Raw genomic sequence first — 45,588 nt, 5'->3', positions numbered from 1 at the left:
GATTCCCCAGTAGCTCAGTTGGTTAGAGCGGTGGACTGTTAATCCATGTGTCGTTGGTTCAACTCCAACCTGGGGAGCCACTTCTTAGTTATCCCTCATAGTTCCATCTCGCTCCCACTACACGCATATCCCCCACTCGCCTATCTCCAGTTTGGCTTTTGGATGCTTACCCTTGCGCTAGTGACAGTAGATCCCAATACCGTTACATTGAATCCAGTTTTGAAACAGTAGCGCGCCATACATTCGGTTTTATCGATCCTTATGTCCGATCATCTCAAGTACATCGCCCATTACCCACAACAGATCCACACTCAGGTTGAGCAAATGCTTGCTCAAGGTACGCTGGGCCACTATCTAACGTCGCGTTACCCGACGCCCCACGATGTTCGCTCAGATAGTGCGTTGCGCGATCTGGTTGAGCAATACAAACGGCGCTATATGAAACGCGCTGCGCCCCTATCGAAGGTGGCTTACGACCCCAACATTCACGTGGTTAAGCATGCCCTCGGCACCCACACGCGGGTTTCTCGGGTGCAGGGCAACAAGCTCAAGAGTAAGAATGAGATCTGCATAAGTCGCCTGTTCAAAGATGCACCCTTAGGGATGCTAGAGATGATTCTGGTGCATGAACTCGCCCACCTTAAAGAAGCCAACCACGACAAGGCCTTTTATCAGCTTTGCCAGCATATGCAGCCCGACTATCACCAGCGAGAACTTGATACCCGCCTGTATCTTATCGAGTTGGAGGCAAATGGCCCGCTTTACGGAGCGGCGGGCACTTAACCGCTCTACCCGCTTTTCAGCGAAACCTACCGAACTACAAACACAAAAAAGGCGCCATACTAGGCGCCTTTTGAAGTATTCATGCGGCTAACTACATAGCCACCACGTCGATTAAACCAGGCTGTGGTGCTTGCTCAGGTTTATCGAACGGCGCATGCAGAACATTTTGGTTGCTGCTGCCACGCCATTTGAGTTTTGCATCGGCCAGCTCTTGTTCAAACTTACCGTCGATCATCACATCAACATACTCAAGTACCGCGCGTTGCTCATCAGATAGCTCCGCCAGGGTATAACCGGTCCAAAGCCAGATATCCTTGCCCGCACACTCTTGCTTAACACGCTTTGCCAGACGCAGCACCGCAGCGACGTTTGCTGGGTGCAGCGGATCCCCGCCACTCAGGGTTAAGCCGCGCTTGCGAATTCGCTGATCATTGAGATCATCGATGATCTGTTGCTCGAGCTTGCCATCGAACTCAAATCCTGAATCGCAGCGCCAGGTGCTTTTGTTATAACAACCGCGGCACTGGTGCTCGCACCCTGATACAAACAGGGTGCAGCGGGTACCCGGGCCGTTAACGACATCAACGCTGTGGTACTTGTGGTAGTTCATTAGAGGTGTTTCACTCGACGTTTAACTTCTTCTTGCTTGCCGTAGTTGAACGGACGCGCATCTGGGCTACCCAGGTAACCACACACGCGGCGGGTTACTGACACCTTGCTAGGGTCGCTGTTACCGCAACTTGGGCAGACAAAGCCTTTGCTGGTGCACTCGAACTCGCCGGTGTACTCACAGCTGTAACACTCATCGATCGGGGTGTTGGTGCCGTAGTAAGGCACGCGGCTGTAGCTGTAATCCCATACGTCTTCCAGCGCTTCGACGTTGTGCTGCATGTTCGGGTATTCGCCGTAGCAGATAAAGCCGCCGCTTGAGAGCGATGGGTATGGCATCTCGAAGTCGATCTTATCGTAAGGGGTAACCTTCTTCTCAACGTCGAGGTGGAAGCTGTTGGTGTAGTAACCTTTGTCGGTCACACCGTTGATCACACCAAACTTCTTGGTATCGATGGAGCAGAAGCGGTTACACAAGTTTTCACTTGGCGTAGCGTACAGGCTGAAGCCATAGCCACTTTCCTCTTTCCACGCTTCAGTGGTTTGCTTAAGCTTCTCAACGATGGTCACCGCTTTTTCGCGCAGAGCTTCTGAGTCGTAAACGTGGGTCTCATCGCCGTATAGCGCGTTCACCGTTTCATGCAGACCGATGTAGCCCAGCGAGATAGAGGCGCGGCCGTTTTTGAAGATCTCGTTAATCTCGTCGTCGGCTTTCAAGCGCACACCACACGCGCCTTCCATGTAAAGGATTGGAGCAACGCGGGCTTTTACGCCTTTCAAACGCTCGATGCGAGAATCCAGCGCGCGCTTAGCGATAACCAAACGCTTCTCTAGGATTTCGAAGAAGCGGGTTTCGTCGTGCTGCGCTTCAATCGCAATCCGTGGCAGGTTAAGGCTAACCACACCCAGGTTGTTACGACCTTCGTGGATCAGTTGACCTTCTTCTTCGTAGGTGCCCAGGAAGCTACGGCAGCCCATTGGCGTCTTGAACGAACCAGTCACCTCAACTACTTTGTCGTAGTTCAGGATATCTGGGTACATACGCTTGCTTGAGCACTCTAGCGCCAACTGCTTGATATCGTAGTTTGGATCGGCCGCTTTATGGTTTACGCCGTCTTTGATGGCGAATACCAGTTTCGGGAATACTGCGGTCTTGGCGTTTTTGCCCAAACCGGAAATACGGTTCTCTAGAATAGAGCGTTGGATAAGCTTGGCTTCCCACGACTCGCCCAGACCGAAACCAAAAGTGACAAACGGGGTTTGGCCGTTGGCGGTGTGCAAGGTGTTGACTTCGTACTCCAGCGACTGGAATGCGTCATGGCACTCTTTCTCAGTGCGCTGCTTGGCGTAGGCATGCGGATCGGCAATCTCCCACTCCTGCGCTACCGATAGATGCTTGTTAAAGCTTTTTACCACGTATGGCGCAAGGATCTCGTCGATGCGGTTAATGGTGGTGCCGCCGTAGATATGCGAAGCCACCTGCGCGATGATCTGCGCGGTTACCGCAGTGGCAGTCGAGATAGACTTCGGCGTGTCGATTTCGGCGTTACCCATCTTGAAGCCGCCGGTGAGCATGCCTTCAAGGTCGATCAACATACAGTTGAACATCGGGAAGAACGGTGCGTAATCCAGGTCGTGGAAGTGGATCTCACCGCGCTCGTGGGCGGTTACCACGTCTCGTGGCAGCAAGTGGCTCTTGGCGTAGTGTTTCGCCACGATACCCGCCAGCAGGTCACGTTGAGTCGGGATCACTTTGCTGTCTTTGTTAGCGTTCTCGTTCAACAAAGCAGCATTGCTTTGTTCAACCAAACCGCGGATCTCTTTGCTCAATGAGCTACGGTGTTCACGTGCTACGTCGCGATCGTGGCGGTACTCAATGTACGCGCGCGCCAATGATTTGTGGTCACTGTCCATCAGGTGGTTTTCTACCGCACCTTGGATCTCGTTGATATCCACCTCTTCACGGTGCATAAACTGTTCAGTGACGATCTGAGCGACACGCAACGACAGTAAGTCGTCGCTGGCACCTACCGCTTTGGCCGCTTTAATCACAGCTTCTACAATGCGTTTTGCATCATAAGGGACTCGGCTTCCATCTCGCTTTATCACGACGGGTTTCACGTTTTTTATTCTCCGGTGGTGTTGGGTACAGCACGTAAACACGCGCCAGTACTGGCTCTAGGGCCAATATTGACGGCGATGACCATATATTGTGTTTGTATATTCTAATAACCACTAGATGTGGTGGCTATGGCTGATATAAGCGATCTCTAAATGAATTGATCACGATCAAGTTTGCTGCAGATTGGCGGGAGAAAGAGTGTGATCGACCAATAACTAATCAACTTAATTTATGTCGAGAATGCCCCTGCAAAAGCAAGGTTGTTAAGCCGCTCACAAACAAGGATAATATGCTGAATTTTAACCTCGATTTTTCCGCATGACAGAGTATTTGCTGTTGTTGATAGCCACGGTGTTGGTCAACAACTTTGTGTTAGTAAAGTTTCTTGGCTTGTGCCCATTTATGGGTGTATCAGGCAAGGTAGAGTCTGCCATTGGCATGGCGCTGGCCACCACCTTTGTGTTGACCCTAGCCTCGCTTAGCTCGTACCTGATTGAGACTTACCTGCTACTTCCACTTAATCTGGGCTACTTGCGCACCATGAGTTTTATTTTGGTGATCGCGGTAGTGGTTCAGTTTACCGAGATGTTCGTGCAGAAAACCAGTCCTACCCTTCACCGCGTACTCGGCATATACCTGCCGTTGATTACCACTAACTGTGCAGTTCTTGGGGTTGCACTGCTTAACGTTAATGAAGGGCACAACTTTTTTCAGTCGGTTATCTACGGATTTGGCGCAGCGCTTGGTTTTTCGCTGGTGCTGGTGCTGTTCTCAGCGATGCGCGAGCGTTTGGTCGCCGCCGACGTTCCACTTCCGTTTCGAGGCGCAGCCATCGCGATGATTACCGCCGGCTTGATGTCTTTGGCCTTTGTTGGTTTTAGCGGTTTGATTAAGTAGTAAAGATGATAGAAGCAATTATTGCGCTAACCGTGCTAGCTGCCATCTTCGGGGGGATCCTCGGGTTTGCCGCTATTCGTTATCGTGTAGAAGGCGATCCCATCGCCGATCAAGTAGAGCAACTGCTGCCACAGACCCAATGCGGTCAATGTGGCCATCCCGGCTGTCGCCCCTACGCCGAAGCCATCGCTAAAGGTGAGGCCATTAACAAGTGCCCACCAGGCGGCCAGGAAACCGTAGAGAAGCTCGCCGATTTACTCGGTGTCGAGGTACCCGAGCTAGATGCATCGGCTCAAGAGAAAGAAAAGCCTAAGTCGGTAGCGTTTATCCACGAAGAGGCCTGTATCGGCTGTACCAAGTGTATTCAAGCCTGTCCGGTGGATGCCATTGTAGGTGCCAACAAGCAGATGCACACCATCATTACCAAGGAGTGCACCGGTTGCGAACTGTGCGTCGCGCCCTGCCCGACCGATTGCATTGAGATGCGCCCGATTGCGCAGACCTCGCGCACCTGGGACTGGCAGCTCAACAAGATTGACATCGCAGTTATCGATGTAGCCAGCGGATCGGCGAAGCTTGAGGAGGCCGATAATGCGTAGCTGGCTAGATAAAATCAAACAAGGCCAACTGTGGCGTTATCAAGGTGGCGTTCACCCCGCCACCAAGAAAGATAATATCGATTGCGGCAAGCCGGAAACTCTAACGCTGGCGAAGCAATTGGTGGTGCCCCTGCAGCAACACATTGGCAGCCCGGCCAAGGTCTGCGTTGAGGTGGGCAGTACCGTGAAGACCGGTCAAGCGCTGACTGAATCACGCTTCTATCAAAGCCCGCCTGTGCATGCCCCCTGTTGTGGCACCGTGGTGGCTATCGAAGCGCGACCGTCGGCTCACCCCTCCGGTATCAGCGAGTTGGCGGTGGTCATCGAGCCGAGCAGTATTCAAAATGAACATGCCTTTATGGCGCCGCTCCTTGAGGCTGAACTCACGCCTGAGCTTATCTGTGAACGGGTCCACCAAGCGGGTATCTCCGGGATGGGCGGTGCGGGCTTCCCGGCAGCACTTAAAATTTCGCCAAACAAGCCGTTAAACGTGCTGATCATCAATGGCGCCGAATGCGAGCCCTACATCTCATCAGACGACTGTTTGATGCGTAACTACGCTGAGCCTCTACTACGTGGCGTTTCGCTGCTGGAAAAAGCGCTCTCTCCCAAGCTAGTCATTGTCGCAGTCGAAGATGACAAACCAGGGGCCATCAAAGCGCTACAAGCGGCAGCGGGCGATAACATCGTTGTACGGGCGATTCCGACTAAGTACCCTTCCGGTGGTGAAAAACAACTGGTTCAGGTACTCACTGGGCGCGAGTTAAAGGCCGGTCAGTTGCCTATCGATCAGGGCATTTTGGTACACAATGTGGGAACCGCTTATGCGGTGCAACGCGCCGTCGATCATGGCGAACCATTGATTTCGCGGATCGTTACCTTAGCGGGTGATCATGTGGGTGAGCCCCGCAACTATTGGGTGGCCATCGGTACGCCGGTCTCGCACTTGTTGGAACAACAAAAGCTGGGCACTCACCACCAAGCGATTATGGGCGGCTCGATGATGGGCTTTATGTTGCCCAATCTGGCCAGCCCGATCGTTAAAACAGCCAACTGTATTCTGGTCAACAACACCCCTGCGCAAGCCCAAGAGCAGGCTTGTATTCGTTGTGGCGAATGCGCCCAAGCTTGCCCCATGGGTCTGCTGCCTCAGCAGCTGTATTGGTACGCCAAGGGCGACGACCTTGAGAAATCTCGCAGTTATAAACTGATGGACTGCATTGAGTGTGGTGCTTGCGCCTACGTCTGCCCTAGCGCGATCCCACTGGTACAGTACTATCGCCAGACTAAGGCGAAGGTACGCGCTGAAGATCTGCTGGCGCAAGAAGCAGAACGCGCCAAACAACGCTTCGATGCACGCAAGCTTCGCCTTGAGAAGGAACAGGCCGAACGTAAGGCTCGTCAAAAACAAGCCGCTGAGCGTCGCCTGCAACAGGCCCAAGGTGCAGGTAACGATCCGGTTAAAGCTGCTTTGCAACGCATGCAGAACAAGCAGGTCGAGATCAAAGCCATTGAAAACGAGCAAGGCGAGCTGGTGCCAGATAACAGTGCCGCTATCGCCGCCAGAAAAGCGCGCAAGGCTCAGGCTCGTGCAGCGAAGGATGCCAAGACTACCAATCCTGCGGTGGCTGCGGCCTTAGCGCGCGCGAAAGCCAAGCGTGAAGTCGACGGCGAGCAAAGCGCCCCAGCTAAATCAGCCAACCCGGCAGTGGCAGCTGCGATTGCCAGAGCCAAAGCCAAGCGCAACAGTGAGCAACCTGCGGAAGCAGAAGGCAGTAAACCGGCTACCTCCGCTAATCCGGCGGTCGCTGCAGCGATTGCTCGTGCCAAGGCGAAGAAAGCACAGCGAACCGATGCATCACAGCCTGATAGCACAGCAGCGAAGCCAAGCAGTACGTCTAGTAACCCTGCCGTGGCGGCGGCAATCGCCCGTGCCAAAGCGAAGAAGCAAGCCGCAGAACAGCCATCTGCAAATGCGAAAGACGCTGCAGTAGCGGCTGCTGTCGCCCGTGCTAAAGCGAAAAAAGCATCCCAGAGTGAACAGCCTGAGCTTGAACGGCCAGAAAACGACGCATCCAAAACTGCATCTTCAGCCAATCCCGCAGTAGCTGCGGCGATTGCGCGCGCTAAGGCCAAGAAAGCGCAAGCCGAGCAGCAAACCCAGGGCGAAAACGCTGACGCTAAACCAGCTAAGTCATCAGCCAACCCTGCAGTTGCAGCCGCCATCGCCAGAGCAAAAGCGAAGAAGTTGGCCCAAGAGCAACAGCAACAAACACAGAACGAACACAGTGAAGATGCGCGCTCTGTTTCCTCGAGTGATTCTCCCGTAGAACCAGCCGATGCAACATCGCCTCCTAAACGCAGCGCCGCAGTAGCTAAAGCGATTGCCGCAGCTAAAGCAAAACAAGCAGCAAAAGCCGCGTCTTCCATGGAAAGCGACAATGACGAATAACTTACTCAGCTCTCCCTTTATTCGCAAACCTCTGCGCACCCAAACCTTGATGTTTTGGGTGATGGTGTGCCTGTTACCCGGCTTTATTGCACAGAGTTACTACTTTGGCATCGGTACGCTAGTTCAGGTGTTGCTGGCAAGCAGTGCCGCGTTGGCTACTGAAACGGCGACTCAACTACTACGTGGCCGAAGCCCAGCGGCGGCCTTGGCCGATAACAGCGCACTGGTTACTGCCGTGCTGCTAGGTTTGGCACTGCCGGCCTATGCACCCTGGTGGGCGGCCGTTATCGGAGGGGTATTTGCTATCGCGGTGGTAAAGCAACTGTATGGCGGTTTGGGCAACAACCTGTTTAACCCCGCCATGGCTGCCTATGTACTGTTGCTGGTGTCGTTCCCGGTGACCATGACCTCGTGGATCCCGCCTCAATCACTGCTTGCTGAGAGCCTGTCGCTGAGCGATGGCTTGCGTCTGATCTTCACCGGTTTTACGCGCGATGGCTTTAGCCTAGTGCAAATCGCCAGTGTCGACGGCCATACGTTAGCAACGCCACTTGACGCAGTGAAAACAGGGCTAAGCCAAGGATTGATGACCGAGGAGATCTTGCAAGGCGCACAGTTTGGCGCAATCGCCGGACATGGCTGGCAGGTTATCAACCTGGCCTATCTTCTTGGGGGCTGTGCACTACTCTATCTCAAGGTTATCCGCTGGCATCTGCCCGTTGCATTCTTGGTCAGCCTTATCGTGCTCGCTATCTGGGGGCAACTGTTTGGGCTAACTAACGCGGCGCCTGTGTCACTTCACCTACTCTCCGGTGCGACCATGTTGGGCGCATTCTTCATCATCACCGATCCGGTAAGTGCTGCGACCTCGCCGCGCGGCCGAATGATCTTCGCCGCGCTCATTGCGCTGTTCGTCTATGTTATACGCACCTGGGGCGGCTATCCCGATGCCGTCGCGTTCTCAGTACTGCTCGCCAATATGTGCGTGCCGATGATCGACCACTTCACCAAAACTCGGGTATATGGCTACAACGTGGAGCATGACGATGACTGAGCAGCGTAAATCCATTCAACAAAATGCGCTCAAGTTAGCCTGCTTTGCTGCCGCGTGTACCGCCTTGGTATCGGCGGTCAACTGGTTCACTTCTCCCTTGATTGCTGAGCAATTGCAGCTGCAAACTGAGCGACAAATGCAGGAAGTGCTTCCTGAGAAGATTGTGTTTGGTGGCTTTGATGCTCACTGCTTTAGCAACATTAGCCAGCAGTTTTTAGGCACAGCAGAGGCATTACCGAGCTGGCAGATTGAAAAAGAGAGCCAAGCGGTTGCCACGGTTTATCAGACGGTCGCACCGGATGGCTACAACGGTGACATACTGCTACTGGTTGGCATCGACGACAACGATACCGTGACCGGCGTTCGGGTGTTACAACACAGCGAAACGCCTGGACTCGGTGACAAACTCGAACTGCGTAAAAGCGACTGGATCAACAGCTTTGCCGGTCAGCGGCTGAACAGCGATGAAGACAGCCGCTGGGCGGTTAAGAAAGACGGTGGCCAGTTCGATAGTTTTACTGGCGCCACCATTACGCCGCGAGCAGTGGTCAAAGCTGTGCGCAACACCCAGCTCTTTCATCAAACCCACGCCTCTGTGGACGATGCTAACCTGCAACCCTGCGAGCAATAGCCATGACTGATTACAAAAAGATTGCCTGGCAAGGGCTTTGGAAGAACAACCCCGGGTTGGTCCAGCTTCTCGGCTTATGTCCGCTGCTGGCAGTCACGTCGAACGTGACCAATGCGCTCGGCTTGGCCTTAGCCACCCTTGCAGTATTGATCGCGTCCAACGTGAGCGTTTCACTGATCCGCAACTGGGTACCTAAAGAGATCCGTATCCCGGTGTTCATTATGCTGATTGCCACCTTCGTGACCTGTGTGCAGCTACTAATGAACGCCCTCGCTTACGAGCTCTATCAAAGCCTGGGCCTGTTTATCGCGCTGATCGTAACCAACTGCATTATCATTGGCCGCGCCGAGGCCTTTGCCGCCGGCAATGATGTTAAATCTGCAGCCTTTGATGGACTCATGATGGGTCTTGGCTTTGCGCTGGTACTGTTAAGCGTTGGTGCTATCCGCGAGCTACTAGGCGCCGGTACGCTGTTCGATGGGATGGAGTTACTGCTCGGTGATTGGGCGGCCTCGCTGAAGATCGTTGTGTTCGAGTTTAACGAAGCGTTTCTGGTTGCGCTGTTGCCGCCTGGCGCCTTCTTGGTGATGGGCTTCCTGATTGCCCTTAAGAACGCCATCGATCACTACGCTAGCCAGCGCAAACAACAACCACAACCTGAGACCACTCCCGCTTTGCAGGAAGCAGAATGAATAAAGAAAAACGCCTCGAGATCTTGACCCGACTGCGAGATAACAACCCACACCCGACAACCGAGCTCAATTTCACCACGCCGTTTGAGCTGCTCGCTGCAGTGCTGCTATCGGCGCAGGCCACCGATGTATCGGTCAACAAGGCCACTGATAAGCTCTACCCGGTCGCGAATACTCCGCAAGCCATCTTAGATTTGGGTGTGGAAAAGCTAAAGGGCTATATCAAAACCATTGGTTTGTTTAACTCCAAAGCCGAGAACCTGATTAAGACCTGCCAAATGCTGGTGGATCTGCACGACGGCGAGGTCCCTGAGTCGAGAGAGGCATTGGAAGCGCTGCCCGGGGTTGGGCGTAAGACCGCTAACGTAGTGCTAAACACCGCCTTTGGTTGGCCAACCATCGCCGTAGATACCCACATTTATCGGGTATCGAATCGCACCAAGTTTGCGATGGGCAAAAATGTCGACCTGGTTGAGCAAAAGCTTCTTAAGGTGGTGCCGAAGGAGTTCAAGGTTGATGTGCACCATTGGCTCATCCTACATGGTCGCTACACCTGTGTGGCACGCAAACCACGCTGTGGCTCGTGCATCATCGAAGACTTATGCGAGTTCAAAGAAAAAACGGAGCTGTAAGCTCCGTTTTTTCCATCTGATATTTACTGACTGGACCTAGAGCAACTCTTTACCCAGTGAGATCACCACCCTACGGTTGGTTTGCCGCTGCAACGCGGTGCTATTTGGCGCAACATGGCGACGCTCGCCGTGACCGGTCACCTCAATGGCATCCTCATCCAAGCCCGCTTGAACAAAGTAGTCTTTCACTACGCTAGCACGCGACTCTGACAGGGTTTGGTTTTTGTAGCGGCTACCGTAAGCGTCGGTGTAGGCATCCAATAACACCAATTGAATATCGGGATCGTGTTTCACATACTCAAGGATCGCATTCAGGCGGTGCTGCGAGCGGCGAGTTAGCTCGTTGCTGTTGCTACGATACGTCAGCACCGTAAAGGCGATGTCGCTAAATGAGTAAGGCAGTAGGCGACTAACACACTGCAGAAACTCGTTATGCACCGGCGAAAAGTTGATGGTGGATAGCGATACCGAGGTGTTGATCCCGTTGCCGTACCAATCTCTAAAATAGAAGGTCGGCTCATTGCCTCGCTCTAGCTCGTTGATCATCTGCCAAGCGTGTTGCTCGTTAACGTAGCCATCAAACTGTTTGTAAAACGCGAGATCGGCGATGCGACTAACACTGCGTCCTGGCTTCCAGCTCGGTGGCACACTACGCAACGACACATTGTGGGTATTGGGGTTCTGGCGATAACCGTTCAGATGGAAATCGAGATTGATATCTTTAGACGCTTTGGTCACAAAGCTCGCCACACCAAACGACGGAACAATGTGGTCGATTCGACATTCGATCGGGCTGGCATGCGACATGACCCAAATTGAGTCATCCAGGCTCGCTGAGTACTGTTGAATAGCGGCGTTTGCCATGCTGCTGGCAAGCAAACTTGATGCAAGTAGGCTTCGAAACATCTGATGATCCTCTTATTACCTTTTAGCTATCGGCGTGGTCGGCAAAATGTTTAGCCGAAAATAGCCATTTAATCGGGCTTTTGCCATAATGCGCCCCTCTTTCCACTGCCTTCAATACTATGAGTGAAACCAACCAAGTAAGCGAACTGATGTCTTCCCGTTTTCGCGGGTACTACCCTGTTGTTATCGACGTTGAAACCGCCGGCTTTAACGCCAAAACCGACGCGATGTTGGAGATAGCAGCGTGCCTGCTAACCTTCGACGACGCAGGCCAACTGGTGCCCAGCGAAACCGTCCATTTCCATATCGAGCCCTTCGAAGGGGCGAACTTGGAGAAAGCGGCACTTGAGTTTACTGGTATTGATCCCTACAACCCGCTACGCGGTGCGGTGGGTGAAGAGTTTGCCTTGAAAGAGATGTTTAGGCCGATCCGCAAGGCGCTCAAGGCCCATGGTTGCAACCGGGCGGTGATGGTGGCGCATAACGCAGCCTTTGATATGAGCTTTTTCAATGCGGCAGTTGAGCGCAGTGGAATTAAACGCAACCCCTTCCATCCGTTTGTGAGCTTTGATACCACCAGTATCAGTGCAGTTGCGTTAGGCCAAACAGTGCTGGCAAAAGCCTGTGAGGCTGCACAAATCAGCTTCGACAACAACGAAGCACACTCGGCCCTGTACGACAGCCAAAAAACCGCCGAGCTGTTCTGCCACATCGTCAACCAATGGCAGGCACTGGGCGGCTGGCCCATGGGATTACAGGAGTAAACATGGTCACGCAATATCTGGCTGAGTCAGGGATAAACCCGGTACTGATTTCAGTCATTCTGATGCTGGTACTCAGCTTGGTTCGTGTCAATGTCGTGGTCGCGCTGGTGTTGAGTGCCATTGTCGGCGGCCAGTTCGCGGGAATGGGCCTCGCCGATACGATTTCAGCGTTCGAATCGGGTCTTGGTGGCGGGGCAAGTATCGCCCTAAGTTACGCTCTACTGGGCGCATTTGCGGTGGCGATATCGCAAAGCGGCCTGACCGACTATCTGGCGCAAACCATCGTTAAGAAAGTAACTGGGGCCAACCACCAAAGCCACCAAAGCCAACAAAGCCAACAAAGCCAACAAAGCCAACAAAGCATGGTCAAAGGTGCCATCTTGCTGGCAATCATCGCCATGGCGGTTGCCTCTCAAAACCTGGTGCCGGTGCATATCGCCTTCATTCCTATTTTGATTCCACCTCTACTGGGGGTTTTTAACCGCCTGAATATCGACCGTCGCCTGATTGCCTGTTGTTTAACTTTTGGCTTGGTAACCACCTATATGTGGCTGCCGGTTGGCTTTGGTGGGATCTTCATCAACCAATTGCTGCATGGGAACCTTGTAAGCAATGGCCTGGAAATCGCGGCCAGTGAGCTACCTAAAGCGATGACTCTACCCGCTCTGGGCATGTTCGCGGGCCTTATAGCTGCTACCTACTTTTATCGCAGACCGCGCAATTACACCGCTCAGGCCGAGGCTGGCCAGACGGAAATCGAGCGAGCCTCCATTGAGGCAAAACCTAACTCAGTACGCCTGTTACTAAGCTTTGCTGTCATCGTGCTTGCGTTGATTGTTCAGTTGAAAACCGACTCGATCATTGCGGGCGCCTTATTCGGCTTTCTCGCACTTACCACCGCTTGTGGCATCAAACCCAAGCAGAGCCAAGACCTGTTTATTGAAGGCGCTAAGATGATGTCGCTGATCGGCTTTATCATGATCGCGGCTGCAGGATTTGCAGAGGTGATGAAGGCCAGCGGCGGTGTACCCGATCTTGTCGAAGGTGCCAGCTCTATCCTTGGAAACAACAAGTACTTGGCTGCTGCAGCAATGATGGCGATCGGCTTACTCGTGACGATGGGAATTGGCTCATCGTTCTCTACGATTCAGGTTATCGCCACGATTTATGTCCCTCTGTGTGCGACGCTTGGCTTTTCGCCACTGGCAACAGCCGCATTAATTGGCTCTGCCGCAGCGATTGGCGACGCGGGGTCGCCTGCATCTGACTCCACCCTAGGGCCTACAGCTGGTCTGAATGCCGACGGACAACACGATCATATCTACGATACTGTGATCCCGACATTTGTGTTTTTTAACCTCCCACTGCTATTTGCTGGCTGGTTAGCGGCAATTCTTTTATAGTCTATTAACGCGCTGATAATAAAAACAAAACGGAGCTGTTGCTCCGTTTTTCATTCTCTAAGAGTAAGCTAAGTGTATACAACGCAACTGCAGGCAGAGCAGCTAAATCCTGCTCTTCCAACACCGGAAAGATCTTCTACCAACCATTGGCGTAAGCTGTTGCCACAAGCCGCTGAGAGCCTGGACTATTTTGCAACGCAAGCCAGCGGTTACATGCTGATTCAAGGCCCTTCTGCGCTTCCCTATAAGGACATTATCGAACAGCTTTACTCCTTTGAACGCGTAACGTCGCAAGCGCTGTTTGTGATTGATTATGCGCCCCATTGCGCTCTAACACTTAGCTGCGCTGCTCACAACGCCAGCCAGCTAAAGTCTGGCCTGAGCAACGTATATAACGCCATCGTTGACCAAGATGCCGCTGCGTCGCTGAGTCGAGAGTACCCTAGCGATACTACAATCGAGGGGCCGCAGGAGTTAACGCTGGCCCATCAAGGCTTGTCACTGCTGCTTGATGACAGCCAACAGCCATTACTCAACAAGCTCATACAACAGTGGCAACAGCATGTTGGCTGGCTCGAAGCGAAGCCTGTTTCCGCCTACTACCAAGTGCACTACACCACTGAACGCGTAGCAGAGCTATCCCATTCAAACCCACGATTCAGCTATGGGCGCATCGGTCATGGTGAACATGGAACCGTTCGTCCGGGCGCCCTACTACTCGCCCACAGGGGCCTTTTGTTGGTCGACGCCGATGTGATACTGGCCACGCCGCACAGCTGGCGAAACATCAAACACTGTATCCAAAGTGGCCTATTTGATTGGTGCTTGGCAGAGCGCGAGCAGCAATCAGCCTATGAGGTTGATTCCGCAATCGTCGAGCTCAAGGTCATCATCCATGGCGATCCACTCGCGATAGCCAACCTTAGAGAAGGTGACCCAGTGCTCTATGAGCACGCTTTAGTCAAGGTCGAGCTGCCCAACGATGTCGCACTTAACTCGGAAAACGCTGGTGCACTTGTCGCACTCTGCGAGCAGCGTTGTGGTGTTAGTGCTTTGGAGCAGGAAGATATCGCGTCACTGCTTCGCTATGCTAGCCGACTCAGTGAAAACAACCTGCAACTCAGCCTAGAACTTTGTGAGCTCTGCAAACCACTAGAGTGGATGTCTCAACACGAAGGTGTGGGCTATCAGCAAGCATTAGTGAAACTAGAATCCTTCGCTCAGCTTCAAATGGCCTACAGCAACCAAGGGTTCAATGAGCGACAGATTAAGTTGTGGGTAGATGGCGAACAACTTGGCCAAGTCAATGGTCTTTCCGTTATCGACTTTGACACCATCGGCGAGAGCTTTGGCGAGCCACTGCGGATTACCGCAACGATTCAACAAGGCGATGGCGATATCTCTGATGTCGAGCGCAAGTCCGAACTCGGCGGTAACATTCACGCCAAGTCGATGATGATTATCCAAGGATTTTTGAATAATCAGTTTGCTAGCGAGCACCACTTTCCGCTGTCTGGCAACGTGGTGTTTGAACAGTCTTACCATGAGATCGACGGCGATAGCGCGTCGCTGGCCGGGCTTATCAGTGTGCTAAGTGCACTGAGCCGCGTAGCCGTACGCCAGTCACTTTCCATCACCGGCGCACTAGACCAACATGGCCACGTGCTCGCCGTGGGGGGCATCAACGAGAAAATTGAAGGCTTCTATCGTGTATGTAAGCTGCTGGGCATAAACGGCCAGCAAGGCGTGATAATCCCCAAGGCAAACCTGGGTCAGTTAAATCTTCAGCAAGACGTGGTCGATGCTGTGCGAGAGCAGCGCTTCGCTATTCATGTGGTTGATCATGTAAGCGAGGCGATACCGCTGCTATTAAATAAACCCGCGGGCAGTAACGATGATCCTGACAGTATTTATGGAATCATCCATAAACGGGTTGTAGAAGATGATGAAGCGCCAAGTATTTGGCAGAAGCTTTTGGACACTTTTACAGCCCTCTTTAATCAACGAGGTTAGACCAGCAATAGCAATGACCAACAATTGACCGATATTCAACTGATTGGACTTGTTTGGCGCACACGTGTTCGCTAAAGTTGCGAAAACCCAAATATAAGTAAACACAGATGACGAAGACTTCTCAAAAGGATTTAGGTAAGCACAGTTTTTCCCGCGAAGAACTGCTCGATTGTAGCCAAGGACGGTTGTTCGGCGAGGGAAACAGCAAACTCCCCGCCCCCAACATGCTGATGATGGACCGCATTGTCCATATCTCCCATGAAGGCGGCGAGCACGGCCAAGGCGAGATCATTGCCGAGCTCGATATCGACCCTTCACTTTGGTTCTTTGAATGCCACTTCCCTGGCGACCCAGTAATGCCAGGCTGCTTGGGCCTGGACGCCATGTGGCAATTAGTTGGCTTCTTCCTCGGCTGGAGTGGTGGCCCGGGTAAAGGCCGCGCGCTAGGCGTAGGCGAAGTTAAATTCACCGGCCAAGTGCTGCCAACCGCGAAGAAAGTAACCTACAAGATCCAGATGAAACGCGTGATTCTACGCAAGCTGGTGATGGGTATTGCAGATGGTGTTGTTGAAGTGGATGGACGCGAGATCTACTCGGCTAAAGACTTGAAAGTAGGCTTGTTTACCGACACCTCAAGCTTCTAAGCTCACTGCCATGATCGACTAGCGCGTCATGATCTAAAAGGCCCTGCATTGCAGTAATGCCAGTCAGTTAAGCTGACTGGCTTTTCTTTTTAAATGGATACTTAGTGGGTTTTCGCCTTACTTCTCGGGGGTAAACCCTAACTGGTCGATAGGCCGGGAGCGTAAGCATTCGCAGTGTTTCCAGTAGTGCAGCATAGTGCTTGGGTAAGTTGCCGGGGCTGCTCATTGGTAACCTGGCAAGGAAGGTGGTCACGTGCCACAAGCAGTGGCTAAAGCTTAGCCTCGTTGGCGTTAATGGCTCTTCTGCTGCACAGGCCTCTATCATCACTATTCTAATGAGATTGTAAGCTAACAGGACGCCCCACAGCTCCTGGTGAACCATCTCTAGCTTTTTGCTTCGCAATGTATGTGCAGATTGCAGCAGCGTCTGCTTTATCTCCCGATATCCCAGCTCGATTTCCCAACGCTGGGCATATAAATCAACAAGTTCATCATAGGGGTACCGAAGTGGCTCAAGTAATGAGCTCAGTATTCGGTAGGTTTTGCCATTCAGGGTATAGCGGGTGAGCCGGTCACTGATATGCGTACTCAGCCCCGTAAACTTCTTTCTTGCCTGAGGCGATGTAGGTATCGAGACAAGCCAGTCATTCTCGCCTAAGCGTTTTTGCTCGTTAAACCGGGCTCCTTTTCGGGCTGGGATGACCCAATGGCGCTCTTCCCCTGCTTTATGCCAGCTATCTAACAATCCAAGCGAATAGTAACCTCGGTCAAACAACGTAACGGAGTGGTCTACTGCTCGTCCTATCAGACGCTCTGCCAATGTCATCTCACCGACTGCTCTTGCATCAAATTCGCTACCGAGTATTAAGTGACTCGTAACTTCCATCAGACAGCACATCCTCACTTGCGGATAACTGTTCTCCCCTTGCTGGTTTCGCTCCGAGCCAAATGCATTCCGGTTGTCGACACTGTCGTGAGCCCGAAACATCACGCCATCAACCGCAAGCTGGTTTAACCCACACACCATGTCTCAAAAGCCTGATGCTCGAACGTACGGTCAGTCAGACCTTCAAATGTCGCGCGAATAGCCTCACTGCCTAAGCGTTGTCTGGCTTGTACCAACGCACTTGGCGCAACGAGGCGGTGCTTTCCAGGTAGGGAAATGTCCATATGGCTGGCAATATCCCAAACGGATGCTTGTCGAAACAGTGCCATTCCCACCACCGACCAGACAACAGCTTCCAGAGGTAAGCGTCGTCTTCGGACCGTTGCAACACCCGCATGCTGAAAGGCTTGGGCAAGTAGCTCTGGAGAGAGCAACTCATTCAACTTATCTAAGGAGGTGAATGTATCTACTTCTTCGAAAGTACTATCGAGCAGGTCTTGAATGGGCATAAAAAATCCGATACCAGAGAACTGATATCGGATTCTGCTTGAGCTAGAAAGATCGTCAATGGATCTGTCTTAACTGATCGGCATTACTGCATTGCAGGGCTTTTTTGTGTTGTATGAGTGTCTTATGTTTCGAGACCTGTTACGCGTTCTTCAACCGCTTCTCTCCAGCCTCCGTACCAGTATCCCCTGGCATCAGCACCTGCATATGGGCAGGTCTCCTTCGATTTTCCTGATAGTCCAGCTTGATACCCCTTTGCATGGGCCCGTTCCATACGGTCGCGCTTTTGTCTCTTCATAGACGTTTTCCTCTTCATAACTGAAAAAGCAGAGCAATATTTCTACTGCTCTGCTTCTACTATTCCTCAAGGAATTTTAAAGGTCAAAGGCAAAATGTAACAGTATCGCCTAAGCCTTTGATCTAAGTGTTACGCCTTTGTGGCATTTTTGGTGAATTTGAACTGTCTCACAAAAGCTATTGGAAGCAATAAAAGCAAACTCCACCATGCCATCGCTCCACCACTTCGCTCGGATGGTTGCTCTTCTAGTTGAGGGCATTGCGCTAAGTTTGCTAAATCGCCATTAGGGTTTACTGTGAGGCGGAGCAGTACTGGTCGCGGATTAGTACGATTGATGAAGTCATTTGCGTTAGCATAGTGGTAACCACTGGCGATAACAGTACCGTCGTCCTCAATCGACTGCGGGTACTCGATGCGATAGAGGGGAAGCATTGCTTCTCCAGCATCACTCTCGTAACAGGTTAGATCGATCAGGTTCCAAGAACTAACCGCAGCACCACTTTTGTAGGCGTTGTAATCCAAGATAAAACCGGTTTGGCGACGGGTAGTACCGCGGTAAGATGGCTGCTCTTCACCGTCGGCGTCCCGCCAACCGACTACATACGAGTTAGCATTCACATCAGAAAAGTGGCTGTTGCTACCTCGTTGCGGAAGGTTGCGAAATGGCCAAGCTACCGTATTACTGCCATCGTCTTCGTAGACAAAACCCTCAACAGGACGGTTACGCCCTTTCTCAGCACTAAACCTCAAATTACCGACGATTAGCCTGGACACGTCGTTAACAGCCGTCGCCCATGTATGCATAACGGTATCGCGATACTTATCAGTATTCGGGGCGTGGTTATCGCTTCTCAAGTTAGGGATCTGTATGGTGGTGTATGGTACTTCAGCAGTATCACTATTCGGAACAAACTTAGTTGCACGCCCTCGTGAACCAGTGCGGCTGTCATACTCTGCTCGGGATGACATACCCACCATCGTCCCCCGGCTGCCAATGTCATTCACTACATTGTAACGAGATGCGCCATATCGAGCCAAGTCGTAACCATCGACTAGCTGCTCTCCGAACACTAAGTCTCCATCAGCCGCATCGGTGATATCCCAAATCCATACCTGAGTGTCGAAGCCCGAGCAACGTGAATAGTAATCTCGGTTACCCCTTTGACAGTCATTGAAGTAAGAAGAGCTATTATCGAGGTAACGATAACTGGCAAAGCCAACGACGACAGTACGCCCCTCATACCCAGGCAGCTCATCATTGAACACAAACTTGGCGCCTACAGAAGCACCACCGTTGAGTCGGGTAACATCGCACTCGTCGGTGCTAGTTAAGCTTTGGTTACAGGGCGCAAGCGTGATTACAGCTCCTGTAGAAGCGTTCTTAGCAAAGCCTCGACCGATATGGTCTCGAACATAGTTACTACTATCGTTGAGATAGTAAGGTGCCGAGTCCCAGCCGGTGAGCCAAACATGACCATCTATACGCTGGATATCGTTTATCTGAGTATCTGTAGTCGCTTGACCTGATGTCGGATCGTCAAATACGTACAGCTTTTCGTCTACGACAGGCCAAACGGGAACTGGTTCAACGTTAGAGCCAGAATTTCGAATAGCCGGAGAACCGCTTAGATCCGCCCAGTAGGCAAGAATCTTTGACTCATATAGGCGGCTTCGTTGATGGATATGCGCTTCCCGGTAAAACTCATAAAAGCCATAGTTAGAATAGTTATAGTTGTCACATACATCAGAAGAGTACTGACAACCATAGTCAAACGTCGTTCTGTCGAAGAAATCGAAGAAAGTAAAATAGGTGAAGAAGGTCAATGCCCTGCCCGCAACCAGCGTTCCATCATCGCTGACCGCGGTTACATTGAAGTCGTATCGAGCATCTTCCAATCCGAGCAAGTACGGTTCTGGAGCTTGCTCTTCGGCGAGCTCTTCGACAATCGGGATCTCTTCAACGAGGTAATAAGGTTCGATATTTGCGGCGTGCGCAGTTACCACTTGTTGGCTGAGTATCAAGCCCAGCGCGGATGCGACAAATGTTTTCTTCATGAAAGTTTTTGTTGTTCCAATTCTTCCCAACGAGCAAACAAGCCTTCCAGTTGCTCTTCGGCGAGGGTTAATTCATTAAGTTTCGCTTGAACCTCAGCTTGATCGCCGTTGAAAAACTCGGGATCGTTAACCTGAGATTGCAGTGATTCGACACGTTGTTCAGCAGCTTCCAACTTTTCAGGCAGTTGGTCAAGTTCAAGCTGCAACTTGTAAGAAAGCTTACCTGAAGTTTTCTTGGGTTTTGCGGTGGTGGTGGCTTTAACAGTTTTCTGTTCTGTAACCGTCGGCTTAAGCGCTTGCTGGTAGCTCTCCAGCTCGCTGTAACCACCGACAAACTTGAACACGTTACCGTTCCCATCAAACGACCAGCATTGGCTAACCGTGTTGTCGATAAACTCTCGGTCGTGGCTAACCAGTAACACCGTTCCTTGGTACTGATCGACCAACTCTTCAAGCAGTTCGAGAGTTTCGACATCCAAGTCGTTGGTTGGTTCATCCAATACCAACAAATTCGCCGGCTTCAGGAACAGCTTGGCCAGCATCAGGCGGTTCTTTTCGCCGCCAGATAGGGCTTTTACTGGTGTGAACGCGCGCTTGGGAGGGAACAAGAAGTCTTGCAAGTAGCCCATCACATGGCGTTTGCCTCCATTTATCTCGACTTCTTGCTTTCCGCCAGCAACGTTGTCCAATACTGATTTTTCGGGATCGAGCTCTTCGCGATACTGGTCAAAGTACGCCACCTGCAAGTTGGTGCCTGTCTTGAGCTTACCGCCACTGGCTGGCAATTCGTCGAGCAGCAACTTAATTAGGGTGGATTTGCCGCAGCCATTGGCGCCCACTAACGCAATTTTGTCGCCACGCATAACCAGCAGGTCTACGGGATTGATCGTTGGAGTCTTTGCTCCGGAATAAGCAAAACTCAGCTGTTCGGCTTCGAACACGACTTTACCACTGCGCAAGCCTTCATCAACCTGAATAGCCGCGGTACCTTGACGCCCTACCCGCTCAGAGCGCTCTTTACGTAATGCTTTAAGTGCCCGCACCCGCCCTTCATTGCGAGTACGTCGTGCCTTAATTCCTTGACGGATCCACGCTTCTTCTTGAGCGAGCTTCTTATCGAACTGGGCATTCTGCTCTTCTTCCACACGCAACCATTCGGCCTTGCCCTCGAGGTAGGCCTGATAGTTACCCGGCCAAGAGGTAAGAACGCCACGGTCGATATCGACAATGCGCGTTGCAATTTTGTGGATAAACGCCCGGTCGTGGCTAATAAACACCAAACTAATGCGTTGAGTAAGCAGGAATTCTTCAAGCCATTGAATGGTTGAGATATCCAGGTGGTTGGTCGGCTCATCGAGCAACAGAATATCCGGGTTACTGGCCAGCGCCTTAGCTAAGGCAACTTTACGCAGCCAACCGCCGGAGAGCCCTTTTAACTTGGCATCCCCTTCGAGCTTTAAGGTAGTCAGCACGCGTTGGATTTGCGAGTCAAATGCCCAGCCGTCATTCGCTTCTAGCTGGTGCTGTAAACGATCAAGCCGTTTTAACGCCGCATCAGATGAGTTGCTCCCAATAGACGACGACAGCTCATGGTACTCAGCCAATAAGCCGGCGAGTTCTGGTTGCCCCTCTGCAACGTATTCGAAGATGGTTTGATCGGTAGCTGTAGGCGGGTCCTGTTGAAGGCGGCTTATCACTACGTCATTAACGATTTGTCGTTGGCCATCGTCGAGCTTGACCTCGCCCTCGATGACCTTAAGCAAGGTACTTTTGCCTGCGCCGTTGCGCCCGACTAAACAGACTCGCTCTCCGGCGTTAATCTGCAGGTTTGCTTGATTTAAAAGTGGCGTATCGCCATAAGCCAGAAAGGCATCCTGAAGGTTAATTAGCACTACATTGTTCCAAAAATGCGTTGAGACTGGTGATATCAAATGGCCAAAGCAGTTCACGTTCGCTCTGGTTATGCTTTAGCACGGGGATAACAACCCGGTATCGAGCCAAGTCATCGTCATTATCTATGATGTCGGCCGAACAGTAATCCACAGCACCGATTTGCTCCATCAGTGCTTGGGCCTGTTCACAAAGATGGCACCCGTCGGTGCCGTACAGCGTGTAGTCGGAAGAACGATCCATGGTCCTAGTTCTTAGTAATCAACCAGCAGTTGTGAATATGCTTGTTGCGCTCGAAATCGGGCGACAATGATTGCTTGGAGATGTTTTCAACTTTGCACCCCAGAGCCTCGATGGCGGCCTGTTCCATCTTAAACTGACGTTTGTTGTTGGAGAAGATCAGCTGACCATCGTTGTTTAGCCTTGCTACCGCTTGAGCAATCAGATCGACGTGATCGCGTTGCACATCGAAGGCGTCTTCCATCTTCTTAGAGTTAGAAAACGTTGGGGGATCGAGGAAAATCAGATCGAAGCTCTGGGTTGCTTTACCCAGCCAAGCCAAGCAGTCGGCGCGCACGAAGTCGTGCTTAACCACACTCAGTTTGTTGAGGCGGAAGTTATCCTTTGCCCAGTTGAGATAGGTGTTGGACATATCCACCGTCGTCACCTTCTCAGCGCCGCCTATTGCTGCGTGAACACTGGCGCTGCCCGTGTAGGCAAACAAGTTTAGTACCGCTTTGCCCTTAGCGTTTTGCTGGATGTAATGACGCATATTACGATGGTCCAAGAACAAACCAGTATCGAGGTAGTCGGTAAGGTTTACATAGAACTGGGCGCCATATTCACTCACCACCATACGTTCACGCTCATTGGCGTTTCGCTGGTACTGCTGCTTACCTTTTTGCTGCTGCCGCTGTTTGATAATCAGCTTGTCATTATCGACTAAGCCGCTTTGCACGATGCCAGTCAGCAAATCCATCATCCTACGACGCGCTTTATTCGCATCGATGGATTTTGGTGCGCGGTACTCCTGAACAACCCAATGATCTTGGTAAACATCCACTGCAACGTTGTACTCTGGCAGATCCGCATCGTAAAGGCGATAACAACCTAGTTCTTCGCGTTTAAGCCATTTGCCCAGCTTCTTCTGGTTCTTCTTAAGTCGGTTTACAAAATCTTCAGCGTACAAACGTTGTTGAGATTGCTCACCCTCACCGACTTGGTAGAGCTTTAGCGTACACTCCAGTGCACCATTGAAAAACTTGTATTGCTTGTCGGCGCGCATACGCAGGTAATCAAGCAGTTCCGGTGACCCAGAGAACAATGCCACGCGCCAGCCTGCATAATGCTGTTTGATCCCGGCGCCGAGCGACAAGAACAGTCCTACAAGCTTGGTTAGTTCTCCCAAACGCTCACCGTAAGGCGGGTTACTTAGAATCAGTCCCTTTGCTTTTGGCGCTGGCGCGATATCGGCGGCGTCGTGGGTGTGAACGGAGATAAACTCAGAGAGTCCCGCGCGCTCAATATTCGCTTTGGCAATCGCAACCATTCGCTTGTCGCTGTCATAGCCAATCAGTTTCTGGCTGGCATTAGCCTTACCTGATTGTGCGCGTTGCTGTGCCTCGTCCTTAACATCAGACCAAGCTTGCTCATCGTAGTTTTTCAGCTTTGTGAGTGCAAAAGGACGGTTCAAACCCGGCGCTATGTCGTAGGCAGCCAACGCCGCTTCAATGAGCAAGGTGCCCGAGCCACACATCGGATCGACCATATACTCTTCGGTCCACTTGCTACGAGCAACCACGGCTGCAGCGAGATTCTCTCTGAGCGGCGCTTCGCCCTGCTCAGTGCGATAACCTCGGCGGTGAAGTGGTTGACCAACGATATCTAGCGAAATTGCTAAAAAGTTGTTGGCCAGGCGCGCTACGATGCGCACATCAGGGTCTTGACGTTCTACATTGGGACGTTCGTCGTGAAACCTCGTAAAGTGGTCGACGATGGCATCCTTAATGGTCAAGGCGCCAAACTGGCTGTTGCTAATAAAATCGTTGGTGCCATTGAAGGTGACCGCGAAGCTTTCCGCGGTGGTGAAGTAACGTTGCCAGTTGATCTCGTGGGCGGCCCGGTACAAGGCTCGCGCATCGCGGATCTCTGTTTCAACAAGGCGAAGCATAATGCGCGAGGCAAAACGCGTCCAAAGCGCAATCTTGTACACCGTGGGCCAGTCACACTCGAAGCTCACGCCAGCAACACGCTGACGGCAGTTCTCTGCTCCAAGTGATTGAAGTTCTTCTAGACAAAGGTTTTCTAAACCTTTTGCGGTACTCGCAAAAAAATCGGCCATGGTGTTACTCATTATTTTCGGTGCGGCGATTATACCTGTTTCGTCATAAATCAGTAGCATAAAGCACAGCTGAATCATCGAACTCAGGCACCCTATTAAACATAGCTGTAGATACGACTAGTGGAAGTTACAACACCGCAGCCAAAGGCGATGCGGCACACATTGTGTTCTTATATAACTCACTGACATCAAAAAGGGATTTGCTACATTCAATAGAAAAATCGATGCTAGATCCGTTGCTTATATAAACAAAACACCCTACTTAGGTCATTTGTTGGTCAAACTCTCATTGATTTCAATTTACTCCTTGTAATCACCCTGCCATGTCTATAGTATTCGCCTCCGTTGACGCGGGGTGGAGCAGCTTGGTAGCTCGTCGGGCTCATAACCCGAAGGTCGTCGGTTCAAATCCGGCCCCCGCAACCAATTCTCGATAAAGAATCAAAACTTATCACCCTCTTCGGACGCGGGTTGGAGCAGTCTGGTAGCTCGTCGGGCTCATAACCCGAAGGTCGTTGGTTCAAATCCAGCACCCGCAACCAATTCTCGATAAAGAATCAAAACTTATCACCCTTTTCGGACGCGGGTTGGAGCAGTCTGGTAGCTCGTCGGGCTCATAACCCGAAGGTCGTTGGTTCAAATCCAGCACCCGCAACCAATTCTCGATAAAGAATCAAAACTTATCACCCTCTTCGGACGCGGGTTGGAGCAGTCTGGTAGCTCGTCGGGCTCATAACCCGAAGGTCGTTGGTTCAAATCCAGCACCCGCAACCAATTCTTTTGTACAAAATCAGCCATCTGGCTCAACTCTCTATAAGAGCGCGAAGCTCGTCAGCTCAAACACAGCACACGCAACTAATTTATTTCGTACAAAAATTAGCCTTTTGAGCTCAACTCTCTACAAAAATTCCAAGGTCGTTGGTTCAAGTCCGACCCTGCAATCAATTATTGTGCAGATCCTCAGCTCCCTAACACTGCTGCGAACTTATCTCTTTCTTTTATAAGCAAGTCCGAATCTACAAACTGCCTCGCGCTCATAACAGCACACAAATCACATCCTTCTCCAAACCATGCTGTTAAACTACAGCACCTTTTCGTAGTAGCACCTGAGCGGCGTTACATGGAGTAGCAACAAGCAATGCAAAATGTGTTATTTATCGCTGTGTGTTTAGCGGTTTTGGTCTGGATGATCATTGATTCGGGTAAAACCGACGTGGCTCTAAATTTCTGGGAGCATGTCTCCCTCCCCGCTAAAGAAGATCTCGCGGTCTACTTCAGTCAGGGTGTGTATTACATAGCACTACTCATCGGCATGGTATACCTGGCACGAAAGTTTAAACGACGTAAGTAATTCTCCGTTTCAATTCGCCGTTTCACATACAAAAAAGCCACCCTACTGGGTGGCTTTTTGAGTGGCTATACAAAACACTTAAGACGCTGAACTGAGTGCATTGAAGTCGAGCGCAATCTTGGCAGCCTCGGTCAAGAATGCATCGTCGAACTCTACATCTTCAGGAAGGTCATCAACGTCCTCAACCTTTGGCAACGACATCCGTGCCAAGCGCTCGTTGAGTCGCTCAAGTTGCTTCAGCTCCTTCTGATCACGCAACGTAATACGTTCCTGCTGGTTTAGACTGACTGACTTCTGTTCACGTTCTTCACGAAACTCTTGAATGTCAGTGAGGATGTATTGGAACTCGGGATCGACTTCGATTCGCGCGCTATGTTTGTCGTTGAGCGCCTGAACCAAGCTTGCTAAGTTCCCTACCCGGTCATAACTGGCTGGCTGGATCTGATCCCAAGGCAGTGCGTTGTCTTCGACACTCTCACCGGTTTCTTCAGGCAACAGCGGTGACGGGTAGATAACGTCTGGGATAACCCCGCGGTGTTGCGTGCTGCCACCGTTAATCCGGTAGAACTTAGCGATGGTGTACTGCACGTGCCCCAATGGATTTTCGTACAAATCATAGATGCGACCGATACCACGATGCTGCTGCACGGTGCCTTTGCCGTAGGTTTGCTCACCGACAACCAACGCACGACCGTAGTCTTGCAGTGCGGCAGCAAAGATCTCTGAAGCGGATGCACTGTAGCGGTCAACCAGAATCACCATCGGTCCATTGTAAGCAACAGAGCCGTTGTTATCGCTGTTTACGGATACCCGGCCTAGCTGATCACGCACTTGGACAACTGGACCTTCTTTAATAAACAAACCGGTAAGCGCAGTGGCCTCGGTAAGCGCACCGCCGCCGTTGCCACGTAAATCAACGATTAAGCTTTCAACATCGCCTAGGGTGGCAAGCTCTGCTTTTGCGTCTTCGCTGAGATTCACGTAGAAACTTGGGATCTCAAGCACGCCGACCTTTTTACCGTCAACCTCAATCACCTTGGCTTTAGCCGCGCGATCTTCCAAGCGGACTTTGTCTCGGACGATTTCGATTACTCGTGGCTTAGCGTTGCTCGAGCTCGCACCGCCTAATATTTCCAGTCGAACGGTTGTCCCTTTGGGGCCTTTGATCAATTCAACGACATCGTCTAAACGCCAGCCGATAATATCAACGATTTCGCCCTTTTCCTGACCGACACCGATAATGCGATCATCTGGCTTCACTTGATTACTCAAGGCTGCTGGACCGCCGGGCACCAAACTGCGGATCACCGTGTAGTCATCTTCAGCCTGTAGCACCGCACCGATACCTTCCAGCGATAGATTCATCTCCATCTTAAAGCGCTCAGCATTACGCGGAGATAGATAACTAGTGTGTGGTTCGATGCTGCGAGAGTAGGCATTCATCGCGGTTTGGAAGGCGTCTTCACTGGTGGTTTGGGTTAAACGCTTTATCGCACTGTTGTAGCGCTTGCCCAGCGTTTCGACGATCGCTGGCCACTCACGTCCAGCAAGCGCCAAGCTCAATGCGTCGTATTTTGCTTTTTTGCGCCACAGGTCGCGCAACTCTGCAGTGTCTTTGGGCCAGCTGGCTTCGCTACGATCGAACTGATAACGCTCATCAGACTCGAACAGCATCGGTTCATCGAGCAAGGCTAGAGAATACTCTAGTTGCTCGTAGCGACGCTGAATGGAAAGGTTGAACATCGTGTACAAGGGGTCCAAGCGGCCCTTGGGTACATAATTGTCCAGTTGTGAACGATATTGCTCAAAGCCTTCAATATCGCTCTCTAGGAATAGAGAGCGATTGAAATCAAGCTGCTGGAGGTATTTGTCGAAGAACTCGCTAGATAGCTCATCATCGAAAGGAACGCTGCGATAGTGCGAGCGCGTATACAGTGCACTTATTCGTTTAGCGGCAGTCGCGTGCTGACTTTGTTGGCTGAGAACCGGCAAGTCTTGCTTGCCAATCGTTGGAGTTTGAGCAAGAACAACAAAGCTTAGGCTGCTTAGCAGCACCCCCAAGCCAACACAAAACTTTCTCATAGGCACTGCCCCGTTAAGATTTAAGATACAACGTGTTCTGGTTTAACTTTTACCAGCATTCCAGAATTAAGTTTTACAGCAATACCGTCTTTTGTCACTTCTGCAACTTCACCAGGCATCGGCGACTTACCAACCAATACCTTAACCGCAAGGCCAACTTGCAGTTGATCTTGGCTAACTTGAGTCAGCTTAGGCTTAGGTGCGCTTGGTGCATTACGCTTGCTGCTAACGGGTTTTTGAGTACGAGCACGACGGGCTGGAGCTGGCTTCTTCTCGCCATCGCCCTGTGCCTTTTGAGCTTGTTGCTTGGCTTTCTTGGCGGCAAAGGCTTTCTCTTTGCTCTCTTTAAGGGTTTTCTGCGCGTGCTCTACGTGTGACGCTTCGATAGCATCGCCTTCTTTACCGTCGAGATCCACGCGGTTAGCGCCAAGTTTAACGCCATGCAGGTAGCGCCAGCTTGAGGTGTATTGACGAAGTGCGCTACGCAGAACAGTGTTGCTAACCCGCTCATCGTCTTTCAGACGTTCAGCCAGATCCTGAAAAATGCCGATTTTAAGAGGCTTAGCCTCGCCCTCTACAGAGAAGCATTCGGGGAATTGGCTAGCTAAGTACTGAATAACCTCTTTGCTATTTTTCAGTTTGTTCGTTTGTTCCATGTTGACCTTTCTTTGTACATCTAGAATCACAGCGTGATTTTGCTGATTCGGGCTATTATAGAGAGCGCGAGGTTAATTACCATTAAAAATCCGCGTCACCTAAGGATTTTTCTAGTGCTCTAACCACTAGCTCCAAGCCTTGTTGGTCGTGTTCACTAAATCGCTGCTTAACAGGACTATCAAGATCGATTACCCCGATCAGCTGCTCGTTTGCATACAACGGAATAACAATTTCGGACTCGCTGGCTGCATCGCAGGCGATATGCCCTTCAAACTGATGTACGTCATCTACCCGTAATGTTGTCGCTTGTAGATAGGCACTGCCACATACGCCGCGGCCAACCGGAATCAAGGTACAGGCTGGCTTTCCTTGAAATGGCCCCAACACGAGTTGGTCTCGCTCAGCGTGATAAAGGTAGCAGCCTGCCCAGTTCAGCTCAGGCAGGGCGTCGAACAGTAATGCCGAGAAGTTTGCCAAGTTGGTGGTGCGTGGTAAAGCCGGATCGAGCAGGCTGCTTACCTGCTGGGCTAGAAGTTGATAGTCGAATGAAGCGGTCACTCCGCATTCTCCTCTAATTGGATTTCGTCGAAGGCTTTTCCTTTTAGCAACAACTGCAGCGATTTTTGATGGCTAGCCAAGAACAGACTAAGGTTTTCCGCCACCGCATCTTGCAATTCAGGCTCTGCATGCTTGAGCATCAGGTTAAGCTGATCGGCAATATCCAGCATTTTGTCGTAGTTGTCAGCCTCCTTTTTCGACGTAAATGTCATTTTTTCTTCACCATTACGCTCAACAACATACTTTACAATTACAGCCACTGCTGCCTCCGAATACTGTATATATATACTGGTCATTGTGCACTATTCACCGGCCTTGTGCTAGTCTATTGTAATTAAAACAATTTATTGCTTATCTAACTGCTTATCTGGGCACTCAACATCGATAGCTCTCAACGGACTGAAACCATGCCACAAAGGCCACATGACCTTTGCATTTGCCCGAGTTGTGATCTGGTGATCTCCCAGTTGCCAGAGTTAAGTGAAGGCAATGCGCTCCACTGCCCGCGCTGTGGGCACAAACTCAAGAGCAGTAAATCGCTGCAGTTCTCAGAAACGCTGGCCTTGTCCCTCGCCTGTCTGATTACCTTGATTATCGCCAACTTTTATCCGCTACTCAGCTTCGATTTTCTCGGCTCGGAAAGTCACGCCAATATCCTGGAAGGGACAATTTTGCTGTTCGATAACGGCTATTACTTTGTTGGTGGTGTGGTGCTGCTAGCTAGCGTGGTGGCACCCGTGGCAGTGTTCTCCTTAGTCGCAATCAACTCCTTTTTACTAATGCAGAAACGCAAGACACCGGGCTTAGCGTCAATGCTGCATTATCAAGACTCATTGATTCACTGGAGTATGCTCGAAGTGTTTCTAGTCAGTTTCATCGTGTCTCTGGTAAAACTGATTGAATTATCAGATATTAAACTGGGCTGGGGCTTGTGGAGTATTTGCCTCACCATTGTGTTTTCCGGGCGCTTGTTGCTAGGAATCGATAGCCAGCGGTTTTGGGAGCGATATGCAGCCATCAGCTAAGCAAGCAGGACTCAAACTGTGCCCTCACTGTCACTTCGTTCAGCCTATCGCGGAAAAGCACTGCCCTCGCTGCAGTATGCGTACCCACTCTCGGATCCCATACAGTATTCAAAAGACGTGGGCGCTGATCATCACCGCAACCATCGCGCTTGTTCCAGCCAACCTACTACCGATTACCGTACTTAGCACCCGAGGTGCACCTAAACCCGAAACGATTATGTCGGGCATCATCAATCTGTTTCAAAGCGATATGCCCGTGGTCGCCAGCGTAGTGTTTATCGCCAGTATTGTGGTCCCGATTGCCAAGTTAGTGGGCTTAGCGCTGATTTTAGCGGGTTTGCATATGCACATTGAGCTAAGTGACCGCCAACGCGTGCAGATGTTCCGTTTTATCGATTTTATAGGCCGCTGGTCGATGCTAGACCTGTTTGTGTTATCCATCATGATTGCGGTGTTCAGTCACCACAAGATCATCGATGTTGCCGCAGGCCCCGGGGCTACGGCGTTTGGCCTGGCCGTGGTCCTCACTTTATTTGCCGCAAAGACCTTCGACACCCGTTTAATTTGGGACTATCAAACGTGAGCCAACAAGCAGTAACCCGCAAAGAACGCATTATTTCACCTATTTGGCTGCTGCCAATCATTGCATTGGGCATGGCGATTTGGCTGCTTTACAAAACTTGGAGCGAAGCCGGTGTCCCGATCACCATCGATTTTGCTTCTGCTCAAGGCATCGTCGCAGGTCAAACCCACATCTATTATCAGGGCTTGGATATCGGCGTCGTCACCAAGGTGAACCTCAATGAATCGCTAACCGGCGTTCAGTTAGAGGCGGAAATCGACCGGGATGCGGAGCAGTTGCTCACCGAAAACAGTATATTTTGGCTGGTCTCCCCTAAAGCATCACTGACTGAAATCAGCGGCCTGGATGCCTTGGTGGGCGGTAACTACATCGAGCTGCAATACAATGAAGGCGAGCCAGCCCTTAGCTTTGTCGCCGTCCCCGAGCCACCTACGCGTATCGACGGCAAAGGCCTGCTGCTGCACCTTCGGGCTGACGAGCTCGGCTCCTTGGATGTCGGCTCGCCAATTTATTTCAAGAAAATCCCGGTGGGCGAAGTAAAGCGCTATCAACTTGATGACGACCACAGCGTAGTGATGGACCTGCTGGTTAAGCCTGAATACGCGCACTTGGTAAAAGACCATTCCCGCTTTTGGGATGTATCGGGTATTGACGCCGATATCTCCCTCCAAGGTATGCGCCTACAAAGCGAGAGCTTGGCTAGCCTGATACATGGCGGTGTTGCCTTCGATAGTCCCGAGCAGGGCTTGCAAGCCCGCGCAGGTCAACACTTCACCCTATTCGAAGGACGTGACGCGGCAACCCGGCTAAGCCGCGTGTCGGTCACAACCGATACTGTGGAAGGTCTGAATGTAGACAGGACCCGACTGCGCTATAAAGGCGCGGAAGTTGGCCTGCTGCGACAAATCGACTACCAGCAAGATCACTACCTACTTAGCTTTAGTGTGAATAGCGAATACATCTCGCTGTTTAAAGAGGACACCGAGCTGCGTCGATTACAGCCAGAGATAGGACTAGAAGGCCTTAAACACCTGGAAGGCTTACTTGGTAGCATCGACATTGGGGTATATCCCGGTGCGGGTGCCGCGGCACAAAGTTTTACCCTGAGCAGTGCCAAACAAGCCCCACCGGGGGCGCAAACCTTGGTGCTTAATGCCAGTCTGTTACACGGCATTGAAGCTAGCTCCGTGGTTATTTATCGGGGATTTCCCGTTGGGGGTATCTTGGATATTCGCCTCGATGGCAACGAGTTCGATATTGAGATCTACCTTGAAAAGCCTTACCTAAGCCTGCTTAACGATAAGAGTTACTTCCATATCGTCTCACCACTGGAGGTCGAAGCGAGCTTGTTTGGTCTGGATATTAGCTCGGGCGGGATCCGCTCGTTTATTGCCAGCCCCATTGCGCTTGATTATATGGAGTCGACACCAGCCTCCGCTGAGCAGCGGCTGTTTGCCTCCAAACATGACGCCCGTGAACACCAGCGTCCAACCAGCGCCCCCAAGCGATTAAACCTTCGCACAGAAAGGCTTGGCTCGTTATCGGTTGGCAGCCCGGTGTATTTTAAGCAGCTGCAAGTGGGGGAAGTGATCGCTTATCAGTTGACCTCGCAGCAAGATGTCAGCATCGACATCGATATCTATGGCGAGCACCGCGCCTTAATAACCGACTACTCTCGTTTTTGGCACGCCTCCGGCGTAAACCTAGAGATCAACAGCAGCGGCGTGTCGTTACAGAGCGAATCTCTTCGCTCCATCGCACTCGGTGGCATCGCGTTTGAGAATCTAGAGCAACTTCCCAAACAAACGCGCCCGCGCTTGTACAGCTCCAAAGAGGATGCGCTGCAACGACGACTAAACGTAACCCTTCTTGCTGAGCATGTACAGGGCCTAAAACCCGGCGCGGCGATCCGCTATTTGGGAAAACAAATCGGTCAGTTAAAGCAGGTACACTTGGCAGAGGACTTGTCACACTTTGAGCTCGGTGCCGAGCTCTACCACCCCTACTCCAAACATTTTGCGCGCGAGCAGAGTCGCTACTGGCTTGAGAGTACAGAACTATCGCTCGATGGCGCCAAAAATCTGGGTAATCTGATTACAGGCAACTATATCGAAGCGCGGCCCGGCCAAGGGCGGCCAATACAGCAATTTGAGTTGTCTCCACACCCCCCTCGCTACTCAGAGGATGCTTTGCTGATAAGCGTAAAGGCGGTTCATTTGGCAAGCGTGGATGCAGATTCGCCGCTTCTCTACAAGCAGCAAACCGTTGGAAGGATTCTAGGCACCCGTGTTATCAATGACGGCTCCGGCATTATTGCAGACGTGATGGTCGAACCAGAATATCGACACCTGGTTCGTGCCAACAGCGTGTTCTGGCAAGCCTCTGGCGTGGATTTCTCATTAGGGTTTGGCGGTGCAGATTTACATATGGACTCTCTCGAAACCCTAGTCAAAGGCGGCTTGGCCTTTGCTACACCGGAGAGCATTCCCTTTGCCGACGCTGTAACAGCTGGCTTTGAGTTCACTTTAAGCCCCACTTTTGACAAAACTTGGTTAAAATGGTCGCCCTCAATTCCAAACCAATAGTTACACATTGAACCCAAGTTACCCGCAAGACCTGCTTGAGCTGCTCAAGCAGGCACTGCCCGACGAGCAGCAGCTCGCTGAGATGCTCGATTACAACTCGCGACCGCTGCGTACCAGCATTCGTCTTAACCCACTTAAGTGCAGCCGTGAGGTGTTTATGGCCCGCGCGAATGAGCTGGGTTGGCAATTAACCCCTATTCCTTGGTGTGAAGACGGCTTCTGGGTAGAGCTTCCGGCGGGTTCTGTGAGTATCGGTAACAACTTGGAACACATCGCTGGCCAGTTCTATGTTCAAGAGGCGAGCTCTATGCTACCGGTTGCAGCTCTGGCAGCGCACTACTCTTTTGATGAAGACAGCGTGGTGTTGGACGCGGCAGCAGCGCCGGGCTCAAAGACCACGCAGATCGCCGCACTGATGGCAAACCAAGGCGCATTGGTTGCCAACGAATACTCTGCCAGCCGCATTAAGGTGCTGTCAGCAAACCTGCAGCGCTGCGGGGTAAACAACGTGGCTATCAGCCACTTTAGCGCGGAAGTGTTCGGTAGTTGGACGCCCAAATCCTTCGATGCCATTTTGCTCGATGCCCCCTGCTCCGGCGAAGGCACACTGCGTAAAGATCCCGATGCGTTGAAGAACTGGAGCATACAGCACGTAAAAGAGACCGCCGAGCTACAGGTCACCCTGTTTGAAAGTGCTCTGCAGGCGCTTAAGCCCGGCGGTACGCTGGTCTACTCAACCTGTACTCTCAATCCTTTAGAGAATCAGGGCGTGATCAACGCGATCATGGAACGCTATCCCGATGCGTTAACACCGATTGATCTGTCTGGTCTGTTCGAAGGCGCGGCGCTTAGCGCCACTGCCGAAGGTTATCTGCATGTGTGGCCCCATGTATACGACAGCGAAGGTTTTTTCCTGTCAGCTTTCACCCGCAGCGATAGCGAGTTAACACCAGAGCCGGTCGAGAAAAAGCTAAAGCCACTTCCTTTTAAGCCGCTCGCCAACAAGCCTCTGCAAGAGCTTTCCAACTACTTGCACAAACAGTTTGGCCTGACTCTACCGAACAGCCATACGGTGTTTAGCCGCGACAAAGAGCTTTGGCTGTTTCCCGACGCAATCCTGCCGTTAACTGACGAGATGCGTTTTCAGCGGATAGGTATCCGTCTAGGCGATGTGCTAAAAGTGGGTTTTAAAATGAGCCATGAGTTTGCGACGTCGTTGGCAAGCAGTGCAGGGATTAACCGTGTCGACTTAGACATTGAACAAGCAAAACTGTACTTTGCGGGGCGTGATGTCCCCTACCCCAACAACCATAAGGGCGAGCTGGTTGTGTGCTACCAAGGCACACCGATTGGCATGGCAAAATGGGTGAAAAACAAGCTAAAGAACAGCCTGCCTAGGGATCTGGTTCGCAATTATGATCAGCTGTCGTAATCGCGAAAATGCATGCTTGATGAAGTTGAAAACTCGACGTTGAAAAATATCCATTCTCAACTAGTCTTAATGCTACAAGTTAGCGCAAAGGCCCGTGCCCACGGGCCATTCCCCTAAGCTCCGCTCATGGATTAGAGTGGAGCGATTTTTTATCTGCTCCCCTCTCTAAACTTGCTTTTCAGCCAGCTTAAACAAGCGGAAAAAGTTGTCGGTGGTTTGTGCCGCCAACTCCGGCATCGATACCCCTTTCAGCCGAGCCAAAAAATGGGCGACTTCACGGGTATACGCCGGTTGGTTCTCTTTGCCGCGATGCGGTACTGGTGCGAGATAGGGGCTGTCCGTTTCAACCAGCAAGCGCTCTATGGGCAGCTGAGTAAACACCTGCTGTAACTTTTTGGCCGAGTTAAAGGTAACGATACCGGAGCAAGAAATATAAAAGCCCAGTTCGATAGCAGCTTCTGCCATATCCAAGTCTTCCGTGAAACAATGTAGTACGCCACCGCAGCGCTCAGCGCCATGTTGCTTGAGCAGATCTAGCGTGTCTTGCTTGGCATCACGGGTATGGATGATCAAGGGCTTATCGAGCTCAACCGCGAGTTCGATCTGTTCGGCAAATACGCGCTTTTGCTCAGGCTTGGTCTCCGGCGTGTAGTAGTAGTCCAACCCCGTTTCACCGATGGCGACCACGCGGGGATCTGTAGCTAACTCACGGTGGGCTTGCTGCTGATACTGGTGATCTTGCACATACAGCGGATGCATACCACAAGAGGCAAACACCTGAGGAAATTCACCAATGCAGTCCATCATTTGTGGAAATGCGTCTAACGAGGTGGCGACCGCCAGGCAATGCTCTACCCCCTGCTGCTTGGCTTTTTCTAGAACATCGGCAACGCCGTCGTGTAGATCGTTAAAGTTCAAGCGATCCAGATGGCAATGGGAATCTACTAACAAGGTTATCTCTCTAGTTGGGCGAAAATCGGGTATAGCTGCTGCGCCAGATTGAGACCCGATATCTGGTATTGGGCCTGTCTTAAGGCTAGCAGATCGCTATGACAGCTTTGTAGCGACGCGATGGAATGATGAGAAATCAATGCAGACAACGCTTCGCTCGTTTGGTTAGACAAACTACAACGAAGCGCGAATTGCAGCAGTTGTAGCGACCAATCCAAAGCTTTAGCTTGCTTGCTTATGTGGGCAATCAGCGGCTCGGCGCTAAAGGGTATCGCAGTGAAGGCATTCACGACAATCTCAAACTCGGCTTTGTCTTCATCGAGTAACTTTTTAAGCGCCTCTGGGCTGCCTTGCGCCACCCGGTAATACAGCGCAAAGTCATCGGGCACTGTAATGCCTTGCTCTGACAGCCACGCCGACAACTGCGCTTCAGTAGGTTGTGACACGGTAAGTTGAACACAACGACTCAGCACCGTCGAGATTGGCTGCTTGGTTTCTAGATTGAGCAAGACAAAGAAGGTGTTTGCGTTGGGCTCTTCCAGTGTCTTGAGGAAGGCGTTGGCCGATGCCTCATTGAGCTGACCTGCGCCATAGAGCAAGGCAACTTTGGCCGCCCCCACCGAAGAAGACTGCTGAGCCCAGCGATTTAGCCGACGAATATCATCAACCTTAACGCTCTCTTCCACACCAAGACGAAATACACCCGGATGAGTGCCCGATTCAACCAGCTGGCATTGCTTGCAGCGGTTACACGCTCGCCCGCTTTGTGTTTCGCATAGTAGGGCCTTGGCGCAATACTCGGCCATCGCCTCAATGCCCAAGCCTTCGCTTCCTCGCAACAAGGTGCTTTGAGGAAAGCGTTGCTGGCTAAGTGCACTGCTAAGCTGCCGCCAAACCGGGGTTAACCACGGACCACTCATAAGCGCTTATCCTAGTTGCTGACTCAAAGCCTGCGCGATGGCCTCGGCAACAGCCTGCATATCTTGGCTGGCATCGATTCTGACAACGCGCGGGTTAGTTTCAGCTTCGGCTAAATAGACTTCACGGGCGCGGTCGAAAAACGCAATATGCTGCTTCTCAATTCGATCAAGCGCACCGCGACTGCGCGCTCGCTCGAGGCCTATACGCGGGTCGATGTCCAGATACAAAGTCAGATCGGGCTCGAAATCTCCAATGGCAAGCTGCTTTAATTGGCTAAGCTTGTCTAGCCCCAATTCTCGGCCGCCACCTTGGTAGGCGCGCGAGCTTAAATCATGGCGATCGCCAATCACCCAGGTACCTTCACTGAGTGTTGGCTGGATAACGGTATCGACGAGTTGGGCGCGAGCGGCGTACATCAGCAGTAGCTCGGTATTGCTACTGGGGATATCGTCATCCACGCCGTGCTTCACTAACTGGCGAATACCTTCAGCCAGCGGTGTACCGCCGGGTTCGCGGGTGCAACGGTAGTGAATACCGCGCTGCTCGAGCCAGCGTTCAACAGCGGTCACCGCAGTACTTTTGCCGGCTCCTTCAAGGCCTTCAATAACGATAAACTTACCGGTCATATTACTTACCCAAGATGTACTTTCTTACAGCACGGTTGTGCTCTTTAAGTGTTTTAGAAAAATAGTGTTCACCGCCGCCCTTGGCCACAAAGTAAAAATACGGGCTGTGTTCGGGGTTGAGCGCTGCGTGGATCGCGTCTTCGCTTGCCATGGCAATCGGCGTAGGCGGCAGCGCCGGGATCACGTAGGTGTTGTAAGCCGTGGCTTCGCGTAAATCAGCGCGACGGATCCGACCGTTATAGCGATCGCCCATACCATAGATAACGGTGGGATCGGTTTGCAGCCGCATACCAATATTTAGTCGATTAACAAATACCGAGGCGATACGCGGACGCTCATGTTTTGCACCCGTCTCTTTTTCGATGATCGATGCTAAGATTAGGGCCTCGTAAGCATTGTTGATCGGCAGGTCTTCAGCACGAGCCTGCCATTGCGCTTCAAGCACTTGTTCCAAGGCCTGATAAGCGCGTTTTACGATCTCTTCTGCGGGCGTATCAGTGACAAAGAAGTAGGTTTCAGGCAACAGCAAGCCTTCTAACTTGTCTCGCTCGGAGCCAAGCAGTTCTGCAACCTCAGCCTCTGTCAGCTCACTGGCAACGATCCCTTCAGTGCCGTTAAGCTTTTGCCAAAACTGCTGGAAGGTTTCGCCTTCCACAAGGGTTACCTGAAGTTGGATCTCGGTGCCGTTTCTCAGCACATCACTTAGACCTTCCAGGCTTAGCGATGAGTCGACAGCAAAGGTGCCGCTGCGCACGCCAGCAGTTTCAGGGTTAAAGCGGAACCAGGCGCGTAGCCACCATTCACCAGCAAAGGATTGTTCAAACACCCGGCTCGCAACAGCGTAGTAGGTGTCACCGGGGTTAACGGTCACTTGGGTTACTTGGGCGTCTCGTGGCAACTGCCATTGTTGGGCGACGAAGCGTTTAGCGGAAAAAGCAGCCGTAGCCAGTACCAGCCCTAATGCGATCAGGGCGAAAATTATCTTTTTTATCATAATGTGTTAACGGCAGAGAGAAGCCATTGTGTTGCAGAAAAATCGTCGTAGTGTCGTTGGTTGTAGGATTTTACCGGAGCAAACTGCAAAATGGCATTGCTGACGATGATTTCTTCGGCCTCGCGCAGTTGAGCGATGGGGAATTCGTCAATCACCAGCCTGAACGGCGACGCCTTAACGTTATCTATCATCCATTGGCGTTGAACGCCTTTTATTCCAGCAAAACTTAGCGCAGGCACGTACAGTGTATTGCCTTTGCGAAAGCAGATATTAGCGCTTACTCCCTCGACGAGGTTTCCACGAATGTCGGTGCAGACTAACTCATCAACATCCAAGCGCTCAGCGTCGCGGCGAAGCAGCACTTGTTCCAATCGGTTAAGGGTCTTTAAACCAGTGACTTGCCCTCCGCTGGCAAGGGGCTGTTCACTGTCAGCCAAGCGTAATCCTGTCGACTGAAGCTGCTGATAATGACTTGGGTAGTCAGACAGATATACAGCCAGCGCAGGCTCATTCGCCCCTGTAGGGCTGTACGCCCTACCGCCTTCACCGCGTGATACCAACAGCTTTAGCACGCCCCTTGAGCACTCGTTCGCCCGCACATCGAGTTCGGTTTTTATTTGCTCGATGTCGGGCAGGCTTATCCCCAGTGCTTGGGCATGGCTGACCAGCCGGGCTTGATGATAGTGCCACAAACACAGTTGCCCCTTCTCGACCAAGATGGTGGTAAAGAAGCCGTCGCCATATTGCAGCGCGCGGTCACGCAAGCCTACTGAATCAACAAACAAGATCTGCTACCCCAAAAACAAAAAAGCCTGATGCGAACATCAGGCTTATAACTCAATATTCTTTTTTAGTTTAATCGCTTACACGTTTAAACAACAGTGTACCGTTGGTACCGCCAAAGCCAAACGAGTTCGACAGTGCGTAATCGATTTTGGCTTTACGCGCTTGGCCAGTCACGTAGTCCAAATCGCATCCTTCACTTGGGTTCTCCAAGTTGATGGTCGGCGGGGCAACTTGGTCACGAATACTCAGTACCGAGATAATCGCTTCTACCGCACCGGCAGCACCCAACAAGTGTCCAGTCATCGATTTGGTCGAGCTTACCATCACTTGTTTGGCATGCTCTCCGAAGACAGACTTAACCGCGTTGGTTTCCGCGATATCGCCTGCTGGCGTCGAGGTGCCGTGAGCGTTGATGTAATCAACCAGCTCTGGTGCCAAGTCAGCATCGTTCAACGCAGCCTGCATTGAGCGTGCTGCGCCTTCGCCGTCTGCAGGTGGCGAGGTCATATGATAGGCATCGCCACTCATACCAAAACCAATCAGCTCAGCGTAGATCTTGGCACCGCGCGCTTTGGCGGCTTCGTACTCTTCCAGTACCACCACACCGGCGCCATCACCTAGCACAAAACCATCGCGGTCTTGATCCCATGGACGACTGGCTTTTTGTGGTTCATCGTTACGGGTAGACAGCGCTTTGGCAGCACCAAAACCGCCCATGCCCAAATGGGTAGACGCTTTTTCTGCACCGCCAGCTACCATCACGTCAGCATCGCCATAAGCAATCATACGCGACGCCAGGCCGATTGCGTGGGCACCAGTGGTACACGCGGTGGTCACCGCGATGTTTGGCCCTTTAAGGCCTTTCATAATCGATAAGTGGCCAGATACCATGTTGATGATGGTAGATGGCACAAAGAACGGGCTGATCTTACGTGGCCCATTCTTTACGTAATTCTCGTGGTTTTGTTCAATTAAGCCTAAACCACCAATACCAGAACCGATAGAAACGCCAACGCGTTCAGCGTTCTCTTCGGTGATGTCCAGAGAGGCATCTTCCATCGCCATAAGGCCAGCAGCAACGCCGTACTGGATGAACTCATCCATCTTGCGCGCGTCTTTACGGCTGATGTACTTCTCGCGGTCAAAGTCTTTAACTAAACCTGCAAAGCGGGTTGGGAACAAAGTCGTATCGAAATGCTCAATGTTAGAGATTCCACTTTGACCTGCCAGCAAAGCTTCCCAGCTTTGTTCAGCGGTATTACCTACAGGTGATAGCATACCTACGCCAGTTACGACGACTCTACGCTTAGTCACGGGTGTGCCTCCGGGGGGATGTTTATTTCTTCGGTTGGAATCAAAACGGGCGACATAATGTCGCCCATCTTGCAATTAGTCTTGATTATTCAGAACGTAATCAATTGCAGCTTGAACGGTAGTGATTTTTTCAGCTTCTTCGTCTGGGATCTCAGTGTCGAATTCTTCTTCCAAAGCCATCACTAGCTCAACGGTGTCTAGAGAATCAGCACCCAGGTCATCTACGAAAGACGCTTCGTTTTTAACTTCGTCTTCGCCTACACCTAGTTGCTCTACGATGATTTTTTTAACACGTTCTTCAATTGTGCTCATGACAATATTTTTCCTTAGTAAATACGCTCTTGCGTTGTTGCGTTAGTGTATTCAAACAAGGTTTCTTTGCAAGCCTTGTTATTGTGGTCTAACCACGATTATGGCGATTATTGTTATCCAGTCCAGACCAACAATCAATTATTTGAACAATAACTTAGTGATCGCTTAAACCATGTACATGCCGCCGTTGACATGCAAGGTTTCGCCGGTGATGTAAGCAGCATCGTCGCTGGCTAAAAAGCCAACGGTTTTTGCAATCTCAGTCGGGTCACCAAGACGCGCCATCGGCACTTGGTCAAGAATGCCTTTGCGCTGAGTATCATCAAGCGCGCGGGTCATATCGGTCTCGATAAAGCCAGGGGCTACCGCATTCACGGTAATGCCACGGGAGGCAACTTCACGGGCCAAGGAACGGGTAAAACCTAGCAGGCCTGCTTTCGCTGCCGCATAGTTGGTTTGCCCTGCGTTGCCCATGGTCCCCACCACCGAGCCAATGTTAATAATGCGGCCGCTACGCTTTTTCATCATGGCGCGCAGCACAGCTTTACTTAAGCGGAACACCGAGGTCAGGTTAGTGTCGATGATCGACTGCCACTCGTCCTCTTTCATGCGCATCATCAGGTTGTCGCGGGTAATGCCGGCGTTGTTTACCAGAATATCGATGTCGCCATGTTTTTCTTTAATGGTGGCAAACAGCTGCTCAATGGACTCGCTGCTGGTTACATTAAGCGCCAGGCCTTCACCTTTGTCGCCCAAGTATTCACCAATCGCCGCCGCACCGCCTTCAGATGTGGCGGTACCAATAACAAATGCACCACGAGCAACCAGCTCTTCAGCAGTCGCTCGACCGATGCCGCGACTGGCACCAGTGACCAGGGCGATTTTCCCTTCCAGTGACATTATCTATCTCCTTAAACTTAAAGACTTAGCGCTGCTTTAACCGAAGCACTATCGTTAATCGCGATTGCCTGTAGCGGCTTATGAATACGTTTTGCCAAGCCGGTAAGCACCTTGCCCGGGCCACACTCAACCAAGGTCTCTACGCCTTGCTCTACCATCGCTTCAACGGTTTCGGTCCAACGGACCGGGCTGTAAAGCTGACGAATCAATGCACCTTTAATCTCAGTGCCAGATTCTGCAGCAGTTACATCAACATTGTTGATAACCGGCAGACTTGGCGCTTGAAACTCGATGCCTTCGATGTATGCGGCAAGCTCGTCAGCTGCAGGCTTCATTAGTGCACAGTGCGACGGAACGCTAACCGGTAGTGGCAACGCACGCTTGGCGCCTGCTTCTTTACACAGTGCGTTCGCACGCTCAACAGCGGCCTTGTTACCGGCGATAACCACTTGGCCCGGCGAGTTGAAGTTTACCGCGCTTACCACTTCTTCTTCGGCCGCTTGCTCACAGGCGGCGATGATTTGCTCATTGCCAAGACCAATGATGGCCGACATTGCGCCTACGCCTTCAGGCACAGCGCGCTGCATCAGTTGGCCACGTAGCTCAACCAGTTTCAGCGCTTCAGGGAAGCTGATAACGCCTGCGCAGCAAAGCGCAGAGTATTCACCCAAGCTGTGACCGGCCAACAGTTGAGGCTGGGCGCCACCTGATTCGTTCCACAGGCGCCACAGGGCTACGGAGCTGGCCAGTAAGGCGGGTTGAGTGCGGTGGGTTTGGTTCAGCTCTTCGGCTGGACCATTAGTAATCAGCGCTGTCAGGTCATACCCTAAGGTTGCTGACGCTTCTGCAAAGGTATCTGCTACGATTTTGTGTTGCTCAATCAACTCGGCCAACATGCCAACACTTTGAGAGCCCTGACCAGGGAACACAAACGCAAATTTATTCATAACTTTTCCTGAGTTAATTTCTAGAATCTGACAAGGGCACTGCCCCAGGCGAAACCGCCGCCGAAGGCTTCGAGCAATACCAGTTGTCCACGTTGAATACGTCCGTCGCGAACGGCCTCATCCAACGCAATAGGCACCGAGGCTGCCGACGTGTTGCCGTGACGGTCCAAGGTGAGTACCACTTTATCGAGTGGCATGGAGAGTTTCTTAGCGGTAGCTTTGATAATTCGAAAATTGGCTTGATGTGGCACCAGCCAATCCAGCTCAGTTTTATCAATGCCGTTAGCTTGTAGCGTTTCAACCACGATCTGGCTCAGCCGGGTTACCGCCACCTTAAACACCTCGTTGCCACTCATGTACATGTAGGACTCCATTTCTGAGCCACTCATGCCACGACGTGGTTGAGGCAGTTTCAGCAGTTCGCCATAGCGACCATCCGCATGAATATGGGTAGACAAGATGCCCGGCTCTTCGCTGGCACCGATCAGCACCGCACCAGCGCCATCGCCAAACAAGATGATCGTCGAGCGATCATCGGGATCACACATGTGCGAGAGCTTGTCTGCGCCGATCACCAGCGCATATTCAACCTGGCCGGTTTTCACAAACTGCTCGGCGACGCTAAGCGCGTAGCTAAAGCCTGCACAGGCAGCGGCAACGTCAAACGCCGGTACGCCGTCTAGCTCAAGCTTGGCTTGTACTTCACAGGCAGCTGCCGGAAAGGCGTTCTCGTTGGAGGTGGTGGCAAGAACAATCATGCCTACTTTATTTTTATCGATACCTGCCGCTTCAATCGCGCGCAGTGCAGCCTGGTAGCCCATATCGGCCACCGATTCGTCTTTGGCGGCAATTCGACGTTCCTTGATACCGGTACGTTCGGTAATCCACTGATCACTGGTATCGACCATTTGTTCGAGATCAGCATTAGTGCGAACGGCCTGGGGGAGATAACTACCGGTAGAGAGAATTTTCGCGTACATAGATAACTAGTTTTTGTCCGTTAATAATGCTTCGATTTTATCGATAATTTTTTGAGGGACTTGTTGCTGAACCTCAATAACTGATTGATTTATCGCCTGAAAGAATGCTTGATGGTCGGCGTGGCCGTGACTCTTCACAACAATACCGCGCAATCCTAACAGACTTGCACCGTTATACTGGTCGGGGTTCAGATTTGAAAGCCACCCCGCCAGTTGCGGTGCGAAAACTTTGAGCAACAGGCGTTGCCACCACGAGCCCGTCGACTGCGATACCCTACTAAGCAACAATTGCGCGACACCTTCGGCGGTTTTAAGCGCAACATTGCCCACAAAGCCGTCACAGACAATAACATCTGCCTTGTTAGCAAATAGTTGATTTCCCTCAACAAAGCCAACGTAGTTTAGTCCTGAGCTGGATTCTAGCAACTGGGCCGTTTGGCGAACCACATCGTTGCCTTTGATTTGCTCTTCACCGATATTGAGTAGCGCTACGCGCGGGTTTTGCACCTTCCCGCACGCTTCGGCTAAGGCTGCGCCCATCATGGCAAATTGAGACAAGATCTCGGAGTCGCAGCTGGAATTTGCGCCAAGATCGAGTAATAAGGTTTCACCGCCACCTTCACGGGGAAGGCCAGTCACCAGCGCTGGACGTTCAATACCCGGTAACAGCTTAAGCACCGATTTCGCCAAGGCCATTAACGCCCCGGTGTTGCCAGCACTCACACAAGCTTGCGCCCTTCCCTGCTTGACCACTTCAAGAGCCTGACGCATTGACGAGTCTTTGCGAGCACGCAGCGCGGTAATCGGGCGATCATCTGAGCGAACCGAGTCGGCACAATGGATAAACTCCAAGCGCGGGTGCTTGGCTATTTGGTGCTTAATAAGTTCGGGATTGAGAGCGTGGCGCTCGCCAAAAAGAAGAATATTTAGGTGGGGATGAAATGCGAGTGCCTGCTTGATAGCAGGCACCGTAGCTGAGGGACCGAAATCGCCCCCCATGGCATCAACTGCAATAGTAAGTTTTTGCAAAGTGCAAAATCTTACTTGTTGATTACCTTGTTACCGCGGTAGTAACCGTCTGCAGTAACGTGATGACGACGGTGAGTTTCACCTGAAGTCGCATCGGTGGTTAGTGCAACATTGTTCTCGATGGCATCGTGTGAACGACGCATACCACGGCGTGAACGAGTAACTTTACTTTTTTGAACTGCCATTGACCCAGTCTCCTAGTCTTTCTTTTTCAAACTTTCTAACACAGCAAACGGATTTGGTCGAGATTCCTCAGCCTTTTCCTCGATAACTCCGAACGATTGTTGCTCCACCTTTACCTCACACTCGCTAAGCTCGTGCATGGCAATTAATGGAAGCGACAACAGTAATTCGTCTTCAATCAAACGATGAAGCGAAAACATGTCGTTTTCATCGAGTTCCAGTACTTCGTACTCTTCCGGAAGAAGCTCCATTTGCTTCTCAGAGCAGACTGGTGAATAGGTAAACTCAGTGTCGATCGCATAGCTGTAAGGCTTTCCACAACGCTGGCATTCCAATTCAACCTCGGTTACAGCTTTGCCTTGTAAGACAACCAACCCTTGCGGGTCAATTTCAAAGCGTAACCAGACGTCTACATCACTATTAACTTTCAAAGTTGCATCGATTAAGCGCGGAGCCTGCTTAACTTCCAGGGAACCCTGATAATCAAGCTTGCGTTTCGCCGCCTTAAACGGATCAACTTCTACTGGTAACTTCACCTTCTGCATAAGGCGCGCATCATATAGTTCGGTGTATCTACTGTCAAAGCAAATCTTAATTTTTTCACTACTTTGACGCGTTTAGGGAAGCTTTATTATGCTTGTCTGGATTTTAATTAAGCACAAGCTCAAATAAACACCATGAATAAGCAAAACAAGCCAAAAATTGTACTCGCTTCCAGCTCCCCTTTTCGAAAGCAGATTCTAGCCAAAGTCGTCAGTAACTTCGACTGCTTTTCGCCAGATATTGACGAATCGCCGTTGCAAAACGAAACGGCCAAGCAACTGGTCGAACGCCTGGCGATTGAAAAAGCTAAAGCAGGCAGCGATAAATTCGACGATGCGCTGATCATCGGCTCCGATCAAGTGTGTGTAATAGATGAAGAGATCTTGGGAAAACCCGGCGATCACCAAGGCGCGATTGCCCAACTCAGCAAAGCCAGTGGTAAAACTGTGCGCTTTTATACTGGGCTGGCATTGCATAACAGCCGCACTCAGAGCACGACGAGCACCGTTGAGATCTTCGATGTGAAGTTTCGTGAGCTCAACCCGGCTCTAATTGAATGTTACTTGCAGAGCGAACAGCCCTATAACTGTGCGGGGAGCTTTAAGTCGGAAGGCTCGGGCATCGTATTGTTTGATGCATTGCTAGGCGATG

At 51.5% G+C, this 45,588-nt stretch carries 44 protein-coding genes and 5 tRNA genes (1 of these 49 cut by a window edge); 22 read left to right on the top strand and 27 right to left on the bottom strand.

Annotated features, from left to right (window positions below; all coding sequences use genetic code 11):
• Positions 1–3: 3 nt before the first annotated feature.
• Positions 4–80: transfer RNA gene (locus G462_RS0111085), tRNA-Asn, on the top strand.
• A 181-nt stretch (positions 81–261) separates the two neighbouring features.
• Positions 262–783: a M48 family metallopeptidase gene (locus tag G462_RS0111080; protein ID WP_035477504.1), complete on the top strand. Its 522-nt coding sequence runs from the start codon at positions 262–264 to the stop codon at positions 781–783.
• A 91-nt stretch (positions 784–874) separates the two neighbouring features.
• Here the strand turns inward: G462_RS0111080 and nrdG are convergent, their stop codons facing one another.
• Complete coding sequence (nrdG, locus tag G462_RS22550) at positions 875–1,393, bottom strand: anaerobic ribonucleoside-triphosphate reductase-activating protein (protein WP_051326690.1); 519 nt, start codon at positions 1,391–1,393, stop codon at positions 875–877.
• Complete coding sequence (gene nrdD, locus G462_RS0111070) at positions 1,393–3,513, bottom strand: anaerobic ribonucleoside-triphosphate reductase (RefSeq protein ID WP_026959048.1); 2,121 nt, start codon at positions 3,511–3,513, stop codon at positions 1,393–1,395. Before nrdD ends, nrdG begins: the two co-directional genes overlap by 1 nt.
• A 319-nt stretch (positions 3,514–3,832) precedes the next feature.
• Here nrdD and rsxA point away from each other — a divergent pair, with 319 nt between their 5' ends.
• Genes rsxA through nth form a run of 7 tightly spaced genes read left to right on the top strand, consistent with a single transcriptional unit; the run spans position 3,833 to position 10,471 of the window.
• Positions 3,833–4,411, top strand: coding sequence for an electron transport complex subunit RsxA (gene rsxA, locus G462_RS0111065; protein WP_026959047.1), 579 nt, complete (start codon positions 3,833–3,835; stop codon positions 4,409–4,411).
• Between the two features lie 5 nt (positions 4,412–4,416).
• A complete protein-coding gene (gene rsxB, locus G462_RS0111060; protein ID WP_026959046.1) occupies positions 4,417–5,010 on the top strand; it encodes an electron transport complex subunit RsxB in 594 nt (197 codons plus the stop codon).
• Entirely contained in the window at positions 5,003–7,462 is a 2,460-nt protein-coding gene (rsxC, locus tag G462_RS0111055; RefSeq protein WP_026959045.1) for an electron transport complex subunit RsxC, read from the top strand. The genes rsxB and rsxC overlap by 8 nt, the downstream gene beginning before the upstream one ends.
• Entirely contained in the window at positions 7,452–8,516 is a 1,065-nt protein-coding gene (rsxD, locus tag G462_RS0111050) for an electron transport complex subunit RsxD (RefSeq protein ID WP_026959044.1), read from the top strand. The genes rsxC and rsxD overlap by 11 nt, the downstream gene beginning before the upstream one ends.
• The gene (gene rsxG / locus G462_RS0111045; protein ID WP_035477503.1) at positions 8,509–9,147 is read left to right on the top strand and encodes an electron transport complex subunit RsxG; all 639 of its coding nucleotides are present in this window, start codon (positions 8,509–8,511) and stop codon (positions 9,145–9,147) included. The genes rsxD and rsxG overlap by 8 nt, the downstream gene beginning before the upstream one ends.
• Positions 9,148–9,149: 2 nt before the next feature.
• Entirely contained in the window at positions 9,150–9,839 is a 690-nt protein-coding gene (locus G462_RS0111040) for an electron transport complex subunit E (protein ID WP_026959042.1), read from the top strand.
• Positions 9,836–10,471 (top strand): endonuclease III, encoded by a 636-nt coding sequence (nth, locus tag G462_RS0111035; protein ID WP_026959041.1) that lies wholly within the window; start codon positions 9,836–9,838, stop codon positions 10,469–10,471. The genes G462_RS0111040 and nth overlap by 4 nt, the downstream gene beginning before the upstream one ends.
• A 36-nt stretch (positions 10,472–10,507) precedes the next feature.
• On the opposite strand, the gene G462_RS0111030 is transcribed toward nth, so the two are convergent.
• The gene (locus tag G462_RS0111030; protein ID WP_026959040.1) at positions 10,508–11,377 is read right to left on the bottom strand and encodes a flagellar protein MotY; all 870 of its coding nucleotides are present in this window, start codon (positions 11,375–11,377) and stop codon (positions 10,508–10,510) included.
• A gap of 119 nt (positions 11,378–11,496) precedes the next feature.
• Here G462_RS0111030 and rnt point away from each other — a divergent pair, with 119 nt between their 5' ends.
• From rnt to fabA, 4 genes are all read left to right on the top strand, one after another.
• The gene (gene rnt / locus G462_RS0111025; protein WP_026959039.1) at positions 11,497–12,141 is read left to right on the top strand and encodes a ribonuclease T; all 645 of its coding nucleotides are present in this window, start codon (positions 11,497–11,499) and stop codon (positions 12,139–12,141) included.
• 32 nt (positions 12,142–12,173) lie between these two features.
• Entirely contained in the window at positions 12,174–13,544 is a 1,371-nt protein-coding gene (locus tag G462_RS0111020; RefSeq protein WP_026959038.1) for a Na+/H+ antiporter family protein, read from the top strand.
• A 72-nt stretch (positions 13,545–13,616) separates the two neighbouring features.
• Positions 13,617–15,557 carry a S16 family serine protease gene (locus G462_RS22545; RefSeq protein WP_157378605.1) on the top strand — a complete coding sequence of 647 codons (1,941 nt, stop codon included), beginning with the start codon at positions 13,617–13,619 and terminating at the stop codon, positions 15,555–15,557.
• Between the two features lie 107 nt (positions 15,558–15,664).
• Entirely contained in the window at positions 15,665–16,201 is a 537-nt protein-coding gene (gene fabA, locus G462_RS0111010; protein ID WP_026959037.1) for a 3-hydroxyacyl-[acyl-carrier-protein] dehydratase FabA, read from the top strand.
• A 67-nt stretch (positions 16,202–16,268) separates the two neighbouring features.
• Here fabA and G462_RS22540 read toward each other — a convergent pair whose 3' ends face one another.
• The 7 genes from G462_RS22540 to rlmKL all read right to left on the bottom strand — a co-directional run bounded on the left by G462_RS22540 (position 16,269) and on the right by rlmKL (position 24,178).
• Positions 16,269–17,189, bottom strand: a complete 921-nt coding sequence (locus tag G462_RS22540) for an IS4 family transposase (RefSeq protein WP_245579556.1) — start codon at positions 17,187–17,189, stop codon at positions 16,269–16,271.
• Between the two features lie 23 nt (positions 17,190–17,212).
• On the bottom strand, positions 17,213–17,596 hold the full coding sequence (locus G462_RS24940; RefSeq protein ID WP_245579553.1) for a transposase domain-containing protein: 384 nt from the start codon (positions 17,594–17,596) through the stop codon (positions 17,213–17,215).
• 122 nt (positions 17,597–17,718) lie between these two features.
• On the bottom strand, positions 17,719–17,892 hold the full coding sequence (gene rmf, locus G462_RS24260; RefSeq protein WP_084405029.1) for a ribosome modulation factor: 174 nt from the start codon (positions 17,890–17,892) through the stop codon (positions 17,719–17,721).
• Positions 17,893–18,021: 129 nt separating this feature from the next.
• Positions 18,022–19,947, bottom strand: coding sequence for a DUF3466 family protein (locus G462_RS0110995; protein ID WP_026959036.1), 1,926 nt, complete (start codon positions 19,945–19,947; stop codon positions 18,022–18,024).
• Positions 19,944–21,839, bottom strand: a complete 1,896-nt coding sequence (uup, locus tag G462_RS0110990; protein ID WP_026959035.1) for an ATP-binding cassette ATPase Uup — start codon at positions 21,837–21,839, stop codon at positions 19,944–19,946. Before uup ends, G462_RS0110995 begins: the two co-directional genes overlap by 4 nt.
• Positions 21,829–22,080 (bottom strand): glutaredoxin family protein, encoded by a 252-nt coding sequence (locus G462_RS0110985; protein WP_026959034.1) that lies wholly within the window; start codon positions 22,078–22,080, stop codon positions 21,829–21,831. The genes uup and G462_RS0110985 overlap by 11 nt, the downstream gene beginning before the upstream one ends.
• 4 nt (positions 22,081–22,084) lie before the next feature.
• A complete protein-coding gene (gene rlmKL / locus G462_RS0110980) occupies positions 22,085–24,178 on the bottom strand; it encodes a bifunctional 23S rRNA (guanine(2069)-N(7))-methyltransferase RlmK/23S rRNA (guanine(2445)-N(2))-methyltransferase RlmL (RefSeq protein WP_051326694.1) in 2,094 nt (697 codons plus the stop codon).
• 349 nt (positions 24,179–24,527) lie between these two features.
• Here rlmKL and G462_RS0110975 point away from each other — a divergent pair.
• The 4 genes from G462_RS0110975 to G462_RS0110960 all read left to right on the top strand — a co-directional run bounded on the left by G462_RS0110975 (position 24,528) and on the right by G462_RS0110960 (position 24,952).
• Positions 24,528–24,604 (top strand) — tRNA-Met (locus tag G462_RS0110975).
• Between the two features lie 39 nt (positions 24,605–24,643).
• Positions 24,644–24,720 (top strand) — tRNA-Met (locus tag G462_RS0110970).
• Between the two features lie 39 nt (positions 24,721–24,759).
• Positions 24,760–24,836 (top strand) — tRNA-Met (locus G462_RS0110965).
• A gap of 39 nt (positions 24,837–24,875) precedes the next feature.
• Positions 24,876–24,952: transfer RNA gene (locus G462_RS0110960), tRNA-Met, on the top strand.
• Positions 24,953–25,607: 655 nt separating this feature from the next.
• Here the strand turns inward: G462_RS0110960 and prc are convergent.
• The 4 genes from prc to G462_RS0110935 form a co-directional block, all read right to left on the bottom strand.
• The gene (gene prc / locus G462_RS22535; protein WP_051326688.1) at positions 25,608–27,611 is read right to left on the bottom strand and encodes a carboxy terminal-processing peptidase; all 2,004 of its coding nucleotides are present in this window, start codon (positions 27,609–27,611) and stop codon (positions 25,608–25,610) included.
• A 20-nt stretch (positions 27,612–27,631) separates the two neighbouring features.
• Complete coding sequence (gene proQ, locus G462_RS0110945) at positions 27,632–28,267, bottom strand: RNA chaperone ProQ (RefSeq protein ID WP_026959031.1); 636 nt, start codon at positions 28,265–28,267, stop codon at positions 27,632–27,634.
• 82 nt (positions 28,268–28,349) lie between these two features.
• Positions 28,350–28,826: a GAF domain-containing protein gene (locus G462_RS0110940; protein ID WP_026959030.1), complete on the bottom strand. Its 477-nt coding sequence runs from the start codon at positions 28,824–28,826 to the stop codon at positions 28,350–28,352.
• Positions 28,823–29,086: a YebG family protein gene (locus G462_RS0110935; protein WP_026959029.1), complete on the bottom strand. Its 264-nt coding sequence runs from the start codon at positions 29,084–29,086 to the stop codon at positions 28,823–28,825. The genes G462_RS0110940 and G462_RS0110935 overlap by 4 nt, the downstream gene beginning before the upstream one ends.
• Positions 29,087–29,293: 207 nt before the next feature.
• Here G462_RS0110935 and G462_RS0110930 point away from each other — a divergent pair, with 207 nt between their 5' ends.
• Genes G462_RS0110930 through rsmF form a run of 4 tightly spaced genes read left to right on the top strand, consistent with a single transcriptional unit; the run spans position 29,294 to position 34,451 of the window.
• Positions 29,294–29,851, top strand: a complete 558-nt coding sequence (locus G462_RS0110930; protein ID WP_169720164.1) for a paraquat-inducible protein A — start codon at positions 29,294–29,296, stop codon at positions 29,849–29,851.
• Entirely contained in the window at positions 29,835–30,434 is a 600-nt protein-coding gene (locus G462_RS0110925; protein ID WP_026959027.1) for a paraquat-inducible protein A, read from the top strand. Before G462_RS0110930 ends, G462_RS0110925 begins: the two co-directional genes overlap by 17 nt.
• On the top strand, positions 30,431–33,019 hold the full coding sequence (locus G462_RS0110920; RefSeq protein ID WP_026959026.1) for a PqiB family protein: 2,589 nt from the start codon (positions 30,431–30,433) through the stop codon (positions 33,017–33,019). The genes G462_RS0110925 and G462_RS0110920 overlap by 4 nt, the downstream gene beginning before the upstream one ends.
• A 7-nt stretch (positions 33,020–33,026) precedes the next feature.
• Positions 33,027–34,451 carry a 16S rRNA (cytosine(1407)-C(5))-methyltransferase RsmF gene (rsmF, locus tag G462_RS0110915; RefSeq protein WP_026959025.1) on the top strand — a complete coding sequence of 475 codons (1,425 nt, stop codon included), beginning with the start codon at positions 33,027–33,029 and terminating at the stop codon, positions 34,449–34,451.
• A 165-nt stretch (positions 34,452–34,616) separates the two neighbouring features.
• On the opposite strand, the gene G462_RS0110910 is transcribed toward rsmF, so the two are convergent.
• The 13 genes from G462_RS0110910 to yceD form a co-directional block, all read right to left on the bottom strand.
• The gene (locus G462_RS0110910) at positions 34,617–35,402 is read right to left on the bottom strand and encodes a TatD family hydrolase (protein WP_026959024.1); all 786 of its coding nucleotides are present in this window, start codon (positions 35,400–35,402) and stop codon (positions 34,617–34,619) included.
• Positions 35,403–35,404: 2 nt separating this feature from the next.
• The gene (locus G462_RS23945) at positions 35,405–36,322 is read right to left on the bottom strand and encodes a hypothetical protein (RefSeq protein ID WP_051326687.1); all 918 of its coding nucleotides are present in this window, start codon (positions 36,320–36,322) and stop codon (positions 35,405–35,407) included.
• A 6-nt stretch (positions 36,323–36,328) separates the two neighbouring features.
• Positions 36,329–36,949, bottom strand: coding sequence for a dTMP kinase (tmk, locus tag G462_RS0110900; protein WP_026959023.1), 621 nt, complete (start codon positions 36,947–36,949; stop codon positions 36,329–36,331).
• Position 36,950: 1 nt separating this feature from the next.
• Positions 36,951–37,943: an endolytic transglycosylase MltG gene (mltG, locus tag G462_RS0110895; protein ID WP_026959022.1), complete on the bottom strand. Its 993-nt coding sequence runs from the start codon at positions 37,941–37,943 to the stop codon at positions 36,951–36,953.
• Positions 37,940–38,728 (bottom strand): aminodeoxychorismate lyase, encoded by a 789-nt coding sequence (pabC, locus tag G462_RS22525; RefSeq protein WP_051326686.1) that lies wholly within the window; start codon positions 38,726–38,728, stop codon positions 37,940–37,942. The genes mltG and pabC overlap by 4 nt, the downstream gene beginning before the upstream one ends.
• A 70-nt stretch (positions 38,729–38,798) precedes the next feature.
• Positions 38,799–40,043 carry a beta-ketoacyl-ACP synthase II gene (fabF, locus tag G462_RS0110885; protein ID WP_026959021.1) on the bottom strand — a complete coding sequence of 415 codons (1,245 nt, stop codon included), beginning with the start codon at positions 40,041–40,043 and terminating at the stop codon, positions 38,799–38,801.
• 75 nt (positions 40,044–40,118) lie between these two features.
• Positions 40,119–40,355 (bottom strand): acyl carrier protein, encoded by a 237-nt coding sequence (gene acpP / locus G462_RS0110880; RefSeq protein ID WP_026959020.1) that lies wholly within the window; start codon positions 40,353–40,355, stop codon positions 40,119–40,121.
• A gap of 165 nt (positions 40,356–40,520) precedes the next feature.
• On the bottom strand, positions 40,521–41,255 hold the full coding sequence (gene fabG, locus G462_RS0110875) for a 3-oxoacyl-ACP reductase FabG (RefSeq protein WP_035477502.1): 735 nt from the start codon (positions 41,253–41,255) through the stop codon (positions 40,521–40,523).
• Between the two features lie 17 nt (positions 41,256–41,272).
• On the bottom strand, positions 41,273–42,202 hold the full coding sequence (gene fabD / locus G462_RS0110870; RefSeq protein ID WP_026959018.1) for an ACP S-malonyltransferase: 930 nt from the start codon (positions 42,200–42,202) through the stop codon (positions 41,273–41,275).
• Positions 42,203–42,222: 20 nt separating this feature from the next.
• Positions 42,223–43,182, bottom strand: a complete 960-nt coding sequence (locus G462_RS0110865) for a beta-ketoacyl-ACP synthase III (protein ID WP_026959017.1) — start codon at positions 43,180–43,182, stop codon at positions 42,223–42,225.
• A gap of 6 nt (positions 43,183–43,188) precedes the next feature.
• Positions 43,189–44,211: a phosphate acyltransferase PlsX gene (gene plsX, locus G462_RS0110860; RefSeq protein WP_026959016.1), complete on the bottom strand. Its 1,023-nt coding sequence runs from the start codon at positions 44,209–44,211 to the stop codon at positions 43,189–43,191.
• An 11-nt stretch (positions 44,212–44,222) separates the two neighbouring features.
• Entirely contained in the window at positions 44,223–44,396 is a 174-nt protein-coding gene (rpmF, locus tag G462_RS0110855) for a 50S ribosomal protein L32 (RefSeq protein WP_026959015.1), read from the bottom strand.
• A gap of 12 nt (positions 44,397–44,408) precedes the next feature.
• Complete coding sequence (gene yceD, locus G462_RS0110850; RefSeq protein WP_026959014.1) at positions 44,409–44,939, bottom strand: 23S rRNA accumulation protein YceD; 531 nt, start codon at positions 44,937–44,939, stop codon at positions 44,409–44,411.
• A 132-nt stretch (positions 44,940–45,071) separates the two neighbouring features.
• On the opposite strand from yceD, the gene G462_RS0110845 reads away from it, so the two are divergent.
• On the top strand, positions 45,072–45,588 hold the 5' portion of the coding sequence (locus G462_RS0110845; protein ID WP_026959013.1) for a Maf family protein. It continues 80 nt past the right edge of the window; 517 of the gene's 597 nt are visible here — the first part of the coding sequence; its start codon is at positions 45,072–45,074; its stop codon lies off the right edge, out of view.

The organism is Aliagarivorans taiwanensis DSM 22990 (assembly GCF_000429505.1).
Lineage (GTDB): Bacteria > Pseudomonadota > Gammaproteobacteria > Enterobacterales > Celerinatantimonadaceae > Aliagarivorans > Aliagarivorans taiwanensis.
The sequence above is the reverse complement of the archived record's forward strand: the minus strand, read 5'-3'. Positions and strand labels throughout refer to the sequence as shown.

Excerpts from the sequence above, each read along its gene's own strand:
- proQ (WP_026959031.1), bottom strand. The coding sequence starts at position 28,267 with ATGGAACAAACGAACAAACTGAAAAATAGCAAAGAGGTTATTCAGTAC.
- nth (WP_026959041.1), top strand. The coding sequence starts at position 9,836 with ATGAATAAAGAAAAACGCCTCGAGATCTTGACCCGACTGCGAGATAAC.
- rsxD (WP_026959044.1), top strand. The coding sequence starts at position 7,452 with ATGACGAATAACTTACTCAGCTCTCCCTTTATTCGCAAACCTCTGCGC.
- fabA (WP_026959037.1), top strand. The coding sequence starts at position 15,665 with ATGACGAAGACTTCTCAAAAGGATTTAGGTAAGCACAGTTTTTCCCGC.
- rnt (WP_026959039.1), top strand. The coding sequence starts at position 11,497 with ATGAGTGAAACCAACCAAGTAAGCGAACTGATGTCTTCCCGTTTTCGC.
- acpP (WP_026959020.1), bottom strand. The coding sequence starts at position 40,355 with ATGAGCACAATTGAAGAACGTGTTAAAAAAATCATCGTAGAGCAACTA.
- G462_RS0111080 (WP_035477504.1), top strand. The coding sequence starts at position 262 with ATGTCCGATCATCTCAAGTACATCGCCCATTACCCACAACAGATCCAC.
- tmk (WP_026959023.1), bottom strand. The coding sequence starts at position 36,949 with ATGACCGGTAAGTTTATCGTTATTGAAGGCCTTGAAGGAGCCGGCAAA.
- nrdG (WP_051326690.1), bottom strand. The coding sequence starts at position 1,393 with ATGAACTACCACAAGTACCACAGCGTTGATGTCGTTAACGGCCCGGGT.
- rsxA (WP_026959047.1), top strand. The coding sequence starts at position 3,833 with ATGACAGAGTATTTGCTGTTGTTGATAGCCACGGTGTTGGTCAACAAC.
- rmf (WP_084405029.1), bottom strand. The coding sequence starts at position 17,892 with ATGAAGAGACAAAAGCGCGACCGTATGGAACGGGCCCATGCAAAGGGG.
- rsxC (WP_026959045.1), top strand. The coding sequence starts at position 5,003 with ATGCGTAGCTGGCTAGATAAAATCAAACAAGGCCAACTGTGGCGTTAT.
- rpmF (WP_026959015.1), bottom strand. The coding sequence starts at position 44,396 with ATGGCAGTTCAAAAAAGTAAAGTTACTCGTTCACGCCGTGGTATGCGT.
- G462_RS0110995 (WP_026959036.1), bottom strand. The coding sequence starts at position 19,947 with ATGAAGAAAACATTTGTCGCATCCGCGCTGGGCTTGATACTCAGCCAA.
- fabD (WP_026959018.1), bottom strand. The coding sequence starts at position 42,202 with ATGAATAAATTTGCGTTTGTGTTCCCTGGTCAGGGCTCTCAAAGTGTT.
- G462_RS24940 (WP_245579553.1), bottom strand. The coding sequence starts at position 17,596 with ATGCCCATTCAAGACCTGCTCGATAGTACTTTCGAAGAAGTAGATACA.
- G462_RS0111030 (WP_026959040.1), bottom strand. The coding sequence starts at position 11,377 with ATGTTTCGAAGCCTACTTGCATCAAGTTTGCTTGCCAGCAGCATGGCA.
- rlmKL (WP_051326694.1), bottom strand. The coding sequence starts at position 24,178 with ATGGCCGATTTTTTTGCGAGTACCGCAAAAGGTTTAGAAAACCTTTGT.
- yceD (WP_026959014.1), bottom strand. The coding sequence starts at position 44,939 with ATGCAGAAGGTGAAGTTACCAGTAGAAGTTGATCCGTTTAAGGCGGCG.
- G462_RS0110985 (WP_026959034.1), bottom strand. The coding sequence starts at position 22,080 with ATGGATCGTTCTTCCGACTACACGCTGTACGGCACCGACGGGTGCCAT.
- G462_RS22540 (WP_245579556.1), bottom strand. The coding sequence starts at position 17,189 with ATGTTTCGGGCTCACGACAGTGTCGACAACCGGAATGCATTTGGCTCG.
- rsxB (WP_026959046.1), top strand. The coding sequence starts at position 4,417 with ATGATAGAAGCAATTATTGCGCTAACCGTGCTAGCTGCCATCTTCGGG.
- G462_RS23945 (WP_051326687.1), bottom strand. The coding sequence starts at position 36,322 with ATGAGTGGTCCGTGGTTAACCCCGGTTTGGCGGCAGCTTAGCAGTGCA.
- mltG (WP_026959022.1), bottom strand. The coding sequence starts at position 37,943 with ATGATAAAAAAGATAATTTTCGCCCTGATCGCATTAGGGCTGGTACTG.
- G462_RS0110865 (WP_026959017.1), bottom strand. The coding sequence starts at position 43,182 with ATGTACGCGAAAATTCTCTCTACCGGTAGTTATCTCCCCCAGGCCGTT.
- fabG (WP_035477502.1), bottom strand. The coding sequence starts at position 41,255 with ATGTCACTGGAAGGGAAAATCGCCCTGGTCACTGGTGCCAGTCGCGGC.
- prc (WP_051326688.1), bottom strand. The coding sequence starts at position 27,611 with ATGAGAAAGTTTTGTGTTGGCTTGGGGGTGCTGCTAAGCAGCCTAAGC.
- G462_RS0111040 (WP_026959042.1), top strand. The coding sequence starts at position 9,150 with ATGACTGATTACAAAAAGATTGCCTGGCAAGGGCTTTGGAAGAACAAC.
- G462_RS0110925 (WP_026959027.1), top strand. The coding sequence starts at position 29,835 with ATGCAGCCATCAGCTAAGCAAGCAGGACTCAAACTGTGCCCTCACTGT.
- rsxG (WP_035477503.1), top strand. The coding sequence starts at position 8,509 with ATGACTGAGCAGCGTAAATCCATTCAACAAAATGCGCTCAAGTTAGCC.